General features: G+C 71.9%; 50 protein-coding genes, 1 tRNA gene and 1 pseudogene. 39 read left to right on the top strand and 13 right to left on the bottom strand.

What is annotated here, in order from left to right; all coding sequences use genetic code 11:
* Positions 1–1,529 (top strand): DUF3352 domain-containing protein (locus VGD85_RS01565; RefSeq protein WP_331061693.1); only part of this gene is annotated, 1,529 nt, incomplete at its 5' end.
* A gap of 33 nt (positions 1,530–1,562) precedes the next feature.
* Here the strand turns inward: VGD85_RS01565 and ybaK are convergent.
* Positions 1,563–2,051 (bottom strand): Cys-tRNA(Pro) deacylase, encoded by a 489-nt coding sequence (gene ybaK, locus VGD85_RS01560; protein ID WP_331061692.1) that lies wholly within the window; start codon positions 2,049–2,051, stop codon positions 1,563–1,565.
* Positions 2,051–2,716 carry an LON peptidase substrate-binding domain-containing protein gene (locus VGD85_RS01555; RefSeq protein ID WP_331061691.1) on the bottom strand — a complete coding sequence of 222 codons (666 nt, stop codon included), beginning with the start codon at positions 2,714–2,716 and terminating at the stop codon, positions 2,051–2,053. Before VGD85_RS01555 ends, ybaK begins: the two co-directional genes overlap by 1 nt.
* A gap of 89 nt (positions 2,717–2,805) precedes the next feature.
* Here VGD85_RS01555 and hisD point away from each other — a divergent pair, with 89 nt between their 5' ends.
* The 10 genes from hisD to VGD85_RS01505 all read left to right on the top strand — a co-directional run bounded on the left by hisD (position 2,806) and on the right by VGD85_RS01505 (position 10,410).
* Positions 2,806–4,116 carry a histidinol dehydrogenase gene (gene hisD, locus VGD85_RS01550; protein WP_331061690.1) on the top strand — a complete coding sequence of 437 codons (1,311 nt, stop codon included), beginning with the start codon at positions 2,806–2,808 and terminating at the stop codon, positions 4,114–4,116.
* Positions 4,113–5,207, top strand: a complete 1,095-nt coding sequence (locus VGD85_RS01545) for a histidinol-phosphate transaminase (protein WP_331061689.1) — start codon at positions 4,113–4,115, stop codon at positions 5,205–5,207. The genes hisD and VGD85_RS01545 overlap by 4 nt, the downstream gene beginning before the upstream one ends.
* The gene (gene hisB / locus VGD85_RS01540) at positions 5,204–5,821 is read left to right on the top strand and encodes an imidazoleglycerol-phosphate dehydratase HisB (protein WP_331061688.1); all 618 of its coding nucleotides are present in this window, start codon (positions 5,204–5,206) and stop codon (positions 5,819–5,821) included. The genes VGD85_RS01545 and hisB overlap by 4 nt, the downstream gene beginning before the upstream one ends.
* Positions 5,818–6,456: an imidazole glycerol phosphate synthase subunit HisH gene (hisH, locus tag VGD85_RS01535; RefSeq protein WP_331061695.1), complete on the top strand. Its 639-nt coding sequence runs from the start codon at positions 5,818–5,820 to the stop codon at positions 6,454–6,456. Before hisB ends, hisH begins: the two co-directional genes overlap by 4 nt.
* Positions 6,453–6,782, top strand: coding sequence for a hypothetical protein (locus VGD85_RS01530; protein ID WP_331061687.1), 330 nt, complete (start codon positions 6,453–6,455; stop codon positions 6,780–6,782). The genes hisH and VGD85_RS01530 overlap by 4 nt, the downstream gene beginning before the upstream one ends.
* Positions 6,783–6,790: 8 nt before the next feature.
* Positions 6,791–7,525: a bifunctional 1-(5-phosphoribosyl)-5-((5-phosphoribosylamino)methylideneamino)imidazole-4-carboxamide isomerase/phosphoribosylanthranilate isomerase PriA gene (gene priA, locus VGD85_RS01525; RefSeq protein ID WP_331061686.1), complete on the top strand. Its 735-nt coding sequence runs from the start codon at positions 6,791–6,793 to the stop codon at positions 7,523–7,525.
* A complete protein-coding gene (hisF, locus tag VGD85_RS01520) occupies positions 7,522–8,283 on the top strand; it encodes an imidazole glycerol phosphate synthase subunit HisF (RefSeq protein WP_331061685.1) in 762 nt (253 codons plus the stop codon). Before priA ends, hisF begins: the two co-directional genes overlap by 4 nt.
* Positions 8,284–8,744: 461 nt before the next feature.
* Complete coding sequence (locus tag VGD85_RS01515) at positions 8,745–9,308, top strand: GNAT family N-acetyltransferase (RefSeq protein WP_331061684.1); 564 nt, start codon at positions 8,745–8,747, stop codon at positions 9,306–9,308.
* Between the two features lie 76 nt (positions 9,309–9,384).
* On the top strand, positions 9,385–10,053 hold the full coding sequence (locus VGD85_RS01510; protein ID WP_331061683.1) for a phosphatase PAP2 family protein: 669 nt from the start codon (positions 9,385–9,387) through the stop codon (positions 10,051–10,053).
* A gap of 9 nt (positions 10,054–10,062) precedes the next feature.
* Positions 10,063–10,410: an HNH endonuclease gene (locus VGD85_RS01505; protein ID WP_331061682.1), complete on the top strand. Its 348-nt coding sequence runs from the start codon at positions 10,063–10,065 to the stop codon at positions 10,408–10,410.
* Here the strand turns inward: VGD85_RS01505 and VGD85_RS01500 are convergent.
* Both VGD85_RS01500 and VGD85_RS01495 read right to left on the bottom strand, forming a co-directional pair.
* Entirely contained in the window at positions 10,394–10,564 is a 171-nt protein-coding gene (locus tag VGD85_RS01500; RefSeq protein WP_331061681.1) for a hypothetical protein, read from the bottom strand. The genes VGD85_RS01505 and VGD85_RS01500 overlap by 17 nt on opposite strands.
* Positions 10,565–10,623: 59 nt before the next feature.
* Positions 10,624–11,256 carry a TIGR03085 family metal-binding protein gene (locus VGD85_RS01495; protein WP_331061680.1) on the bottom strand — a complete coding sequence of 211 codons (633 nt, stop codon included), beginning with the start codon at positions 11,254–11,256 and terminating at the stop codon, positions 10,624–10,626.
* Between the two features lie 103 nt (positions 11,257–11,359).
* On the opposite strand from VGD85_RS01495, the gene VGD85_RS01490 reads away from it, so the two are divergent.
* From VGD85_RS01490 to VGD85_RS01465, 6 genes are all read left to right on the top strand, one after another.
* Positions 11,360–13,180, top strand: a complete 1,821-nt coding sequence (locus VGD85_RS01490; protein ID WP_331061679.1) for an ABC transporter ATP-binding protein — start codon at positions 11,360–11,362, stop codon at positions 13,178–13,180.
* Complete coding sequence (locus tag VGD85_RS01485; RefSeq protein ID WP_331061678.1) at positions 13,177–14,985, top strand: ABC transporter ATP-binding protein; 1,809 nt, start codon at positions 13,177–13,179, stop codon at positions 14,983–14,985. The genes VGD85_RS01490 and VGD85_RS01485 overlap by 4 nt, the downstream gene beginning before the upstream one ends.
* Positions 14,982–15,332 carry a phosphoribosyl-AMP cyclohydrolase gene (gene hisI / locus VGD85_RS01480; RefSeq protein WP_331061677.1) on the top strand — a complete coding sequence of 117 codons (351 nt, stop codon included), beginning with the start codon at positions 14,982–14,984 and terminating at the stop codon, positions 15,330–15,332. Before VGD85_RS01485 ends, hisI begins: the two co-directional genes overlap by 4 nt.
* Positions 15,325–15,918 carry a Trp biosynthesis-associated membrane protein gene (locus VGD85_RS01475; RefSeq protein ID WP_331061676.1) on the top strand — a complete coding sequence of 198 codons (594 nt, stop codon included), beginning with the start codon at positions 15,325–15,327 and terminating at the stop codon, positions 15,916–15,918. The genes hisI and VGD85_RS01475 overlap by 8 nt, the downstream gene beginning before the upstream one ends.
* A 79-nt stretch (positions 15,919–15,997) precedes the next feature.
* A complete protein-coding gene (locus VGD85_RS01470; protein WP_331061675.1) occupies positions 15,998–16,198 on the top strand; it encodes an HGxxPAAW family protein in 201 nt (66 codons plus the stop codon).
* A gap of 13 nt (positions 16,199–16,211) precedes the next feature.
* Positions 16,212–16,658, top strand: a complete 447-nt coding sequence (locus tag VGD85_RS01465; RefSeq protein WP_331061674.1) for a DUF2752 domain-containing protein — start codon at positions 16,212–16,214, stop codon at positions 16,656–16,658.
* Positions 16,659–16,724: 66 nt separating this feature from the next.
* Here the strand turns inward: VGD85_RS01465 and VGD85_RS01460 are convergent, their stop codons facing one another.
* A complete protein-coding gene (locus tag VGD85_RS01460) occupies positions 16,725–17,033 on the bottom strand; it encodes a DUF4190 domain-containing protein (protein WP_331061673.1) in 309 nt (102 codons plus the stop codon).
* Between the two features lie 258 nt (positions 17,034–17,291).
* Between VGD85_RS01460 and trpC the strand changes: the two genes are divergently transcribed.
* The 8 genes from trpC to pyk all read left to right on the top strand — a co-directional run bounded on the left by trpC (position 17,292) and on the right by pyk (position 29,575).
* Entirely contained in the window at positions 17,292–18,074 is a 783-nt protein-coding gene (gene trpC / locus VGD85_RS01455) for an indole-3-glycerol phosphate synthase TrpC (RefSeq protein ID WP_331061672.1), read from the top strand.
* On the top strand, positions 18,071–19,324 hold the full coding sequence (gene trpB / locus VGD85_RS01450) for a tryptophan synthase subunit beta (RefSeq protein WP_331061671.1): 1,254 nt from the start codon (positions 18,071–18,073) through the stop codon (positions 19,322–19,324). The genes trpC and trpB overlap by 4 nt, the downstream gene beginning before the upstream one ends.
* Positions 19,321–20,157 carry a tryptophan synthase subunit alpha gene (gene trpA / locus VGD85_RS01445; RefSeq protein WP_331061670.1) on the top strand — a complete coding sequence of 279 codons (837 nt, stop codon included), beginning with the start codon at positions 19,321–19,323 and terminating at the stop codon, positions 20,155–20,157. The genes trpB and trpA overlap by 4 nt, the downstream gene beginning before the upstream one ends.
* On the top strand, positions 20,150–20,785 hold the full coding sequence (locus VGD85_RS01440; protein WP_331061669.1) for an SCO family protein: 636 nt from the start codon (positions 20,150–20,152) through the stop codon (positions 20,783–20,785). Before trpA ends, VGD85_RS01440 begins: the two co-directional genes overlap by 8 nt.
* Entirely contained in the window at positions 20,782–21,771 is a 990-nt protein-coding gene (lgt, locus tag VGD85_RS01435) for a prolipoprotein diacylglyceryl transferase (protein WP_331061668.1), read from the top strand. Before VGD85_RS01440 ends, lgt begins: the two co-directional genes overlap by 4 nt.
* Positions 21,772–21,901: 130 nt before the next feature.
* Positions 21,902–26,461 (top strand): glutamate synthase large subunit, encoded by a 4,560-nt coding sequence (gltB, locus tag VGD85_RS01430; RefSeq protein ID WP_331061667.1) that lies wholly within the window; start codon positions 21,902–21,904, stop codon positions 26,459–26,461.
* 32 nt (positions 26,462–26,493) lie between these two features.
* Positions 26,494–27,975 (top strand): glutamate synthase subunit beta, encoded by a 1,482-nt coding sequence (locus VGD85_RS01425; RefSeq protein WP_331061666.1) that lies wholly within the window; start codon positions 26,494–26,496, stop codon positions 27,973–27,975.
* A 127-nt stretch (positions 27,976–28,102) separates the two neighbouring features.
* Positions 28,103–29,575: a pyruvate kinase gene (gene pyk, locus VGD85_RS01420; protein ID WP_331061665.1), complete on the top strand. Its 1,473-nt coding sequence runs from the start codon at positions 28,103–28,105 to the stop codon at positions 29,573–29,575.
* A 3-nt stretch (positions 29,576–29,578) separates the two neighbouring features.
* Here pyk and VGD85_RS01415 read toward each other — a convergent pair whose 3' ends face one another.
* Together VGD85_RS01415 and VGD85_RS01410 are read right to left on the bottom strand one after the other, a co-directional pair.
* Positions 29,579–30,298 carry a transcriptional regulator gene (locus VGD85_RS01415; protein ID WP_331061664.1) on the bottom strand — a complete coding sequence of 240 codons (720 nt, stop codon included), beginning with the start codon at positions 30,296–30,298 and terminating at the stop codon, positions 29,579–29,581.
* Between the two features lie 89 nt (positions 30,299–30,387).
* Positions 30,388–30,474, bottom strand: a tRNA-Leu gene (locus VGD85_RS01410).
* A 62-nt stretch (positions 30,475–30,536) separates the two neighbouring features.
* Here VGD85_RS01410 and VGD85_RS01405 point away from each other — a divergent pair.
* The 7 genes from VGD85_RS01405 to VGD85_RS01375 all read left to right on the top strand — a co-directional run bounded on the left by VGD85_RS01405 (position 30,537) and on the right by VGD85_RS01375 (position 36,767).
* Positions 30,537–31,139: an ANTAR domain-containing response regulator gene (locus VGD85_RS01405; protein ID WP_331061663.1), complete on the top strand. Its 603-nt coding sequence runs from the start codon at positions 30,537–30,539 to the stop codon at positions 31,137–31,139.
* A gap of 209 nt (positions 31,140–31,348) precedes the next feature.
* Positions 31,349–32,488 (top strand): branched-chain amino acid ABC transporter substrate-binding protein, encoded by a 1,140-nt coding sequence (locus VGD85_RS01400; protein WP_331061662.1) that lies wholly within the window; start codon positions 31,349–31,351, stop codon positions 32,486–32,488.
* Between the two features lie 96 nt (positions 32,489–32,584).
* Positions 32,585–33,601 carry a branched-chain amino acid ABC transporter permease gene (locus tag VGD85_RS01395; RefSeq protein WP_331061661.1) on the top strand — a complete coding sequence of 339 codons (1,017 nt, stop codon included), beginning with the start codon at positions 32,585–32,587 and terminating at the stop codon, positions 33,599–33,601.
* Positions 33,601–34,812: a branched-chain amino acid ABC transporter permease gene (locus tag VGD85_RS01390; protein WP_331061660.1), complete on the top strand. Its 1,212-nt coding sequence runs from the start codon at positions 33,601–33,603 to the stop codon at positions 34,810–34,812. The genes VGD85_RS01395 and VGD85_RS01390 overlap by 1 nt, the downstream gene beginning before the upstream one ends.
* Positions 34,805–35,602 (top strand): ABC transporter ATP-binding protein, encoded by a 798-nt coding sequence (locus VGD85_RS01385; RefSeq protein ID WP_331061659.1) that lies wholly within the window; start codon positions 34,805–34,807, stop codon positions 35,600–35,602. The genes VGD85_RS01390 and VGD85_RS01385 overlap by 8 nt, the downstream gene beginning before the upstream one ends.
* The gene (locus VGD85_RS01380; RefSeq protein ID WP_331061658.1) at positions 35,592–36,305 is read left to right on the top strand and encodes an ABC transporter ATP-binding protein; all 714 of its coding nucleotides are present in this window, start codon (positions 35,592–35,594) and stop codon (positions 36,303–36,305) included. The genes VGD85_RS01385 and VGD85_RS01380 overlap by 11 nt, the downstream gene beginning before the upstream one ends.
* A 111-nt stretch (positions 36,306–36,416) precedes the next feature.
* A complete protein-coding gene (locus VGD85_RS01375) occupies positions 36,417–36,767 on the top strand; it encodes a helix-turn-helix domain-containing protein (RefSeq protein WP_331061694.1) in 351 nt (116 codons plus the stop codon).
* A gap of 4 nt (positions 36,768–36,771) precedes the next feature.
* Here VGD85_RS01375 and VGD85_RS01370 read toward each other — a convergent pair whose 3' ends face one another.
* The 4 genes from VGD85_RS01370 to VGD85_RS01355 form a co-directional block, all read right to left on the bottom strand.
* The gene (locus tag VGD85_RS01370) at positions 36,772–37,521 is read right to left on the bottom strand and encodes an amino acid ABC transporter ATP-binding protein (protein ID WP_331061657.1); all 750 of its coding nucleotides are present in this window, start codon (positions 37,519–37,521) and stop codon (positions 36,772–36,774) included.
* A complete protein-coding gene (locus VGD85_RS01365) occupies positions 37,518–38,312 on the bottom strand; it encodes an amino acid ABC transporter permease (RefSeq protein WP_331061656.1) in 795 nt (264 codons plus the stop codon). Before VGD85_RS01365 ends, VGD85_RS01370 begins: the two co-directional genes overlap by 4 nt.
* Complete coding sequence (locus tag VGD85_RS01360; protein WP_331061655.1) at positions 38,309–39,154, bottom strand: ABC transporter substrate-binding protein; 846 nt, start codon at positions 39,152–39,154, stop codon at positions 38,309–38,311. The genes VGD85_RS01365 and VGD85_RS01360 overlap by 4 nt, the downstream gene beginning before the upstream one ends.
* Positions 39,155–39,217: 63 nt before the next feature.
* Complete coding sequence (locus VGD85_RS01355) at positions 39,218–39,964, bottom strand: DUF554 domain-containing protein (RefSeq protein ID WP_331061654.1); 747 nt, start codon at positions 39,962–39,964, stop codon at positions 39,218–39,220.
* Positions 39,965–40,107: 143 nt separating this feature from the next.
* Here VGD85_RS01355 and VGD85_RS01350 point away from each other — a divergent pair, with 143 nt between their 5' ends.
* Complete coding sequence (locus VGD85_RS01350; RefSeq protein ID WP_331061653.1) at positions 40,108–40,650, top strand: GNAT family N-acetyltransferase; 543 nt, start codon at positions 40,108–40,110, stop codon at positions 40,648–40,650.
* 7 nt (positions 40,651–40,657) lie between these two features.
* On the opposite strand, the gene VGD85_RS01345 is transcribed toward VGD85_RS01350, so the two are convergent.
* Complete coding sequence (locus VGD85_RS01345) at positions 40,658–41,110, bottom strand: hotdog fold thioesterase (RefSeq protein ID WP_331061652.1); 453 nt, start codon at positions 41,108–41,110, stop codon at positions 40,658–40,660.
* A 42-nt stretch (positions 41,111–41,152) separates the two neighbouring features.
* On the opposite strand from VGD85_RS01345, the gene polA reads away from it, so the two are divergent.
* Both polA and VGD85_RS01335 read left to right on the top strand, forming a co-directional pair.
* Positions 41,153–43,822 (top strand): DNA polymerase I, encoded by a 2,670-nt coding sequence (gene polA / locus VGD85_RS01340; protein ID WP_331061651.1) that lies wholly within the window; start codon positions 41,153–41,155, stop codon positions 43,820–43,822.
* Between the two features lie 50 nt (positions 43,823–43,872).
* Entirely contained in the window at positions 43,873–44,889 is a 1,017-nt protein-coding gene (locus VGD85_RS01335; RefSeq protein ID WP_331061650.1) for an LLM class flavin-dependent oxidoreductase, read from the top strand.
* Here VGD85_RS01335 and VGD85_RS01330 read toward each other — a convergent pair.
* Positions 44,855–46,114, bottom strand: coding sequence for a lipopolysaccharide biosynthesis protein (locus VGD85_RS01330; RefSeq protein ID WP_331061649.1), 1,260 nt, complete (start codon positions 46,112–46,114; stop codon positions 44,855–44,857). The genes VGD85_RS01335 and VGD85_RS01330 overlap by 35 nt on opposite strands.
* 72 nt (positions 46,115–46,186) lie before the next feature.
* On the opposite strand from VGD85_RS01330, the gene VGD85_RS01325 reads away from it, so the two are divergent.
* The 4 genes and pseudogenes from VGD85_RS01325 to VGD85_RS01310 form a co-directional block, all read left to right on the top strand.
* Entirely contained in the window at positions 46,187–47,053 is an 867-nt protein-coding gene (locus tag VGD85_RS01325) for a decaprenyl-phosphate phosphoribosyltransferase (protein WP_331061648.1), read from the top strand.
* Complete coding sequence (locus VGD85_RS01320) at positions 47,046–48,392, top strand: FAD-binding oxidoreductase (RefSeq protein ID WP_331061647.1); 1,347 nt, start codon at positions 47,046–47,048, stop codon at positions 48,390–48,392. The genes VGD85_RS01325 and VGD85_RS01320 overlap by 8 nt, the downstream gene beginning before the upstream one ends.
* A gap of 5 nt (positions 48,393–48,397) precedes the next feature.
* Positions 48,398–49,153, top strand: a complete 756-nt coding sequence (locus VGD85_RS01315; RefSeq protein WP_331061646.1) for a decaprenylphospho-beta-D-erythro-pentofuranosid-2-ulose 2-reductase — start codon at positions 48,398–48,400, stop codon at positions 49,151–49,153.
* A gap of 41 nt (positions 49,154–49,194) precedes the next feature.
* Positions 49,195–50,151, top strand: a pseudogene (locus VGD85_RS01310) (hypothetical protein); the annotation flags it as partial.

The raw sequence follows: 50,151 nt of genomic DNA, 5'->3' as shown, positions 1-50,151 counted from the left end.
TGGCCGCGGCGATCGGCGCCGGCGCCTGGGCCGCCTGGTCGTTCTTCGCGACCGGGCCGCAGCCCGCCGAGGCGCTGCCGGCCGGCACGATCGCCTACGCGAGCATCGACCTCGACCCGAGTGGTGGGCAGAAGATCGAGGCGCTGCGCACGCTGCGGAAGTTCCCGGCGTTCAAGGACCGGATCGGCCTCGAGACCGACGACGACATCCGCCAGCGGATCTTCGAGGAGATCCAGGGCACCGGCACCTGCACGGACCTCGACTACGCCGAGGACGTCGAGCCCTGGCTGGGTGACCGGTTCGCGATCGCCGCCGTCGACACGGGCGGCGACACGCCCGCGCCGGTCTTCGTGTTCCAGGTGAGCGACGAGGACGCTGCGGACGAGGGGTTCGCGAAGGTCCAGGAGTGCAGCGGCGGTGACGGCGGCGCGTGGTCGATCGCCGACGGCTGGGCGCTCCTCGGCGAGACCCAGGAGATCGTCGACCAGGTGGCCGACGACGCCGCGGACGCCCCGCTGTCCGAGGACGACGACTACAACAGCTGGACCGACGCCGCCGGTGACGCGGGTATCGCCAGCGTCTACCTCGCGCCCGCGGCGGGCCAGTTCCTCGCCGACAATCTCGACGACCTGCCGGGTCCGCTCGACGAGCTCACCGGCGGCACCGGATCCGCCACGGCGTACAGCTCGAGCCTCGAGTGCTCGGCGCCGTGCGTCGGCTACGCCTCCGTCCCCGTCTCCGACGAGGTCACCTCGGTGCTGGAGGACTTCAAGGGGATGGCGGCGACGCTCCGCTTCGACGACGGGTCGCTGGAGCTCGAGGTGGCGGGCGACCCGGACCTGTCCCAGGACGCGCTCGGCGGCGCCGACCGGGGTGGCGACGTGATCGCGACGCTGCCGGAGGACACCGCGGCCGCGATCGGCATGGGCTTCGCCGAGGGCTGGTTCGGCGCGATGGTCGACCAGGCAGCCGACCGCCTGGGCGGGATGACCAGCGCGGAGCTGCTCGACGAGATGTCGGCCCAGACCGGACTCGACCTTCCCGACGACGCCGAGACGCTGATGGGCGACTCCGCGGCGCTCGCGCTGGGCAGCGACTTCGACCTCGAGACGTTCGTGAACTCCGAGGACGGCAGCGGCGTACCCGTCGGGCTGAAGGTCCACGGCGACGGTGACGCGATCGAGTCGGTGCTCGACAAGGTGCGTCCCCAGATGGGCGGCGCGGAGGCCGTGCTCGGCAGCGACCGGGACGGCGACCTCGTGGCGATCGGGCCCGACGCCGACTATCGCGAACGGCTGCTCGACGACGGTGGCCTCGGCGACTCCGACGTGTTCGAGCACGTCGTGCGGGAGGCTGACGACGCCGCCGCCGTGGTCTTCGTGAACTTCGATGCAGGCGACTGGCTCACCAGCGTCGCCGAGGAGGACCCGGAGGTCGCGGACAACCTCGAGCCGCTGGAGGGACTCGGGGCGAGCGTCTGGCTGGACGGGGACACCGGGCACCTGGTGCTGCGGATCACCACCGGCTGATCACCGGCTGATCACCGGCTGATCACCGGCTGATCACCGGCTGATCGGCGCCACGGTCGCGCCCGTCACCGCCACCAGGTCGGCGGACGCGATCTCGAGGTCGAGACCGCGCCGGCCGGCCGAGACGAACACGCTCGGGTGGTCGAGCGCCGTGGCGTCGAGCACGGTCGGGTGCGCACGCTTCTGGCCCACCGGCGAGATGCCACCGGCGACGTACCCGGTCGCCCGCTCGGCGGCGGCGACGTCCGCCAGGACCGCCTTGCTCGCCCCGAGGGCCCGGGCGAGCGCCTTGAGATCGAGCTGCCCGGAGACGGGGACGATGCCGACGGCGAGCCGCCCGTCGACGCCGGCCAGCAGCGTCTTGAACACCCGCGCCGGGTCCAGGCCGAGCGCCTCCGCGGCCTCGAGGCCGTACGACGTCGCGCGCGGGTCGTGCTCGTACTCGTGCAGGGTGAAGGCGATGCCGGCCTTGGTCAGCGCGACCGTGGCAGGGGTGCCGCCGGACGACTTCTTCTTGCTCACTAGTTCGGACTCCACCTCGTCCGGGCCACCTCGGTCGCGGGCAGCGACGGGATCACGTTCATCGCGCGCAGCTCGGCGCGCAGCAGGTCGGTGACCATCACCAGCCGGAGCTCGGCGTCGTCGGCCTCGAGCAGCGCCTGGCGCTCGGGCATCGGCAGCGGCGCCACCGCCGCGAGCGTCCAGGACAGGTACGTCGGGTCGCGGGGAAGCGCGCCGGAGTAGGGATCGGCCCGGATGTCGCTGAGCGCCGCGCGGTACGCCGTGAACGCGACCCGGGCCCGGTCGAGCACGGCCTCGCTGACCGGCGCCTCGGGGTCCGGGAGGTCGACGACGTGGCCCACCGGGAAGCTGCCGGTGGTGTCGAGCCGGTCCAGCTGGATGCGCTCCAGGCCGACCGCCACCACGTCGAAGCTGCCGTCGTGGTGTGCCTCGACCTCGGTGAGCTGGACCCGGCATCCCACCCGGTAGAGCGACTGCGCACCGTGGTCGCCGACCTCGTAGCCCTCGCGGATCGCGACGGACCCGAAGACCCGCGCCGCCGGGTCCTCGATCCTCAGCAGGTGGTGGACGAGGGCGCGGTACCGGTCCTCGAACACCGTGAGCGGCACGCTCACGCCCGGGAACAGCACCGCGTTCAGCGGGAACATCGGCAGCGTCTCGGGCACGCTGCCAACGTAGCGGAGGCACGGGTCCTCCCCGTCCAGCCACCGTCGCGGTTCCGGGCCGGGCCGCCCCCGCTCGTAGAATCGTCGGCATGATCCGCCGCATCGACCTGCGAGGCGCCGACCAGGGTGTCGACTACCGCGCAGCCGTGCCCCGTGCCGACTTCGACGTGGAAGCGGCGGTCCCGGCGGTGCATGCGATCTGCGAGGACGTCCGGACCCGCGGGCTGGACGCCATCCGCGAGCTCTCGGAGCGGTTCGACGGTGTCGCGGTCGACGACATCCGGGTCGCCCCGGAGGCGCTGACCACCGCGCTCGAGCGGCTCGACCCCGACATCCGGGCCGCCCTGGAGGAGTCGATCGCCCGGTTGCGCGCGACCTGCGCCAACGAGCTCGAGCAGGACGCGGTCACCGACCTCGGCCCCGGCGCACGGGTCACGCACCGCAAGGTACCGGTCGGCCGCGTGGGTCTCTACGTCCCCGGCGGCCTCGCGCCGCTGGTCTCCAGCGTGCTGATGAACGTCGTCCCGGCCCAGACCGCGGGCGTCGAGTCGATCGCGCTCGCGAGCCCCCCGCAGCGCGAGTTCGGCGGCGCCGTGCACCCCACGATCCTGGCCGCGTGTGCGCTGCTCGGGGTCGAGGAGGTCTACGCGGTGGGCGGCGCCCAGGCGATCGCGATGTTCGCCTACGGCACCGGGCCGTGCCGCAAGGTCGACCTGGTCACCGGGCCCGGCAACATCTACACGGTCACCGCCAAGCGCCTGCTCAAGGGACTGATCGGCATCGACTCCGAGGCCGGACCGACCGAGATCGCGATCCTGGCCGACGACACCGCGGACCCGGCGTACGTCGCCGCCGACCTGCTCAGCCAGGCCGAGCACGACCCGCTCGCCGCGTCCGTGCTGGTCACCCCCTCCGAGCGGCTCGCCGAGGCGGTCGCCGCCGAGCTCGAGACCCAGGTCACGGCCACCAAGCACGTCGAGCGGATCCGCACCAGCCTGACGGGCCAGCAGTCCGGCGTGGTGCTGGTCGACGACCTCGAGCAGGGCCTCGACGTCGTCAACGCCTACGCCGCCGAGCACCTGGAGATCCACACCGCGGACGCGGCCGCCTACGCCGCTCGGGTGCGCAACGCCGGCGCGATCTTCGTCGGCCCCTACGCCCCGGTCAGCCTCGGCGACTACTGCGCGGGCTCCAACCACGTGCTGCCGACCGCCGGGTGCGCCTGCCACTCCTCGGGGCTCTCGGTGCGGGCGTTCACCAAGTCGGTCCACGTCGTCGACTACTCCCGGTCGGCCCTCGAGGCGGTCGCCGGCCACGTCGTCACGCTCGCCGAGGCCGAGGACCTGCCCGGCCACGGCGCGGCCGTCGGGGTGCGGTTCCGGCCGGGGTCAGCAGGGTGACCTGGCCTCCTCTGCGCGAGGAGCTGCGCGGCCTCGAGCCGTACGGCGCCCCGCAGCTGGACGTGCCCGTCCAGCTCAACACCAACGAGAACCCCTACGGGCCCTCGGCGGCCTGCGCGGACGACATCGCCGCGTCGGTCCGCGCGGCCGCGCTCGGGCTCAACCGCTACCCCGACCGCGAGCACGTCGAGCTGCGCACCGCGCTCGCGGCGTACCTGTCGCGGGACACCCCCCACGGCATCGCGCCCGAGCAGGTCTGGGCGGCCAACGGGTCCAACGAGGTGATGCTCCAGCTGCTGCAGGCGTTCGGCGGTCCGGGCCGCAGCGCGCTGAGCTTCGCCCCGACGTACTCGATGTACCCGGAGTACGCCCGCGACACCGCCACCCGGTGGGTCCAGGGCAGCCGGGCCGAGGACTTCTCGCTCGACCTCGAGGCCGCCGCCGCCCTCGTGCGGGCGGAGCGGCCCAGCGTGGTGCTGCTGCCCAGCCCCAACAACCCCACCGGCACGGCACTGCCGCCCGACGCCGTCGGCGCGCTGTGCGAGGCCGTGGGGGAGCAGGGGCTGCTCGTCGTCGACGAGGCGTACGGCGAGTTCCGCCGCGCCGGCGTGCCGAGCGCGCTGGAACTGCTGCCCGACCACCGCAACCTGGTCGTCACCCGCACGATGAGCAAGGCCTTCGCGGCCGCGGGGCTGCGGCTGGGCTACCTGGCCGCGGACCCCGCGATCCTCGACGCGATCCGGGTCGTGCGGCTGCCGTACCACCTCTCCGCCGTCACCCAGGCCACCGCGCTCGCGGCGCTGCGGCACGCCCCCGAGCTGCTCGGCAAGGTCGACGAGCTGCGCGCCGAGCGCGACGCCTGCGTCGCCTGGCTGCGTGACCAGGGGATGAGGGTCGCGGACAGCGACGCGAACTTCGTGTTGTTCGGGACCTTCGAGGACCGCCATGCTGTCTGGCAGGGGCTGCTGGACCAGGGGGTGCTGATCCGCGAGGTCGGCCCCGACGGCTGGCTCCGGGTCTCGATCGGGACCGCCACCGAGATGCAGGCATTCAAGGACGCACTGACGCAGGTCAGGAAGGACCAGTCATGACCCAGGCAGCACGGACGGCACGCATCGAGCGCCAGACCAGTGAGTCCAAGGTGCTCGTCGAGGTCGATCTCGACGGCTCCGGGCGCCACGACATCTCGACGGGGGTCGGCTTCTACGACCACATGCTGACCGCGTTCGCCCGGCACGCGCTGGTCGACCTGACCGTCCAGACCGACGGCGACACCCACATCGACGCCCACCACACCGTCGAGGACACCGCGATCGCGCTCGGCCAGGCGCTGCGCCGGGCGCTCGGCGACAAGCAGGGCATCCGCCGGTTCGGCGACGCCACGGTGCCCCTCGACGAGGCGCTGGTGCAGGCCGTCGTCGACGTCTCCGGGCGGCCCTACTGCGTGCACACCGGCGAGCCCGAGGGCCAGCAGTACGTCCAGCTCGGCGGGACGACGCCGGCCTACCTCGGCTCGCTGACCCAGCACGTCTTCGAGTCGATCGCGTTCCACGGCCACTTCGCGCTGCACGTCCGGGTGCTCGCCGGCCGCGAGCCGCACCACATCGTGGAGACCCAGTTCAAGGCGTTCGCCCGGGCGTTCCGCGACGCGGTCGCGCTGGACCCGCGCGAGACCGGCATCCCGAGCACCAAGGGCGCGCTCTGAGCGGGCGGCCCCGCGTCGTCGTCCTCGACTACGGCTCGGGGAACCTCCGCTCGGCCGTGCGCGCCCTCGAGCGCGCCGGCGCCGAGGTCACGCTGACCGCCGACCGGGCGCGCGCCCAGGACGCCGACGGGCTCGTGGTCCCGGGGGTCGGCGCTTTCGCGGCCTGCATGGCCGGACTGCGGGCGGTCCACGGTCCGGAGGTGATCGGGCGCCGGCTCGCGGGCGGCCGGCCGGTCCTCGGCATCTGCGTGGGCATGCAGGTCCTGTTCGAGCGCGGCGTGGAGCACGGCGTCGAGACCGAGGGATGCGACGAGTGGCCGGGCGTCGTCGAGCGACTCCAGGCGCCGGTCGTGCCCCACATGGGCTGGAACACCGTCGAGGCGGCCGACGGGACCACGCTGTTCCGAGGCGTCGAGGACGAGCGCTTCTACTTCGTGCACTCCTATGGCGTGCGCGACTGGACGCTGGAGACCCACGGCCGTACGCGGCCACCGCTGGTGACCTGGGCCGACCACGGGGGAGACCGGTTCGTGGCCGCGGTCGAGAACGGCCCGCTGAGCGCTACGCAGTTCCACCCCGAGAAGTCCGGCGACGCCGGCGCCGCGCTGCTGCGCAACTGGGTGACGTCGCTGTGAGCAAGGAGCGTGCGCAGCGTCGTGCCGAGCGGGAGCGGGAGGCGGCCGCCCTGGCCGCCGCCCGGGCGGCGGAGCTCGAGCGTCGGGAGCGTCGGGACGCGCGCAGGCGCGCCATCACCTCGCGGCTCCCGAAGCCACCCAAGCGGCCGGCCGGGCTGCTGGCCCAACGGCGACGTCGACAGAACGGCGCACTCCTGGCCGGGTTGGTCGCACTCAACGTCCTCGTCTGGATCGTCTTCGGCGAGTGGGACCTCCGGCTCGCGGCGTTCGTGGTCAGCGTGCTGGCCGCCCCCGTCTTCCACACGATGCTGTTCCGACGCACCTGAAGGGCACCATGACCGACTACCTCCAGCTCCTCCCCGCCGTCGACATCACCGAAGGGCGGGCCGTCCAGCTCGCGCAGGGCGTCGCGGGCTCCGAGCGTGTGTACGGCGACCCGGTGGCCGCCGCGATGCGGTGGCAGGACGCCGGCGCGGAGTGGATCCACCTGGTCGACCTCGACGCCGCGTTCGGCCGCGGCTCCAACCGCGAGCTGCAGGCCGAGATCGTCGGGGCGCTCGACATCCAGGTCGAGATGAGCGGCGGCATCCGCGACGACGAGTCGCTCGAGGCGGCGCTGGCCACCGGTTGCCGGCGCGTCAACATCGGCACCGCGGCGCTCGAGCAGCCGGAGTGGTGCCGGCGGGTGATCGCCGAGCACGGGGACCGGGTCGCGATCGGCCTCGACGTACGCGGCCGCACGCTCGCCGCCCGCGGCTGGACCCAGGAGGGCGGCGACCTCTACGACACGCTCGCGCGCCTCGACGCCGAGGGGTGTGCCCGCTACGTCGTCACCGACGTCAACAAGGACGGCATGCTGCAGGGTCCGAACCTCCAGCTGCTGCGCGACGTGTGCGCCGCGACGGCCGCCCCGGTCGTGGCGTCCGGAGGCGTGACGACGCTCGACGACATCCGCGCGCTGATGGAGCTCGTCCCCGACGGCGTCGAGGGCGCGATCGCCGGCACCGCCCTCTACGAGGGTCGGTTCACCCTCGAGGACGCGCTCGCACTCACGAGGGGCTCCCGATGACCCTCGCGGTCCGGGTGATCCCGTGCCTGGACGTCGACGCCGGACGGGTGGTCAAGGGCATCAACTTCACCGAGCTCCGCGACGCCGGCGACCCCGTCGAGCTCGCGCGCACCTACGACGCGGAGGGTGCCGACGAGCTGACGTTCCTCGACATCTCCGCCTCGCACGAGGGGCGGGCGACCACGATGGAGATCGTCTCCCGCACCGCCGAGGAGGTGTTCATCCCGCTCACCGTCGGCGGGGGAGTGTCCTCGGTGGCCGACGTCGACCGGCTGCTGCGCGCCGGCGCCGACAAGGTGGCGGTCAACACGGCCGCGATCAGCCGCCCCGAGCTCGTGGCCGAGATCGCCGACCGGTTCGGCAGCCAGGTCCTGGTGCTCTCCGTCGACGCCCGGCGCGCGCCGGGCACGCCGTCGGGGTTCGAGGTGACCACGCACGGGGGACGCAGGTCCGCGGGCCTGGACGCCATCGAGTGGGCCGCGCGCGCGGCGGGTCTCGGCGCGGGGGAGATCCTCCTCAACGCGATGGACGCCGACGGCACCCAGGACGGCTTCGACCTCGAGCTGATCCGCGCCGTACGCCGCGAGGTCACCGTGCCGGTCATCGCCTCGGGCGGCGCGGGCGCCGTCGAGCACTTCCCGCCCGCGGTCGAGGCGGGCGCGGACGCGGTGCTCGCGGCCACGGTCTTCCACTTCGGCACCCTGCGCATCGCCGACGTCAAGGCCTCGCTGGCGGGAGCCGGCTACCCGGTGCGCTGATCGGGCGTGGGTGGGTCCAGCAGCGTCGCGACCATGGCCGCTGACCGAGCACCCCGGAGGGACGGCGGTCTCCGGACGACGCGTACCGCCTGCTCGAGGAGCCCGACTGGGAGTGGCGCTGCCGCGGCGGATCACACTGCCGTGGCGGATCACACTGCCGTGGCGGATCACACTGCCGTGGCGGATCACACTGCCGTGGCGGATCACACTGCCGTGGCGGATCACACTGCCGAGGCGGATCACACTGCCGAGGCGGATCACACTGCCGCGGCGAATCACAGGAGTCACACAGGCACCACTTGGCAGCCGGAACCCGCACGACACGCCGGGCCCCCACGGCGTGTCGTGCGGGTTTCACCGGCTGACCGGTGAAACCCGCAGACTCGCCGGCCTCATCCTCACCGGCGCGGGCTACCCGTCCGCTGAGGGGCTCACTCCAGACCGCCGATTACGCTGCCCGCGTGGGAGATCTCGGATCCGTGCCCTGGCCGTGCCCGCCGATCCGCACCGAGCGTCTCGTGCTGCGGCAGTCGGAGGCTCGCGACCGTGCGGCGGTCATCGAGCTGTACGCCTCGGCCGAGGTGCACGCCTACCTCGGTGGTCCCCACGCGCGCGACGAGCTCGAGCGCGCAGTGCCGGAGGTGCCCGGGCGGCGGCCCGGCTACTTCGTCGTCGAGCTCGACGGAGCGGCGATCGGGACCGTCACGCTCGGCCGGCGCGATGCCGAACGCCCGGGATCCCCGCCCTCGGCGGCCGGGCCGGTGGAGCTCAGCTACCTGTTCCTGCCCGCGGCGTGGGGGCACGGCTACGCGACCGAGGCGTGCTCCGCGGCGCTGGCGTGGCTCGCCGACGTGCTGCCGGGTGAGCGGGTCGTCGTCTGCACCCAGGTCGCCAATGGGCCGTCGATGCGGCTGGCAGCCAAGCTCGGGTTCTCCGAGGTCGAGCGGTTCGTGGAGTTCGGCGCCGAGCAGTGGTTCGGCGTCCGGGATCCGGCGCCGGTCCCAGGGAGCGCTCGAGTCGGCTAGGAGTGTGTTCGCGGGCCCGCCGGGGAACGGACCCGGGGTGGAGAGGGAGCAGAGGGACGATTCGTCGATCGCGGTCGTGACGAGGGTGGTGACGGCGTGGGCGGTGATCCTCGCGGGCGTGCTCGCGCTCGGGTGGCTGCTCACCGGCCCGCTGGAGCCGACCGTCGACCCGTGGGACGACGACGTGGTCCGCTGGTTCGCCGGGGAGCGCACCGCCGACCTGAACACCGCCGCCGACGTCGGCACGTTCCTCGGCGAGACGATCGTGGGCGTGGCGGTGGCGGTCGTCGTCGCCGCGGCACTGTCGCTGTGGCGGCGGTCGGTCCGCCCGGCCGTCTTCTTCGGCCTGGTGCTCGCGGGGGTGGGTGGGTTCTACGCGATCGCGACGATGCTGATCAGCCGGGACCGGCCCCCGGTGCGGATCCTCGACCCCGGGCTCGTCCCCGACGACAGCTTCCCGTCGGGCCACCTCGGCACGGCGATCGCGGTGTACGGCGGCACCCTCCTCGTGCTGCGGTGGCTGGTTCCCCGCGCACGGGCGTGGGCGTGGCTGCTGCTGCTCGTCCCGGTGGCCGTGGCGCTCGCCCGGCTCTACCAGGGCGCCCACCACCCGACCGACGAGCTGGCCAGCGTGCTCTACACGACGGCCTGGCTGGGGGTCGTGAGCAAGGTCGTGCTCGGGTCGGTCACCGCGACCGGGGCCGACCCGGCGCGGCATCCCGTCGGCGCCCGGTCGACGCACTAGCTTCAGGGCGTGGTCTCCCGCACCCGCGCGGCGACGTACGCCCGCCGCCAGCGCCGGATGGCGCGTGTCGAGCACGACCTGACCGACGCCCAGTGGTTCGCGCTCCTGGAGGCCTGGGGAGGATGCGCCTACTGCGGCAGCGAGGTGGCGGCGTTGCAGAAGGACTGCATGCTGCCGATCTCGCGCGGCGGCCGCTACCCGCTCTCGAACGTCGTCCCCGCCTGCCGATCGTGCAACGCCAGCAAGTGCAACACCGAGGTGACCACGTGGCTGCGCCGCAAGAAGCGGGACGACGGTGCGTTCCTGCTCCGGCAGGTCGGGATCGCGGCGGAGGTGGGCCTCAGAACCGACCGTTGAAGTTCGGCCCGCTCGGGTTGTTGTAGTTCTCGACCTTCCCCTGGCCGCGCCGCTTCAGACCGCGGACGTCGCCGTCGACGATCCCGCGGCGCCGCGGCCAGAAGGCCCAGGCGGCCGCCGCGAGCGCGGCGACCCCGATGACGATCCACACCATGACCTACGACCCCCGATCGTCGCCGTCCTCGAGACGGCTCGTCTCCCGAGACTAGCCGATCACACCCCGAGATCGGCGCCGCGCAGCCGCTCGACGGCCGCCGGTGGTCCGTCGAAGGTGAGGTCTCGGACCTGGTCGCGGCCGAAGAGGAACAGCACCAGCTCGAGCACCGGCCCGGACACCACCACCGGATCTGGGCCCTTCCGCATCGTCGTGGTCGCCCCCGTGTCGGTGCGGCGCACGACCGTGGGCACGGGCAGCCGGCGCCCCAGGAGAGCCGCACCCTTGCCGAGCTGGGCCCAGAGGACCTCGACGTCCGCTGCCGGCAGCGCCCGGGGTTCCCAACCCGGCTGGGCACGGCGCAGGTCCTCGTGGTGCACGACCATCTCGAAGGTGTTCATCAAGCGGTCCAGGACGGGCACGAGGCGCAGCGGCGCAGACGGCCGGCGCAGCTGCTCGACCTGCACGCCGAAGCTCCGCTCGCGGCCCCGGGCCATCGCCCGGTCCGTCAGGCCGGAGAGTGCGGGGACGACGTTGCCGAGCGAGGAGACCGGCGCTCGCTCGCGGACCAGCAGGTGGGTGACCAGGTCGTGGGCGTCCCAGCCCTCGCACAGCGTCGGCGCGTCCGGTCCCAGCGTCAGCGCGAGGTCGCAGAGGTCGTCTCGTTCGCGGCGGGCGAGGGGTGCGCTCATACTCACGAGACTATGTCGGCGTCGGGGAATAGCCTGTCCGGGCCGCGGGGTTGGCCCCGCGAGGAGACACGACACAGCGCGAGAGAGACGGTCAGGGACTCAGGTGACGGACACGCAGGCGGACCGGCGCGGCACCACACGCGAGGGGTTCGCCGTCCTGGCCGTCGCCATCCGCCGCGAGCCGTGGATCTTCGCGGTCTCCACGCTCGGCAGCGTGCTGTTCGGCGCGCTGACGGTCGCCGACGCCTGGGTCCTCGGCTGGTCGACCGACCACGTCGTGCTGCCGGCGTTCGAGGACGGTGAGATCGGCGGCGACCTGCTGCTCGCCGTGCTCGCACTCTTCCTCGGGGTCGCGATCCTGCGCGCGGTCGGCATCGTGGCCCGCCGGCTCGGGGCCGGCGTCATGCAGTACCGCATGCAGGCCCACACCCGGCGCGCCGTCACCCGCCAGTACCTCGCGCTCCCGATGGCGTGGCACCAGCGCCACCCGACCGGTCAGCTGCTGTCCAACGCCAACTCCGACGTCGAGGCCGCCTGGGGCCCGATCGCGCCGTTGCCGATGGCGGTCGGCACGGTCGCGATGATGGTGATCGCGGTCGTCCAGATGTTCGTGGCCGACGTGGTGATGGCGCTGGTCGGCCTGCTGGTCTTCCCCGCCGTCATCGCCGCCAACCTCGCCTACCAGCGGCTCGCGTCCCCGCTGATGACGCGCGCCCAGCAGCTGCGAGCCGAACTCAGCGAGGTCGCCCACGAGTCCTTCGACGGCGCCATGGTGGTCAAGACGCTCGGCCGCGAGGGCGAGGAGACGGCCCGGTTCGCCGACCGGGCCCACCAGCTGCGCGAGGTCAACATCCGCGCCGGCCGCATCCGCGCCGCGTTCGACCCGACGCTCGCGGCGCTGCCCAACGTCGGGGTCCTGGTCGTACTGGCCGTCGGCGTCGAGCGGGTGCTCAGCGGATCGACGGCCCCCGGCGACGTGGTCACGGTCGCCTATCTCCTGACGATCGTCTCGTTCCCGATCCGCTCGATCGGCTGGCTCCTCGGCGAGTTCCCCCGCAGCGTGGTCGGCTACCACCGCGTCCGCACCGTCCTGCGGGCCACCGGCGAGATGCCGTACGGCGACCAGCCCGCCCCCCGCGGCGACCGGGGCGCCCGGTTGGAGCTCGAGCACCTCGCCTACGGCTACGACGCCGACCAGCCGGTGCTCGAGGACGTGACCTTCACGGTCGAGCCCGGCCGCACCGTCGCGCTCGTGGGCGCCACCGCCTCCGGCAAGAGCACGCTGACCTCGCTGATCGCGCGACTCGTCGACCCCGACGAGGGGCGCATCCTCCTCGACGGCGCCGACCTGCGCGACCTGGCGCGCGGCCAGCTCGCCGAGACCGTCGCGGTCGTGGCCCAGACCGCGTTCTTGTTCGACGACACCGTCCGCGGCAACGTGACCCTCGGGGCCGACGTCACCGACGAGGAGGTCTGGGCGGCACTGCGGGCGGCCCAGGCCGACGGGTTCGTGGCCGCGCTCCCACACGGACTGGACACCCGGCTGGGCGAGCGGGGCACGTCGCTGTCCGGGGGACAGCGCCAGCGGATCTCGCTGGCGCGGGCCCTCGTGCGCCGGCCCCGCCTGCTGGTCCTCGACGACGCGACCTCGGCGGTCGACCCCGAGGTCGAGGCGCGGATCCTCGAGGCCCTGCGCGCCGGCGACAGCACCGGCACGGGCAGCACGCTCGTCGTCGTCGCCTACCGCAAGGCCACGATCGGCCTCGCCGACGAGGTGGTCCACCTCGCCGACGGGCGGATCGCCGACCGCGGCACCCATGCCGAGCTGCTGGAGCGGAGCCCGTCCTACGCCCACCTCGTCAACGCCTACGAGCAGGCCGCCGAGCACCCCGAGCGCCCAGAGCTGGTGGAGGAGGCACCGTGAGCACCGCACTCGACTCCGGCGAGCAGATCGGTGCGATCGCGACGTTGCGCCGTGGCGTCCACTACTCCCCGGAGCTCACCGAGGGCATCGGGTTCACCCTGCTGCTCGCGATCATCGCGTCGGTCGGCCAGGTCGTGGTGCCCGTGGCGGTCCAGCAGACCCTCGACCGCGGGCTCAACGGCCCCGACGGTCCCGACGTGTCGTTCACCGTGCTCACCGGCATCGCCGCCGCGCTCGCGATCGCGATGACCAGCTGGGCGTCGTACGCGATGACCGCACGACTGTTCACCGCCTCCGAGCGCGGCCTCGCGACGCTGCGCATCAAGGCGTTCCGTCACGTGCACGACCTGCCGTTGCTGACCCAGAACACCGAGCGCCGCGGCGCCCTCGTCTCCCGGGTCACCAGCGACGTCGACCAGGTGAGCCAGTTCCTGGTGTTCGGGGGCCTGCTGTTCGTGGTGAGCGTCGGCCAGGTGCTGGTCGCGACCATCGTGATGGTCGTCTACAGCTGGCAGCTCGCGCTCGTGGTGTGGCTGTGCTTCGCCCCGCTGTTCTTGTCGCTGCGCTACTTCCAGCGCAAGCTCTCCGCGGCCTACGGCACCGTCCGGCGCCAGGTCGGCATGATGCTCTCGGCGATCTCCGAGCCGGTCGTGGGTGCCGCGGTCGTGCGGTCCTACGCCGTCGAGGCCCGCACCCAGGCCCGCATCGACACCGCGATCGCCGAGTACCAAGCCGCGAGCACGCGCGCCCAGGGCTTCACCGCGTTCTCGTTCTCCCTCGGCGGTGTCTCGGCGGGGCTCGCCAACGCGGGCGTGCTGATCGTCGGCATCTGGCTCGGTCTGGAGGTGCTGCCCACGGGCGCCGACATCACCGCCGGCAAGGTGCTGGCGTTCGCCTTCCTCGTCACGCTGTTCGTCGGCCCCGTCCAGATGGGCACCCAGATCCTCACCGACGCCCAGAACGCGATCGCCGGCTGGCGCCGCGTGATCGGCATCCTCGAGACGCCCGCGGACCTCGTCGACCCGGGCCCGGCGGGCCGCGAGCTGCCCCGGGGGCCGATCGACGTGCACCTCGACCACGTGACGTTCGCCTACCCCGGCGGTCCGCCCGTGCTGCGCGACGTGGACCTCCACATCGCCGCCGGCACCCGCGTCGCGGTGGTCGGCGAGACGGGGTCGGGCAAGTCGACGATCGCCAAGCTGCTCACCCGGCTGATGGACCCCACGGAGGGTGCGGTGCTGCTCGACGGCATCGACGTCCACGAGATCGCCCAGGCCTCGATGCGCCGCAGCGTGGTGCTGGTCCCTCAGGAGGGCTTCCTCTTCGACGACACGATCGCCGCCAACGTGCGCTACGGCCGCCTCGACGCCACCGACGAGGAGATCCTCGCCAGCGCCGCGGAGCTGGGTCTCGGCGACTGGGTGGCCGGCCTCCCGCGCGGCCTCGCCACCCGGGTCGGCCAGCGGGGCGAGTCGCTCTCGGCGGGGGAGCGGCAGCTGGTCGCGCTGCTGCGCGCGCAGCTCGCCGATCCCGACCTGCTGGTCCTCGACGAGGCCACCAGCGCGGTCGATCCCGCCCTGGAGATGCGGATCGGCCGCGCGCTCGAACGGCTGATGAGCGGCCGGACGTCGGTGACGATCGCCCACCGCCTCTCGACCGCCGAGAGCGCCGACGAGGTCGTCGTCGTCGACCGTGGCCGGATCGTCCAGCGCGGCCCGCACGCGGTGCTCGCCGCCCAGGAGGGCTCGGTCTACGCAGGGCTGCACGCGAGCTGGACGGCGCAACAAGGGACAATCGAGCGGTGACCCCCTTGGACCCCGCCCTCGCCGACCGGCTCAAGCGCAACCCGGACGGATTGGTGCCCGCCGTGGTGCAACAGCACGACACCGGCGAGGTGCTGATGCTCGGCTGGATGGACGACGAGGCGCTCGCCCGCACGCTGAGCACCGGGCGGGCGACGTACTGGAGCCGCTCGCGGCAGGAGTACTGGGTCAAGGGGGAGACCTCCGGACACGTCCAGTGGGTCAAGGAGGTCCGCCTCGACTGCGACGGCGACACGATCCTGGTCAAGGTCGACCAGGTGGGAGCCGCCTGCCACACCGGCGACCGCACCTGCTTCGACGCCGACCTGCTCCTGCCCGCCGGTGCCTGAGCCGCGGCGCGCCTTCGGCCCGGTCGTGCTGACCGGGCTGGTCGCGGGCGGCCTGAGCGCGATCGCCGGCAACAGCTCCGCCGCGTCGGTCGGTGGCGCGCCCGACGACGGCGCCACCCGGTCGGCGCTGCAGCTGGTCGACTACCCGGCTCACCAGCCGCTCGTGACCTCCCTCGCCCTGGTCGTCCTCGCCTGCTGGGGGGTCGTGCTGGTGACCCGGGGCCGGGTCCGCCGTGCGGTCGCCGGACTCGGCGTGGTCGCGGCGGTCGGGACCACCGTCGCGGCGGTCACCGGGCTGGTGTCCGAGCCGCGTCACCTGAAGGACGAGGTCCTCGCCCTCGGCGCCGCGGGCGTCGACACCCGGCCGTCGCTGTGGGCCGTCGCGGCGGTGCTCGGCGCGTTGCTCTCGGTGGTCACGACCACGCTGGCCGTCGCCTGGGCACCGCGCTGGCCCGAGATGGGCAGTCGGTACGACGCTCCGGGTGCGGCCGCGGCGCCGGTGACGACGCCGGAGGACCAGTCCAGCCTCGATCTCTGGAAGGCGATCGACGAGGGTCGCGACCCGACCGCCCCCGAGCCTGAATAGACTGTGCCCCGAGTCACCGGCAGCGTCACCGCCAGCGTGACCGCCGAGCCCGCCAGGACCCGCCTCGAGGAGCCCCCGCATGTCTGACAACCACGGCAACACCCCCGCAGCCTGGACGGCGGTCTCGATCGCGATGCTGGGCTTCGTCGTGGGCGCCGTGGGCCTGCTCCTCGACCCGGTCAGCTACCCGGTCTTCTGGGTGGGCGTGGCGCTCGACGTGGCGGCGCTCGTGGTCTTCGCCGTGATGGCCAAGCTCGGCTTCAACCGATCCGGACACTGACCCGGGACCCGTCATGACCGCCACCGTGCCCTCCCCGACGACCGCCTCGGCGGCCGCAGGGCAGAGCCGGTGGCAGCGGATGGCGACCCCGGCGATCACGCTCGGGGCGCTGGGGGCCGCCACGCTCGCACTGCACCTGCGCGACCCGCACCAGAGCGGCTCGTGGGGCTACTGCCCGAGTGCCGCGCTCGGGTTCTGGTGCCCCGGCTGCGGTGGCCTGCGGGCGGTCAACGACCTGACCAACGGCGACGTCGGTGCCGCGGCCTCGAGCAACCTGCTGTTCATCGCGCTGCTCCCGGTGCTGGTGTTCCTGCTGGGGCGCTGGGTCCTCGACCGCTGGGCCGGACGGGAGCGCGAGCCCGACGCCCGCCTCGTCACGATCGGCACCGCCACCGTGTGCGTGCTCGCCGTGGCGTTCGCGGTGGCGCGCAACCTGCCGGGATCCTGGCTGGCACCCTGACATGCGGAAGGGTCGACCCCGAGGGGTCGACCCTTCGCTCCTCCCAGCCGCACGCCGCGGCGGGGATCAGGTGTTGTTCTCGTACTCGAAGTTCGCGTCGATCACGCCGGTCGCGACCAGGATGATCGTGACGACGACCATCAGGATGCCGATGATGCCGGTGATGATGCCGGTGAGCGCCATCCCGTCGCCCTTGAGCTCGCCGCCCGAGTCGCGGATCTCCTTGCGGGCCAGGAAGCCGAGGACCAGGCCGACGATGCTGGTCACCACGAAGAAGCCGCAGCAGATCGTCAACAGGCCGACGAGACCGGTGACCATCGAGGCGATGGCCTTGCCCGACGTCTTCGGCGGCATCCCGCCCGGGGGCGGCGGCACGGGCGCACCGTACTGCGGCGGGGGAGGTGGCTCTGAGTAGCTCACGTGCTGGCAGACCCTTCGTCGTGGCCGTCCGTCGGCCGGCCGATGGCCCGGACCCTACCCCGGTCGGCGTGCTCGTGGCGGCACCCTGCCGTCCGCAGACCGAGGGGTGGTCGGCGCTCGACCGGGACCGTGTCAGACTTCGAGTGCCCACGTCGGGCGCGCACCGGCGCGCGTCACCGACGTACCGCCCCACCTGTTGACTGGAGTGCCCGCATGTCCGTGCTCGACGACATCGTCGCCGGCGTGCGGGTCGACCTGGCCGAGCGCGAGTCGCGGACCAGCCTCGCGGACCTGCGCGCGGCGCTCGCCGACGTCGACCCGCCCCGCGACCCGATGCCGCACTTCCGGGCCCCGGGCTCGAGCGTGATCGCGGAGGTGAAGCGGCGCAGCCCGAGCAAGGGCGAGCTGGCCGACATCCCCGACCCGGCCGAGCTCGCCCGCCGCTACGAGGTCGGTGGCGCGGCCGCGATCAGCGTGCTCACCGAGCAGCGACGGTTCGGCGGCAGCATCGAGGACCTGCGCGCCGTGCGGGCCGCGGTCGACACCCCGATCCTGCGCAAGGACTTCGTCGTGACGACCTACCAGGTGGTCGAGGCCCGCGCCGCCGGCGCCGACCTGGTGCTGCTGATCGTCGCGGCCCTGGGCGACGACGACCTGCGTCGCCTCCACGAGGAGGCGGTCCAGCTCGGTCTGACTGTCCTCGTCGAGGTGCACGACGAGCAGGAGGCGGAGCGGGCCGCCGCGCTCGGTGCGGAACTGGTGGGCGTCAACGCCCGCAACCTCAAGACGCTCGCGATCCACGACGACACGTTCGGTCGGCTCGCGCCGCTGATCCCGGACGACCGGGTCCTGGTCGCCGAGTCGGGGATCTTCGGGCCCGACGACGTCGCGCGCTACGTGCGCGAGGGTGCGCGCGCCGTGCTCGTCGGCGAGGCGCTGGTGAAGGACGGCGACCCCGAGCAGGCGGTGCGCCGGATGACAGGAGTGCAGGCATGACGACCCATCCCGAGCGGTCGACGACCTACGACGCCGACGCCCTCGGCTGGTTCGGCGGACCGGAGCAGGGCTTCGGCGGGCGGTTCATGCCCGAGGCCCTCGTGGCCGCCCTCGACGAGCTCACCGTCGCCTGGCAGGAGGCCATGGCCGACCCCGCGTTCGTCGCGGAGTTCGACACGATCCTGCGCGAGTACGGCGGCCTTCCGAGCCCGCTCTACCACGCCGAGCGGCTCAGCCGCTCGGTCGGCGCCCGGATCCTGCTCAAGCGCGAGGACCTCAACCACACCGGCGCCCACAAGATCCGCAACGTGCTCGGCCAGGCGCTGCTGACCCGCCGGATGGGCAAGACCCGGGTGATCGCCGAGACCGGCGCCGGCCAGCACGGCGTGGCGAGCGCGACGGCCGCGGCGTACTTCGGGCTCGACTGCACCGTCTACATGGGCTCGGTCGACACCCGCCGGCAGGCGCTCAACGTCGCCCGGATGAAGCTGCTCGGCGCCACCGTGGTGCCGGTCGACTCCGGGAGCGCCACGCTCAAGGACGCCATCAACGAGGCGCTGCGCGACTGGGTCGCCAGCGTCGACCACACCGCCTACCTCTTCGGCACGGCCGCCGGCCCGCACCCGTTCCCGAGCATGGTGCGCGACTTCACCCGCGGCATCGGCGACGAGGCCCGCGCCCAGTGCCTCGAGCAGTACGGCGTCCTCCCGGACGCGATCGCGGCCTGCGTCGGCGGCGGCTCCAACGCCATCGGGCTGTTCACGGCCTTCCTCGACGACCCGGACGTCGCGATCTACGGCTTCGAGGCGGGCGGCGAGGGCTACGAGACCGGACGGCACGCCGCGACCATCCACGCCGGCGATCGCGGGGTGCTGCACGGAGCGCGCACGTACGTCCTGCAGGACGAGGACGGCCAGACGCTGGAGTCGCACTCGATCTCGGCGGGCCTCGACTACCCCGGGGTCGGCCCCCAGCACGCCCACCTGGCCGCCACCGGCCGGGCGACGTACCTGCCCGTCGACGACGACGAGGCCATGGCGGCGCTCGCGCTGCTCAGCCGGACCGAGGGCATCATCCCGGCGATCGAGTCCGCCCACGCGGTCGCCGGCGCGCTGCGGCTGGCCGAGGAGCGCCCCGGCCAGACCATCCTGATCAACCTCAGCGGTCGCGGCGACAAGGACATGGGCACCGCGATCGAGTACTTCGGGTTGGCCGACCCGGACGAGGTCACCGAGGAGCCGATCGGATGAGCACCCGCACCGCGTTCGAGGAGGCGAGGGCCGAGGGCCGCGCCGCGCTCGTCGGCTACCTGCCCGCCGGCTACCCCGACGTCCCCGGCGGCATCGAGGCGCTGCTCACGATGGTCGACGCCGGCTGCGACGTGATCGAGATCGGGCTGCCCTACAGCGACCCGGTCATGGACGGGCCGACGATCCAGGCCGCGGCGCAGCAGGCGCTCGAGCGGGGCGTGCGCACGACCGACGTGCTCCGCACCGTCGAGGCGGTCGCGGCCACCGGCACCCCCACGCTGGTGATGACCTACTGGAACCCGGTCGAGCACTATGGCGGACGCCGGAGCAATGGGCACAGCGGGGTGGAGCGGTTCGCCACCGACCTGGCCAACGCCGGGGGAGCGGGGCTGATCACCCCCGACCTCACCCCGGACTTCGCCCCGGAGTGGATCGCCGCGGCCGACGCGCGCGACCTCGACAAGGTGTTCCTCGTGGCGCCGTCGTCGACCGACGAGCGGATCGCGATGACGGCCGCGGCCTGCCGCGGCTTCGTCTACGCGACGGCCGTGATGGGCGTCACCGGTGCCCGGACGACTACGAGCGACCTGGCCGGCCCGCTCGTGGCCCGCACCAAGCGGGCCACCGACCTCCCGGTCGGCGTCGGCATCGGGGTCAGCAACGGCGACCAGGCGGCCGAGGTCGCCGCCAAGGACGGCATCGCCGCCGATGGTGTGATCGTGGGGTCGGCGTTCGTGCGCGCGCTGCTCGACCACCCCGACGACCGGGCGGCCGGCCTGCGCGCGCTCCGGGCACTGACCGAGGACCTGGCCGCGGGGGTACGCCGTGGCTGAGCCCCGCCGCCTGATGTCCGCGGCGGCGGCGCTGGTCGCGGCCCTGCTCCTGGCGGGCTGTGGCGGCGGCAGCGCCGCGGAGGACGGCGCCGGCGCCTACCGCGCGGCCCAGGTGCACGATCCCTACCAGGTCGACGCGACGCCGTTGACGGACACCGACGGCGCGCCGTACTCCCTGGTCGACGACACCGACAAGCCCCTCACGCTGGTGTTCTTCGGCTACACGAGCTGCCCGGACATCTGTCAGGTCGTGATGGCCAACATCGCCTCCGCGCTCACGCGTCTGGACGAGGCCGACCGCGCCGACGTCGACGTGGTGTTCGTGACCACCGACCCCAAGGTCGACACCGAGCAGCACCTGCGCGACTACCTCGACCGCTACGACCCGTCGTTCGTCGGGCTCACCGGCGACCTGGACACGATCGCGGCGGTCGGCAAGCCGCTGGCCGTGTACGTCGCCGATGGTGCGCGGCTGCCCAGCGGCGGCCGGGACCTCAACAGCCACAGCACCCAGGTCACCGCGATCACCGCGGACGACACCTCCCCGATGCTCTGGACGCAGGACACGTCGTCCGCGGACCTCGCCGCCGACATCCACACGCTGCTCGCCGAGGAGGCGGACCGGTGACCGCCCTGATCACCCAGCTGAGCGTCTGGTCGATCCCGAGCCCGTCCAACGGCGTCTGGTACCTCGGCCCGGTGCCGATCCGCGGCTACGCCCTGTCGATCATCCTCGGCATCGTCGCCGCGATCTGGATCGGCGAGCGGCGCTGGGTGGCGCGCGGTGGCCGCGCCGGAGAGGTCCAGGACCTCGCCCTGTGGGCGGTGCCGTTCGGCCTGGTCGGCGGCCGGGTCTATCACGTGCTCACCGACCACGACCTCTACTTCGGGGCCGGCCGGCAGCCGATCGAGGCCCTCTACGTCTGGAAGGGCGGCCTGGGCGTGTGGGGCGCGGTCGCGTTCGGCGCGCTCGGCGTCTACCTCGGCGCGCGCCGCAAGGGCATCCGGATGCTCCCGGTGCTCGACGCGCTGGCCCCGGGCGTGCTCGTCGCCCAAGCACTCGGCCGCTGGGGCAACTGGTTCAACCAGGAGCTGTTCGGCAAGCCCACCGACCTCCCTTGGGGCCTGGAGATCGACGCCGACCACCGCCCGGCGGGCTACCTCGACGACCCGACGTTCCATCCCACGTTCCTCTACGAGTTCACCTGGAACCTCGCGGCCTTCGCGTTCGTGCTCTGGGCCGACCGCAGGTTCCGCCTGGGCCACGGCCGGGTCCTCGCGCTCTATGTGATGGCCTACACGCTGGGCCGGGGCTGGATCGAGATGCTGCGCATCGACGCCGTCGAGCTCTCCGACGTCGGGGGCCTGCGCTTCAACGTCTGGACCTCGATCGTGCTGTTCGTGGTGGCCGCGGTCGCCTTCGTGGTGAGCCTCCGGCTGCGGCCGGGCCGCGAGGAGGAGGTCTACACGCCCGCGGCGCTCGCGGCCGCCGCCGACCGCGACCCAGACAACCCGGTGTACGAGGACACGCCGCACGGCGTAGTCTCGCCCGACGGGGGAGTCCGCGCCCGCGGCGAGGACGAACCACCGGGGTCACCGGGTGGTAATCTCTGACCTCCGCTAGGGCCAACGTCGTCCCCTGCACCTCGGCCGTTCGGCCTCCACTGCACAGCTGATCCGCCGGCGCCCGCCCCGACAACGTCGTGGGGCGCGGCAGCGGCAGAAGACGACGGGAGAATGCCCGGTGCCCTACTCGCACGCATTCCCGCCGCCCCAGGGGCTCTACGACCCTCGCCACGAGCACGACGCCTGTGGCGTGGCGTTCGTCGCGACCCTGACCGGCGTCGCCAGCCACCAGATCATCGAGCAGGGCATCCAGGCCCTGCTCAACCTCGACCACCGTGGCGCCGCCGGCGCGGAGGTCAACTCCGGCGACGGCGCCGGCATCTTGATCCAGGTCCCCGACGCGTTCCTGCGCGCGGTCACCGCGGAGGCCGGCTTCGAGCTCCCGCCGCCACACGCCTACGCCGTCGGCACCGCGTTCCTGCCCGGCGAGGCCGAGGAGGCCGCGAAGACCCGCCAGCGGATCGAGGAGATCGCCGCCGAGGAGGGCCTGAGCGTCCTCGGGTGGCGCGAGGTGCCCGTCGACCCCGCCTCGCTGGGCGCCACCGCGCGCGCGGTGATGCCGTCGTTCGCCCAGATCTTCGTCGCGGGCGCCGGGTCGCGGGTCACCGGGATGGCGCTGGAGCGGCTCGCCTTCTGCCTGCGCAAGCGCGCCGAGCACGAGACCGAGGCCTACTTCCCCTCGCTCTCCTCGCGCACGCTGGTCTACAAGGGCATGCTGACCCCGGCCCAGCTCGACGAGGTCTACCCCGACCTGCGCGACGAGCGGATGACGTCCGCGATGGCGGTCGTCCACTCGCGGTTCTCGACCAACACGTTCCCGAGCTGGCCGCTGTCCCACCCGTTCCGCTTCATCGCCCACAACGGCGAGATCAACACGGTCATGGGCAACCGCAACTGGATGCGCGCCCGCGAGGCGCTGCTGGCCTCCGACCTGATCCCCGGGGACCTGGAGCGGCTCTACCCGATCTGCACCCCGGGGGCCTCGGACTCCGCGTCGTTCGACGAGGTCCTCGAGCTGTTGCACATGGGCGGCCGCTCGCTCCCGCACGCCGTGCTGATGATGATCCCCGAGGCGTGGGAGAACCACGCCGAGATGGACGAGAAGCGCCGCGCGTTCTACAAGTTCCACTCCGCGCTGATGGAGCCGTGGGACGGCCCCGCGTGCGTCGTGTTCACCGACGGCTCCCAGATCGGCGCGGTGCTGGACCGCAACGGGCTGCGACCCTCGCGCTACTGGGTCACCGACGACGGCCTCGTCGTGCTGGCCTCCGAGGTCGGCGTGCTCGACATCGACCCCGCGAAGGTGGTCCGCAAGGGCCGGCTCCAGCCGGGCCGGATGTTCCTCGTCGACACCGACGAGCACCGCATCATCGAGGACGAGGAGGTCAAGGCCGAGCTCGCCGCGGAGCACCCGTACGACGAGTGGCTGCACGCCGGCCTGATCCACCTCGACGACATCCCCGAGCGCGAGCACGTCGTGCACACCCACGCCTCGGTCACCCGGCGCCAGCAGGTGTTCGGCTACACCGAGGAGGAGCTGCGGATCCTGCTCACCCCGATGGCGAACACCGGGGGCGAGCCGCTGGGCTCGATGGGCACCGACACCCCGATCGCGGCCCTGAGCGAGAAGCCCCGGCTGCTGTTCGACTACTTCAGCCAGCTGTTCGCCCAGGTCACCAACCCACCGCTGGACGCGATCCGCGAGGAGCTCGTCACGTCGCTGGCGGGCACCATCGGCCCCGAGTCCAACCTGCTCCAGCCCGCCCCGGCGTCCTGCCGGATGGTGCAGCTGCCGTTCCCGGTGATCTCCAACGACGACCTGGCCAAGATCCGGCACATCAACCGTGACGGTGACATGCCGGGGTTCATCACCCACGTCGCGCGGGGCCTCTACCCGGTCGAGGGCGGCGGCGCCGCGATGGCGCAGCGCATCGACGAGATCTGCGCGGAGGTGTCGGCGGCGATCGCGGACGGCGCCCGCATCATCGTGCTCTCCGACCGGCACTCCACCGCCGAGCTCGCGCCGATCCCGTCGCTGCTGCTCACCGGCGCCGTGCACCACCACCTGGTCCGGGAGAAGACCCGCACCCAGGTCGGCCTGCTGGTCGAGGCCGGTGACGTGCGCGAGGTCCACCACGTCGCGCTGCTGGTCGGCTACGGCGCGGCCGCGGTCAACCCCTACCTCGCCATGGAGTCCGTCGAGGACCTGGCTCGGGAGGGCTACTACGTCAAGACCGAGCCCGAGAAGGCGGTCGCCAACCTGGTCAAGGCGCTCGGCAAGGGCGTGCTCAAGGTGATGTCCAAGATGGGCGTCTCGACGGTCGCGTCCTACACCGGCGCGCAGATCTTCGAGGCGCTCGGGCTCTCCCAGGCGGTCGTGGACAGGTACTTCACCGGCACGGTCTCCAAGCTGGGCGGCATCGACCTCGACACGATCGCGGAGGAGGTGGCCCAGCGGCACGCGACGGCGTACCCCCGCGCCGGCATCGCGCCGGCCCACCGCGAGCTGCCGATCGGCGGCGAGTACCAGTGGCGCCGCGAGGGCGAGCCGCACCTGTTCGACCCCGAGACCGTCTTCCGCCTGCAGCACTCCACGCGGACCGGCCGCTACGACGTGTTCAAGCAGTACTCCGCGCGCGTCGACGAGCAGTCCCGGCGGCTGATGACCCTGCGCGGGCTGTTCCGCTTCAAGGACGCCGCCGCGACCGGGCGGCAGCCGGTCCCGATCGAGGAGGTCGAGCCGGTCTCCGCGATCGTCAAGCGGTTCTCGACCGGCGCGATGTCCTACGGGTCGATCTCGCAGGAGGCCCACGAGACGCTCGCGATCGCGATGAACCGGCTGGGCGCCAAGTCCAACACCGGCGAGGGCGGTGAGGACCCCGAGCGGCTCTACGACCCCGAGCGGCGCAGCGCGATCAAGCAGGTCGCGTCCGGCCGCTTCGGCGTGACCGCGGAGTACCTCACGAACTCCGACGACATCCAGATCAAGATGGCGCAGGGCGCCAAGCCCGGCGAGGGCGGCCAGCTGCCCGGCAACAAGGTCTACCCCTGGGTGGCCAAGACCCGGCACTCCACCCCGGGCGTGGGTCTCATCAGCCCGCCGCCGCACCACGACATCTACTCGATCGAGGATCTCGCGCAGCTGATCCACGACCTCAAGAACGCCAACCCCGAGGCCCGCGTCCACGTGAAGCTGGTCTCCGAGGTCGGCGTCGGGACGGTCGCGGCGGGCGTCTCCAAGGCCCACGCCGACGTGGTGCTGATCTCCGGGCACGACGGTGGCACCGGAGCGGCGCCGCTGACCTCGCTCAAGCACGCGGGCGGCCCCTGGGAGCTCGGTCTCGCCGAGACCCAGCAGACGCTGCTGCTCAACGGCCTGCGCGACCGGATCGTCGTGCAGACCGACGGCCAGCTCAAGACGGGGCGCGACGTCGTCGTCGCGGCGCTGCTCGGGGCGGAGGAGTACGGCTTCGCGTCGGCGCCGCTGGTCGTCTCGGGCTGCATCATGATGCGGGTCTGCCACCTCGACACCTGCCCGGTTGGCGTGGCCACGCAGAACCCGGTCCTCCGCGACCGGTTCAGCGGCAAGGCCGAGTACGTCGTGAACTTCTTCGAGTACGTCGCGCAGGAGGTCCGCGAGCTGCTCGCCGAGCTCGGGTTCCGCACCCTGGACGAGGCGATCGGCCAGGTGGACGCGCTCGACGTCGCCGACGCGGTCGACCACTGGAAGGCCTCGGGCCTCGACCTGTCGCCGATCCTGCACCAGCCCGATCGCTCGGCCTTCCCCGACCAGGACCTGTTCTGCACCAAGCGGCAGGACCACGGGCTGGAGAAGTCCCTCGACGTCACCGAGCTGCTGCCGCTGGCCCGACCGGCGCTGGAGTCGGGTGAGCCGGTGCGCGCCCAGGTCGCCATCCGCAACGTCAACCGCACGGTCGGCACGATCCTCGGCCACGAGGTGACCAAGCGCTACGCCGGCGCGGGGCTGCCCGACGGCACGATCGACATGACGTTCGTGGGCTCGGCCGGCCAGTCCTTCGGAGCGTTCGTGCCGAAGGGGATGACCCTGCGGCTGGAGGGCGACGCCAACGACTACGTCGGCAAGGGCCTCTCCGGCGGCCGGATCGTCGTGCGGCCCGACCGGGCGGCGACGTTCGCGGCCAACGAGCAGATCATCGCCGGCAACGTCATCGCCTACGGCGCCACCTCGGGTGAGATCTTCGTCCGCGGCGGCGTGGGGGAGCGCTGCTGCGTGCGCAACTCCGGCGCCTGGGTCGTCACCGAGGGTGTGGGCGACCACGGCTGCGAGTACATGACCGGCGGCCGGGTGGCCGTCCTGGGCCGGACCGGGCGCAACTTCGCCGCCGGCATGTCCGGTGGCGTGGCCTGGGTGCTGGACCTGAAGCCCGGCCGGGTCAACACCGAGCTCGTCGAGCTCGGCCCGGTCAGCGGCACGGCCGCGGCCGAGCTCGAGGAGATGGTGCGCAGCCACCTCGAGGAGACCGGGTCCACGGTCGCCGAGGAGCTGCTGGCCGACTGGGAGACCGCGCTGACGCGCTTCACCGAGATCATGCCGACCGACTACCGCAAGTCGCTCGAGGCCAAGGCCAAGGCCGAGGCCGACGGCCTGGACGAGAACGAGACCGCCCACGCGATGATGGAGGCACTCCATGGATGAGCGGAGCGAAGGAATGGAGGGGGTGACGCAGCATGGCTGACCCCCGAGGCTTCCTCAAGAACGGCCGGGAGGTCGCCCAGCGGCGTCCGGTCGAGGAGCGGGTGCAGGACTGGAACGAGGTCTACCCGGGCTCCGCAGGGCGGGCGCTGCTGCCGATCATCACCGAGCAGGCCGGGCGCTGCATGGACTGCGGCATCCCGTTCTGCCACCAGGGCTGCCCGCTCGGCAACATCATCCCCGAGTGGAACGACCTGGTCTGGCGTGACGACTGGGAGGGCGCGATCGAGCGCCTGCACGCGACCAACAACTTCCCCGACTTCACCGGCCGGCTCTGCCCGGCGCCCTGCGAGACCGCATGCGTGCTCGGCATCAACCAGGACCCGGTGACGATCAAGAACGTCGAGGTCGCGATCATCGACAAGGCGTGGGACTCCGGGTTCGTGCGTCCCCAGCCGCCGGAGTGGCTCTCGGGACGCACGGTCGCCGTGGTCGGCTCCGGCCCGGCCGGCCTGGCCGCCGCCCAGCAGCTCACGCGGGCCGGGCACACGGTCGCGGTCTACGAGCGTGCCGACAAGATCGGCGGGCTGCTGCGCTACGGCATCCCCGAGTTCAAGATGGAGAAGCAGCACCTCGACAAGCGCTTGGAGCAGATGCGGAGGGAAGGAACCGTCTTCCGGCCCGGTGTCGACGTCGGCGGCAAGCTCACCGGCGCGGAGCTGCGCGAGCGGTACGACGCGGTCGTGCTCGCCGTGGGCTCGACGATCGCCCGCGACCTCGAGGTCCCCGGCCGGGCGCTGGGCGGCATCCACCAGGCGATGGAGTTCCTCCCGCAGGCCAACCGGGTCGCGCTGGGCGAGACCGTCGAGGACCAGATCACCGCCACCGGCAAGCACGTGGTGATCATCGGCGGCGGCGACACCGGCGCCGACTGCCTGGGCACGTCGACCCGCCAGGGCGCGGCCTCGATCACCCAGCTGGAGATCATGCCGGAGCCGCCGCAGGAGCGTCCGGCCGGCCAGCCCTGGCCGACCTACCCGATGGTGTTCCGGGTCTCCTCCGCGCACGAGGAGGCCGGCGAGCGGGTCTATGCGGTCTCCACCCAGGAGTTCCTCGCGGACGACGACGGCAACGTGCGTGCGCTGCGCCTGGTCGACGTCACCCCCTCGAATGTGCCGGGCGAGGACGGGCGGTTCGTCGAGGTCGAGGGCTCGGTCCGGGAGATCCCGGCGGAGCTGGTGCTGCTCGCGATGGGCTTCACCGGTCCCGAGAAGGCCGGTCTCCTCGAGCAGCTGGGCGTGGACCTCGACGAGCGCGGCAACGTGGCCCGCGACGCGGCGTACATGTCCTCGGTCGACGGGGTCTTCGTCGCCGGCGACGCGGGTCGCGGCCAGTCGCTGATCGTCTGGGCGATCGCGGAGGGCCGGGCCGCGGCGGCCGCGGTCGACACCTATCTGACCGGCTCGACCACGCTCCCGGCGCCGATCCCGCCCACCGAGCGTCCTCTGGTCGTCTGACGGGTGGTCCGAGGGGTCGTCTGATCGTCCCGAGTCGCCGGGACCAACGGCCTCAGTTGGTCCCGGCGGCGCACGTTACCGGGGGGTTTGGTCTTTGAACGATCAAAGTCGCGGTAAGGTGAAGCACGTGCGTAGAGCGAAGATCGTGTGCACCCTGGGCCCTGCTACCTCGACCCCGCGTCGGATCCGAGAGCTGGTGTACGCCGGCATGGACGTGGCGCGGCTCAACATGAGCCACGGCTCGCACGAGGATCACGCCGAGTCCTACCGGCTCGTGCGGGAGGCCTCCGACGCGAGCGGCCACGGCGTCGGCATCTTCGCCGACCTGCAGGGCCCGAAGATCCGGCTGGAGACGTTCGCCGACGGCCCGGTGGAGCTGCGCCGCGGCCAGGAGTGGACGATCACCACCCGCGACGTCCCCGGCGACGCGACGATCTGCGGCACGACGTACAAGGGCCTGCCCGGCGACGTGAACGTCGGCGACCCGATCCTCATCGACGACGGCAAGGTGCGGCTGCGCGTCACGGCCGTCGACGGCCAGGACGTGCACACCGAGGTCCTGGTGGGCGGCAAGGTCAGCAACAACAAGGGCATCAACCTGCCCGGTGTGGCCGTCTCGGTGCCGGCGCTGTCGGAGAAGGACATCGAGGACCTGCGCTTCGCGCTGCACCTCACCGTCGACTTCATCGCGCTCAGCTTCGTGCGCGACGCCAAGGACGTCGAGGACGTCCGGCGGATCATGGACGAGGAGGGTGTCCACCTCCCGGTCATCGCGAAGATCGAGAAGCCGCAGGCCATCGACAACCTCGACGAGGTGATCGCGGCGTTCGACGGGTTCATGGTCGCCCGCGGCGACCTCGGTGTGGAGTGCCCGCTCGAGGACGTGCCGTTCCTGCAGAAGCGGATCGTCGAGAAGGCCCGCCTCAACGCCAAGCCGGTCATCGTCGCCACCCAGATGCTCGAGTCGATGATCTCCAACCCGGCGCCGACGCGCGCCGAGACCTCCGACGTCGCCAACGCGGTGCTCGACGGCGCCGACGCCGTGATGCTCTCCGGTGAGACCAGCGTGGGGGAGTACCCCGTCCACACGGTGGAGACGATGGCGCGGATCATCGCCGCGACCGAGGCGCACGCGCTGCAGGGCGGCGGACAGCTCGCCTCGCGCGCCGCCCTGGCCGAGATCGACTGGGACCCGCACACCACCGGCGGCGTGATCGCCAAGGCCGCCGAGGAGGTCGCCGAGCGGGTGGGCGCCAAGTACGTCGTCGCGTTCACGCAGAGCGGTGACTCCGCGAAGCGGATGTCGCGGCTGCGCGGGCCGATCCCGATCCTGGCCTTCACGCCGGTCCCGGCGGTCCGCTCGCAGCTCGCGCTGAGCTGGGGCATCGAGACGTTCCTGATCTCCGACGCCGAGCACACCGACGAGATGGTCCGCCAGGTCGACGAGCAGCTGCTCCGGATCGGCCGGGTGCGCGAGGGCGACCTCGTCGTGATCATCGCCGGTGCGCCTCCGGGCATCCCCGGCTCCACGAACGCCCTGCGGATCCACCGGATGGGCGACGCGATCAAGGGCGTGGCGCCGGCGTACCGCCGCAGCTGAGGATCAGCACTTCAACCCGATCAGCGTGTCGAGCCTGGCCACCGCGGCCCGGGTCGACACGCTGATCGTCTGCTGGTTGGACTGCCGCCACGGAACCTCTGCGAGATCGAGCGCCCAACAACAGAGCTCGCGGATATCGGCCGAGACGTTCTTGAACTGCCACCGCGGGTAGTCGTAGCGCTTCAGCTCCCCTGCCACTTCACGTCGCGCCCAGTTGCGCACCCGCGACCCGTCCGAATGGAAGAGCCCACGCAGGAACGCGGCTGGATGCGCCTCGACGGCACGCACCTGCCAGGGCTCGAGGACCATCGGTCGTTCGTGCTTGCGACCGGGCCCGTGCTGCGGGAAGAGGCACGGCCAGTGTTTCCACGAGATCGTGGTGATCACGCATCCGGGCGATAGTCGCGTGTGCGGCCGTCCGCCCGGCTTGACGGTGCCCATGAGTACCTGCAGGTGGGCGTTGTCTGCCGGGTACCTGACGTCGTTGAAGATGTGCAGATTGAACACGCCTCGACGCCCGCGGCTGATGTGACCATCGCCGAGATACCAGCCGAGCAGCTCGGCGTACGCTCGGTCGTCGAGAGCCGCGCCTTCGCACCGAGGGCAAGGTGGCGCAAGGTGGGTCTGGCCCCGAGGTCGACCGTGTCGCTGGTACTCGCGGCGCCAGCGCCGGATCGTCTTGATCGCAACACCGTGTCGTGCGGCGTTCTCGGCATCCGGCATCCCGGCGTCGGAGCAGCGCAGCGCACTGTCGACGGTCTCCTGGGGTCGGACGTGTGGCATGCGGCCAGCGAACTACTGGCCACCGACATTGGTGCCGGGTGTGGGACTTGAACCCACACGTCCTTTCGGACAATGGTGTTTGAGACCATCGCGTCTGCCTGTTCCGCCAACCCGGCTGGACCGCGGCAAACGGTACCGGAAGGCCGGCGCCGGTCCGTCGCCGGATAGCCTGACCTCCGTGACACAGACCGACCAGCCGACGCCGCGGCGCGTCGTGATCGCCGAGGACGAGGTGCTCATCCGCATGGACCTCGCCGAGATGCTCGGCGAGGAGGGGTACGACGTCGTCGGCCAGGCGGGGGACGGGCAGCAGGCGATCGACCTCGCCGAGGAGCTGCGGCCCGACCTGGTGATCCTCGACGTGAAGATGCCCGTCCTCGACGGGATCGCCGCGGCGGAACGGATCGCCGGCGCGCGCATCGCGCCGGTGGTGATCCTGACGGCGTTCTCCCAGCGCGATCTGGTCGAGCGGGCTCGCGACGCCGGCGCGATGGCCTACCTGGTCAAGCCGTTCTCGAAGTCCGACCTGGTGCCGGCGATCGAGATGGCGGTGAGCCGCTTCGCCGAACTCGCGATGCTCGAGTCCGAGGTCGCCGACCTCACCGAGCGGCTCGAGACCCGCAAGGCGGTCGACCGCGCCAAGGGCGTGCTGCAGGAGCAGCTGCACCTCTCCGAGCCCGAGGCGTTCCGGTGGATCCAGAAGACCGCGATGGACCTGCGGCTCTCGATGCGCCAGGTCGCCGACGGCGTGATCACGCACGGCCCCGGCATCGCGGGTTGACACGCCTGCCCGGGTGCGGGCGCCCGGGACGCGCCACGATGAGGCAGATCTCTTTACTCTGCTAGGTCACGAATTGGCAACGACAGGGTCCAAAGTCCCGCTGGGGCCTCGCCAAGGGCCCGATCAACGCTAGTTTGCCCCGTAATCGAGAGTCGATCTCCGGGTTCGCGCATGCGGTCCGGAGGACAGCTAGTCCTGACGGAGGCTTCATGATTCGCTCCAGCCGTGCCCGCCGCGCTGCCATCACGCTCGCGGCGACCGCACTCGTCCTGTCCGCCTGTGGCAGCGACGGCGACGACAAGTCCAACGACGCCGCGGGTGGCGACGGCGGTGGAGCCAGCGAGCTCTGCGGCAAGAACCTCGCGTTCCTCGGTGCGCTCACCGGCGACGCCGGCGCGCTGGGCCAGAACATGGTCGGCGGCATCGAGCTGGCGCTGAAGGAGTACAACGCCGACAACGCGGACTGCAAGATCAACCTCAAGACGTTCGACTCGCAGGGCAACCCCGACAAGGCCCCCGCGCTGGCGACGCAGATCGTCAACGACGACACGATCTTCGGCCTGATCGGCCCGGGCTTCTCCGGTGAGTCGCTCGCGACCGGCAAGACCTTCTTCGAGAAGGGCCTGCCCTCCATCTCCCCGTCCGCGACCAACGTGACCATCACCCAGCAGGGCTGGACCACGTGGCACCGCGTCATCGGCAACGACAACGCCCAGGGTCAGGCCGACGCCGCCTACCTCACCGGCGAGGTCGGCGCCAAGAAGGTGTTCGTCGTCGACGACGGTCAGGACTACAGCAAGGGCCTGGCCGACACCGTCAAGGAGGCGCTCGGCGACGCGCTGGTCGCCGACGACCAGATCTCGGTCGGTGACACCAACATGTCCGCGATCGTCCAGGCCGTGAAGGCCTCCGGTGCCGACGCGTTCTTCTACGGCGGCTACTACACCGAGGCGGGCCTGCTGGCCAAGCAGCTGCGCCAGGGTGGCTTCAAGGGCACGTTCATGTCCGGTGACGGCTCGGAGGACCCGAACTTCGTCAAGGTCGCGGGCACCCAGGCCGCCGAGGGCGCCGTGCTGTCGGCCCCGGCCGGTCCGCCGCCGGCGGACTTCGGTGCCTCGGGCCTCTACGCCACGCAGGCCTACGACGCCGCCAACATCTTCCTCGCCGCCGTCCAGGACGGTGCCTCGTCGGCGCAGGAGATCAACGAGTTCATCGGCAGCTACTCCAACGACGGCGTCAGCGGCCCGATCGCCTTCGACGAGAACGGCGACATCAAGGAGTCGAAGATCTACGCCTACTTCGTCAAGGACGGCAAGCTCGACGTCGAGAACCCCCAGGCGATCTCCTGATCCGCGTCATCTGAACTACTGACCAAACGCTGCGGCCGGAGGACACTGGTCCTCCGGCCGCAGCCGGTCCAAGATCGTCGGAGGGAACAAGTTCCTGTGGACCTCGGTGCACTGTTCGGCAGTTTCGACAACTTCCTCAGCTACACCGCGGGTGGGCTGGTGTTCGGCGCGATCTACGCGCTCATCGCGCTGGGCTACACGATGGTGTACGGCGTCCTGCAGCTCATCAACTTCGCGCACTCCGAGGTCTTCATGTACGGCACGTTCGCCGTCGCCTGGACCTTCATCTTCTTCCACGGCACGGGCGACGCGACGTGGAGCCTCGGCAAGGCGATCCCCATCCTGCTCGTCGCGCTCGTGGTGGCGATGCTGATGTCCGCCGCGGTCGCGCTGTTGCTGGAACGGGTCGCCTACCGGCGCCTGATCCGCAACAACTCCCCGAAGCTGATCGCGCTCATCTCGGCGATCGGCGCCTCCTTCGCGCTCGCCGAGGCCATGGGTCTGCGCGACCGGTTCGCGGCCTGGTTCGGTCTCGACGACGACCTGGCCGACTACGTCAGCCCCGACAAGGCCCGTGACGTCTACTCCAACCCGGTCACGATCCAGCCGCACGAGCTCTTCACGATCGGCGGGTACGGCGTCACCGACGTCGACCTCGTCGTGCTGGGTGCGGCCCTGCTGATGATGCTGGCACTCGACCAGTTCGTCCGGCGCACCCGCCTGGGTCGCGGCATCCGCGCGACCGCCCAGGACCCGGAGTCGGCGGCGCTGATGGGGGTCAACTCCGGCCGCGTCGTCCAGATCACGTTCCTGATCGGCGGGCTGATGGCTGGAGCGGCGGCGACCCTCTACATGATGAAGATCGGGTCGACCCGGCAGAACGCCGGGTTCATCCTCGGCGTCAAGGCGTTCACCGCGGCGGTCATGGGCGGCATCGGCAACCTGCGCGGTGCCCTGGTCGGTGGCCTGGTGCTCGGCGTGATGGAGAACTGGGGCTCCGCGGTGTTCGGCCAGGAGTGGAAGGACGTGGTCGCGTTCGTGCTGCTGGTCCTGATCCTGTTGGTGCGGCCCTCCGGCATCCTCGGTGAGGCTCTCGGAAAGGCGCGTGCGTGATGTCCACGACCACTGCCCCGTCCAAGGCCCCGTCCGTCCGCCCGCTGCGCCGTCTCGGTCTGTGGTGGGACGGCGTCGTCGACCGCTACAACCGCCAGCCGCTGGCGATCAAGATCGTCGAGATCTTCCTGGTCGTGGCGCTCGTCTACGCGCTGCCGCTGCTGCGGCCGCCGGTGATCACGACCCAGGAGATCGACTTCGGCGGCGTGATGTTCGGCTGCGCGGCGTACGCCCTGATCGCGCTGGGCCTCAACATCGTGATCGGCTACGCCGGCCTGCTCGACCTCGGCTACATCGGGTTCTACGCGACCGGTGCCTACACCGTCGGTGTGCTCACCTCCTACCACTGGCACTGGCCGTTCTTCCTGGCTCTGCCGCTGGCCATCGCCGTGACGATGGTGACCGGCGTGATCCTCGGTGCGCCGACGCTGCGGGTGCGCGGCGACTACCTCGCGATCGTGACGCTCGGGTTCGGCGAGATCATCCGCATCTGCGTCAAGAACATCGAGTGGCTGGGAGCGTCGTCCGGCATCAAGGACATCGCGCACCCCAACAGCATCGGCGGCGGCCCGCAGCCGCCGTTCGACCGCGGTGGCCTGTTCGACATCCCGCGCCTGGAGTGGAACGGGCTGGTCCCGAGCGTCGACCACGACCACCCGACCGCGTTCTTGTCGTTCGGGGCGATCGACGCGGTGCCGTACTACTGGCTGCTGCTCACGGCCCTCATCCTGGTGCTGGTCGCCGACCGGCTGATCAAGGCGAGCCGGGTGGGCCGGGCCTGGGAGGCGACGCGCGAGGACGAGGACGCGGCCGAGCTGATGGGCGTGCCGACGTTCAAGTTCAAGCTCCTCGCCTTCGCGATGGGCGCGGCGATCGGCGGCATGTCCGGGGCGTTCTACGCCAGTGGCCAGAGCGGCTACATCAGCCCCGACAGCTTCCTGCTCCTGTTCTCGATGCTGTTCGTGGCTGCCGTCATCGTCGGTGGCGCCGGCAACCGCTGGGGCGCGATCGCCGGCGGCGTGCTGGTCTACTACCTGCCCGAGCGGTTCCGCGAGTTCGCCGACTACCGCCTGCTGGTGTTCGGCATGGCGCTGACGCTGCTCGCCGTGTGGCGGCCGCAGGGCCTGTTGCCGCCGCGGCGGGCACGGCGGGTCCAGCGTGCCGAGGAGGAGATTCGTGAGCTCGAGGGAGAGGGGGCGACCGATGTCTGAGCCGCAGCAGACCGCACGCAAGCTGCTCGAGGTCGACCATGTGACGATCCGGTTCGGTGGCGTGACGGCCCTCGACGACGTCGACTTCGAGATCCGCGAAGGCGAGATCCTCGGCCTGATCGGCCCCAACGGAGCCGGCAAGACGACCTGCTTCAACGTGATGACCGGGGTCTACCAGGCGACCAGCGGCCAGATCCGCTTCGACGGCAAGCCGCTGGCGAAGATGAAGCGCCACAAGATCACCAAGCTGGGCATGGCCCGCACCTTCCAGAACATCCGGCTCTTCCGCGCGATGACCGCGCTGGAGAACGTGATGGTGGGTGCCGACGCCAACAGCAGCGTGGGGGTGCTCAACGCGCTCTTCCGCACGCCCCGCCATCGGCGTACCGAGTCCGAGGCGCGCCAGCACGCGCTGGAGCTGCTCGACTTCGTGGGCGTCTCCGGGCGGGCCGACGAGCTGGCCGAGAACCTGTCCTACGGCGACCAGCGCCGGCTCGAGATCGCGCGCGCGATGGCCACCAGGCCCAAACTGCTGTGTCTCGACGAGCCGGCCGCCGGCTTCAACCCGGCCGAGAAGCAGCGCCTGATGGATCTGATCCGCAAGGTCCGTGACCAGGGCATCACCGTGCTGCTCATCGAGCACGACATGCGCCTGGTCATGGGCGTCACCGACCGGATCGTGGTGCTGGAGTTCGGCCGCAAGATCGCCGAGGGCACCCCGGAGGAGATCCGCGACAACCCGGCGGTGATCGCCGCCTACCTGGGAGTGGACGAAGAAGATGCTTCTTGAGGTCGAGGGCCTGTGTGTCAACTACGGCCACATCGAGGCCATCCGTGACATCAGCTTCGGGGTCGAGGAGGGCAGCGTCGTCACGCTCATCGGAGCGAACGGCGCCGGCAAGACCACGACGATGAAGACCCTGTCGGGCCTGCGGAAGGTCCGCGCGGGCAAGGTGACCTTCGACGGCAGGGACATCACCCACGCGCCGCCGTTCGAGCGGGTCAAGATGGGCCTGAGCCAGTCGCCGGAGGGCCGCGGCATCTTCCCGGGCATGAGCGTGCGCGAGAACCTCGACATGGGCGCCTACACGCGCCGTGACAAGGCCAAGATCGCCGCCGACTTCGACCGGGTGATGCAGCTGTTCCCGCGGCTCGAGGAGCGCATCGACCAGATCGCGGGCACGATGTCCGGCGGTGAGCAGCAGATGCTGGCGATGGGCCGCGCGCTGATGGCGCGTCCGCGCGTCATCCTGCTCGACGAGCCGTCGATGGGGCTGGCGCCCAAGCTGATCGCGCAGATCTTCTCGATCATCACCGAGATCAACGAGCAGGGCACGACCGTGCTCCTCGTGGAGCAGAACGCCGCGCAGGCCCTCAAGCGGGCCCATACCGCGCACGTGCTCGAGACCGGCCAGATCGTGCGTTCGGGCAGCGGTGCCGAGCTCGCCGGCGACGACTCGGTCAAGGCGGCCTACCTCGGCGGCGACGTCTAGGCGGGTCACCAGCCGCACCGGCTCAGCGGTGCCGGGACCCGCCGTCGACGCCGCGCCGCCACCACGACGGTTGCGCCTGCCTCCGCCGCGCGGCGCGCGAGGTCCGCGCCGATACCGCGCGCGCCGCCGACGTGTCCGAGCCGCACCGTCCTGCACCGCATCGGGGCTCGGTGGACGGTGTTCGTCGTCAACGCGCTGGCCGAGGGGCCGATGCGGTTCACCGGGCTCAAGGCCCACATCCGGGGGATCACGCCCAAGGCGCTCACCGAGACGCTCCGCGCGATGGAGGCCGACGGTCTGCTCACCAGACACGACCTGGGTGGCAACCCGCCGCACGTCGAGTACGCCCTCACCGACCTCGGCCGGTCCCTCCTGGTCCCGCTCCGCGCCATCCGGGAGTGGGCCGAGGCCCACGTCCCGGACATCCACGCCGCCCGGGAGCGGTCGGGAGCCGAGGGCTGACGCGTCAGAGGACCTTCGACAAGAAGGCCTGGGTGCGGTGGTGCTGCGGGTCGCCGAGGACCTGGCGCGGGTCGCCCTCCTCGACGATCACCCCGCCGTCCATGAACACCAGCTTGTCGCCGACCTCGCGGGCGAAGCCCATCTCGTGGGTGACGACCATCATCGTCATGCCCTCCGAGGCGAGGTCGCGCATCACCGCGAGGACGTCGCCGACCAGCTCGGGGTCGAGCGCCGACGTGGGCTCGTCGAAGAGCATCATGTCGGGGTTCATCGACAGCGCCCGGGCGATCGCCACGCGCTGCTGCTGGCCGCCGGAGAGCTGGGCCGGATAGGAGTTCTCCCGGTCCGCGAGCCCAACCTTAGCCAGGTTGCGTCGCGCGATCTCGACGGCCTCGTCCTTGGAGCGCTTCTTGACCCGCTGTTGGGCGACGCAGAGGTTCTTCAGCACGCTCATGTGCGGGAACAGGTTGAACTGCTGGAACACCATGCCGATGCGCGCGCGCACGGCGTCGAGGTCGGTCTCGGGGTCGGTGATGTCGATGCCCTCGACCAGGATCTTGCCCGAGGTGGGCTCCTCGAGCCGGTTCACGCAGCGCAGCAGCGTCGACTTGCCGGACCCGGACGGGCCGATCACGCAGACGACCTGGCTCTGGTCGACGTGGAAGTCGATCCCCTTGAGCACCTCGTTCTCGCCGAAGTACTTGTGCAGGTCGGAGACCTGGATCGCCGGCGTGGTCATCTGGGAGGTGCTCATCGCGCCACCTTCTGCTGTCGCCGCTCGAGGAACGCCACGAGCTGGCTCGCCGGGATCGAGATCACGAGGTAGACCAACGCGACCGCCAGCAACGGGCTGGCGTCTGCCGAGCTGATGAGGTTCTGCTGACCGAACGACGTGAGCTCGACCTCGTTGTACTGCATACCGACGAATGCGAGCAGGGACGTGTCCTTGACGAGCAGGATGAACTCGTTGGTCAACGGCGGGATCACGATGCGGATGGCCTGGGGGAGGACGACGGTCACCATCGTCCAGAAGCCCCCCATCCCCAGTGACTGCGCGGCCTCCCGTTGGCCCTTGGGCACGGCCTGGATGCCGGCGCGAAGCGTCTCGGCCATGTACGCGCCGGACACCATGATCAGTGCCAGCAGACCGCCGCCGATCAGGCCCCCGGGGGGCCTCCACCCGAAGGCGAGCGGGACGCCGAACGACATGAAGATGATCACGACCAAGGCCGGCAGGCCACGGAAGAACTCGATGTAGCCCGTGGCCAGCCAGCGATAGAGCCGCAGCGGGGACAGCCGCATCAGGGCGAGCACGAGCGCGAGCAGGATGCCGCCGGCGAACGAGATCAGCGTGTACTTCACGGTGTTCTTGGCCGCAGTGAGGACGATGTCCGGCCACAGGGACTTCCAGGTGTCCCAGTCCAGGAAGTTCTTGGAGATCGACTCTCGGTCCGCCGTGAGTACGACGATGGCGATCACCGCCAGGAGGGCGACGTAGGCCGCGCCGTCCCGCAGCCGCCGCTTGGTGGCGCGCTTGAGCGTCACTGGTCGGTGGCGAAGTAGGTGTCGTAGATCTTCTGGTAGTCCCCGCTGTCGCGCAGCGTCTGGAGGGCCTCGTCGACCGCGTCGATCAGGGCGGTGTTGTCCTTCTTCATCGCCAGGCCGTAGCTCTCACCGGTGTCATAGGTCTCGACGACCTTGAACTGGCCCGAAGCCTTGGGGTCGTTCTGGTGGTCGAGGTTGACCGGCAGGTCCTGCAGCAGGGCGTCGACACCTCCGGCCTTGATGGCGGAGTACATCTCGCCGTCGCTGGGGAACACCACGATCTCGGCGCCCGAGGCGTGCTCGTTGGCGTAGGCCTCGCCGGTGGTGCCCTTCTGCACGCCGAGCTTGACGCCGTCGAGGTCGTCGATCGAGGCGATGCTGGAGTCGGAGGGGACGAGCAGGGACTGCTCGGAGTCGTAGTAGCCGTCGCTGAACCCGATCTTCTCCTCGCGCTCGGGCGTGATCGTCATCGCACTGGCGGCCAGGTCGCACTGGCTGGTGTTCAGGGCCAGGCCGCTCTGGAGCGCGTCGAACGAGGAGTCCTTGATCGCGACCTTCAGGTCGAGCTGCTCGGCGATGGCGCTGACGATGTCGATGTCGAAGCCCTTGAAGCCCGTGTCGGAGGTCTTGTCGAAGTCCTCGAACGGCGGGTAAGGCACGTCGGAGCACACGGTGAGCGTGCCGTCGGAGATCAGGTTGAGGTCCGGCGCCTCGCTCGCACCGGGGCTGTCGGAGCCCTTGGCGTCGGAGCCGCTGTCGGAACCGCAGGCCGAGGCGGTGAGGGCGAGGACGGACAGGACGGCAGCGGCCAAGGTGGCGCGGGGGGTCAGGCGAATCAGCATGGGTTGCACCCTAGACCTACGCGAAGTCGCGTGGGTCACAGAACGGTCTCAGCCCGCGAAGGTTTAACGCAGGCTCGCCACGAGCTCGACCAGCAGCGGGGCGACCAGCAGTGCGGGCAGCAGGTCGGCGACCGGGATCTCCCGGATCCGGAGCAGCCGGAGCGCCACGCCGACCAGCAGCAGGCCGCCCGTGGCCGTGATCGCGGCCAGGTGCGCGTCCGGCAGGACGTCACCGAGCCCGAGGCCGACCAGCGTGAGGCCGCCCTGGACGACGACCACGGTGAGCGCGCTCGCCGCCACGCCCCAGCCGAACGACGCCGCGAACGCGATCGCGGCGAAGCCGTCGAGCGCGGACTTGAGGAACAGCTGGTCGGCGCCGTTGCCGAGACCGTCGTTGAGCGACCCCAGGATCGTCAGCGGACCGGTGCAGAACACCAGGGACGAGACCACGAAGCCCTCGATGAACCGGTGCCGCTCGACCGACCCGCCCGCGCCACTCAGCCGGCTCTGCAGCCACCCGCCGAGCGACTCCACCCGCTGCTCCAGGCGCAGCAGCGACCCGGCGATGCCGCCGATGAGCAGCGCGCCCAGCACGATCAGCATCGGGGCGCTGTCGCCGACCCGGTCGGCGAGGTCGTCGTCGAGGACCGCCATCGCCGAGGTGCCCGCGATCAGCAGCGTGACCAACCCCAGCGCGTCGGTCACCAGGTCGCGGGTGCGGAGCGGCAGGCGGTTGCCCAGCAGCACCCCGATGGTGGCGCCGACCAGCACGGTGGCGACGTTGACGATGGTGCCGATACCCGGGATCACAGGACTCCTCTGACAAGTTGGCGCGGCTGAGCGTAGTCTCGTGCAGTACTGCCGCGTTCGGGGGACAGGAGACGCGGCGCAGCTGCGAAGGACCGTTAGGCCATGACTCGATGAGCCGTACGCCGGTGTCGCTACGGGTTGCCGTGCCCGCCGACGCCCCCGCGCTCGCGGTGCTGTGGGCCGACGTGCTGCGCCGGGCCACGCCCGAGGAGCAGGTCGCCGACCTCGAGGCGATCCTCGCCGGGCTGGAGGGCAGCCGCGACCAGCGGATCGTGGTGGCGGAGTACGACGGTGAGCTCGCCGGTGCCGTGCACCTGCACGCCACCACGATGTCGGAGCTCAACCTCGAGCCGATCGTCCGCGCCCTGTCGCCCCACGTGCTGCCGCGGTTCCAGCGCCACGGTGTCGGCACCGCGCTCATGGACGCCGCGGTGACGTGGGCCGAGGAGCTCGGCATCGGGCACGTCGCGACCGCCGCGGTGGCGGGCTCGCGCGACGCCAACCGCTTCATGGCCCGCATCGCCCTCGGGCCGTACGCCGTGCTCCGGGTGGCCACCACCCACGCCGTACGCACCCGCCTGAGCGCCCACCGGCGCCCCGGCCAGTCGTCCGGCGGCCGCCAGCTCACCCAGGTCCTGGCCGCCCGCCGCTCGATGCGCCGGGCCCGCGCGGGCGTGGAGAACTAGCCCGGGGCTAGGCGTAGCGCTCCCGCGGCATCAGTGCGCAGGTGATCCGCGACGTGCACACCCGCTTGCCCCGCTCGTCGGTGATCACGACCTCGTAGGTCGCCATCGTGCGGCCCAGGTGGATCGCCGTGGCGGTGCCCGTGACCGTCCCGGACGTCGCCGACCGGTGGTGGGTGGCGTTGATCTCGATGCCGACCGAGAGCCGGTCGGGGTGGGCGTGCACGGCGGAGCCGACCGACCCGAGGGTCTCGGCGAGCACGACCGAGGCGCCCCCGTGGAGCAGCCCGTAGGGCTGCGTGTTGCCCTCGACGGGCATGGTCCCCACGACCCGCTCGGCGGAGATCTCGGTGAGCTGGATGCCCATCTTCTCGTTCAGCCCGCCCATGCCCTCGGGCATCGAGGAGATGTAGTCGTCGATGGACAGCTCGGACGTCGCCTCGTTGTTCGCGGGGTCGCTCATGCGAACATCCTGCCTGTCGGCGGGTCCCACTAGAGTCGCAGGGTGCCACGCCTCCTGCTGCTCGACGGACACTCGCTCGCCTACCGCGCGTTCTTCGCGCTGCCGGTGGAGAACTTCTCGACCACCACTGGACAGCACACCAACGCGGTCTACGGCTTCACCTCGATGCTCATCAACGTGCTGCGCGACGAGCAGCCCACCCACGTCGGCGTGGCGTTCGACGTGTCCCGGCAGACGTTCCGCATGGAGGAGTACGCCGACTACAAGGCCAAGCGCAACAAGACGCCGACCGAGTTCAGCAGCCAGCTGCCGCTGATCGAGGAGGTGCTCGACGCGCTGCGCATCCCGTTCTTGAAGAAGGAGGGTTTCGAGGCCGACGACATCATCGCCACGCTGGTCACCCAGGCGCTGAAGGACCCGGAGATGGAGGTGCTGATCCTCACCGGTGACCGCGACTCCCTCCAGCTGGTGACCGACCGCTCCACCGTGCTCTACCCGATGCGCGGCGTCTCCGACCTGGCCCGGATGACGCCCGAGGCGGTCGAGGCCAAGTACGGCGTGCCCCCGGCCCGCTACCCCGAGCTGGCGGCGATCGTGGGGGAGACCTCCGACAACCTGCCCGGCGTGCCCGGCGTCGGCCAGGGCTACGCCGCGAAGTGGATCAACCAGTTCGACGGGCTCGACAACGTCATCGCCCGCGCCGACGAGATCACCGGCAAGAAGGGCGAGGCGCTGCGCGCCCACCTCGGCGACGTGATCCGCAACCGCCACCTCAACGCGCTGGTCTGCGACCTCGACCTCGACCGCACGCCCGCGGAGCTGATCGTCCAGCCGTGGGACCGCCACGAGGTGCACACGCTGTTCGACGGCCTGGAGTTCCGCGTGCTGCGCGACCGGCTGTTCGAGACGCTCACCTCCGAGGAGGAGATCGACGACTCCGGGTTCGACGTCGCCATGACCGTGCTCGCCGGCGGTGAGCTGGCCGCGTGGCTCGAGCAGAACGCCTCCTCCGGCGCGCGCGTCGGGCTGCACGTCGTCGGCCGCTGGGGGGCCGGCACCGGTGACGTGACGTCGCTGGCGCTCGCGACCACCGACGGCTCGGCGGCCTGGATCGCCGCCGACGAGCTCGACCCGGCCGACCAGGGCGCGCTGGCCGCCTGGCTCGCCGACCCGGCCCGGCCCAAGGTGCTCCACGACGCCAAGGGGCCGATGCTGGCCCTGGCCGCCTGGGGGATGCCGCTGACCGGTCTGGACCGGGACACCGCGCTGTCGGCCTACCTCGCCCGCCCTGACCAGCGCTCCTACGACCTCGCCGACCTGACCGTGCGCTACCTCAAGCGCGAGCTCAAGCAGGGCGGGGCCGACGAGGGCCAGCTGAGCCTCGAGGGCCTCGACGCCGGCAACGCCGGCGAGGTCGAGATGCTGCACGCCCGCGCGGTGCTCGACCTGGCCGCGGCGCTCGACGACGAGCTCGAGGAGCGGGGCGGCACCCGCCTGCTCAACGACATCGAGCTGCCGCTGGTCGACCTGCTCGCGAAGATGGAGCAGACCGGCATCGGGGTCGACGTCGACCACCTCGAGGGCCTGGAGAGCCACTTCGCCGCCGAGGTCCGCAGCGCCGCGGAGGAGGCGTTCGCGGTCATCGGCAAGGAGATCAACCTCGGCTCGCCCAAGCAGCTCCAGGTGGTGCTGTTCGACGAGCTGGACATGCCCAAGACCAAGCGCACCAAGACCGGCTACACCACCGACGCCGACGCGCTCCAGGCGCTGTACGTCAAGACCGAGCACCCGTTCCTGCTGCACCTGCTGCGGCACCGCGACGTCTCCCGCCTGCGGCAGACCATCGAGGGCCTGCTCAAGACCGTGGCCGGCGACGGGCGCATCCACACGACGTTCAACCAGACGATCGCGGCCACCGGGCGGCTCTCCAGCACCGACCCCAACCTGCAGAACATCCCGGTCCGCACCGAGGAGGGCCGCCGCATCCGCGAGGGGTTCGTGGTCGGTCCCGGCTACGAGTCGCTGATGACGGCCGACTACAGCCAGATCGAGATGCGGATCATGGCCCACCTCTCCGAGGACGACCTGCTCATCGAGGCGTTCCGCTCGGGCCGCGACTTCCACTCGATCACCGCGGCCCGGGTCTTCGACGTGCCCGCCGACGACGTCACCAGCGAGATGCGCGCCAAGATCAAGGCGATGAACTACGGCCTCGCCTACGGCCTGTCGGCGTTCGGCCTGAGTCAGCAGCTCGCGATCGAGCCGGCGGAGGCGCGCGGGCTCATGGACGAGTACTTCCAGACCTTCGGCGGCATCCGCGACTACCTCGCCGGTGTCGTCGAGGAGGCCCGCAAGACGGGATTCACCGAGACCATCAAGGGCCGCCGCCGCTACCTCCCCGACCTGACCAGCGACAACCGGCAGCGTCGCGAGATGGCCGAGCGGATGGCCCTCAATGCCCCGATCCAGGGGTCGGCGGCCGACCTGATCAAGATCGCGATGCTCAACGTCGACCGCGCGATCGCCGCCGCCGGGCTCGGCTCCCGGATGCTGCTCCAGGTGCACGACGAGCTCGTGTTCGAGGTCGCGCAGGGGGAGCAGGAGGCCCTCGAGGTGCTGGTCCGCGAGCAGATGGGCGCCGCGGCCGACCTCGCCGTACCCCTCGACGTCAGCGTGGGCTTCGGCCGCAGCTGGCACGAGGCCGCCCACTAGACCACGGCCCGCCCGGGAAGAGATTGACCCTTCAACCTGTTGGGACGGCCATGAAGAAGATCGGGTTCCTCTCGTTCGGCCACTGGTCGGACTCGCCGCACTCCCAGACCCGGTCGGCGTCCGACACGCTCCTGCAGTCCATCGACCTGGCGGTCGCGGCCGAGGAGATCGGCGTCGACGGCGCCTACTTCCGCGTCCACCACTTCGCCCAGCAGCTGGCCTCGCCGTTCCCGCTGCTCGCCGCAGTCGGGGCGCGCACCAGTCGCATCGAGATCGGCACCGGCGTCATCGACATGCGCTACGAGAACCCGCTCTACATGGTCGAGGACGCGGGCGCCGCCGACCTGATCGCCGGCGGGCGGCTCCAGCTCGGCATCAGCCGCGGCTCACCGGAGCAGGTCGTCGACGGGTTCCGCTACTTCGGCTACCAGCCGGCCGAGGGCTCCGACCACGCCGCGATGGCCCGCGAGCACACCGCGGTGTTCCTCGAGCTGCTGAAGGGTGAGGGCTTCGCCGAGCCCAACCCGCGGCCGATGTTCCCCAATCCGCCCGGGCTGCTGCGCCTCGAGCCGCACTCGCCGGGCCTGCGCGACCGCATCTGGTGGGGCGCCGGCACCCGCGCCACGGCGGAGTGGACCGCCGAGCAGGGCCTGAACCTGATGAGCTCGACGCTGCTCACCGAGGACACCGGCGTGCCGTTCCACCAGCTCCAGGCCGAGCAGATCCAGCGGTTCCGCGACGCCTGGGCTGCGGCCGGGCACGAGCGCGAGCCCCGCGTCTCGGTCAGCCGCAGCATCTTCCCGATCGTCAGCGACCTCGACCGCGCCTACTTCGGGCAGTCCGGCGGCGAGGACCAGGTTGGCTACATCGACGGCGGCGTCGCCCGCTTCGGCAAGACGTACGCCGGCGAGCCCGACCGGCTGGTCGAGGAGCTCGCCCAGGACGAGGCGATCGCCGCCGCCGACACGCTGCTGCTGACGATCCCCAACCAGCTCGGCGTCGACTACAACGCCCACGTCCTCGAGAGCGTGGTCACGCACCTGGCTCCGGCGTTGAACTGGCGTTGAGCTCGGGCACGGCCCGGATCACGTGCAGGCTCACGGCCAGCAGCGCCACGAGCAGCAGCGCGTCGACGGTGATCACCGCCGTCAGCAGGCCGCGCAGGGTGTCGGTGGTCAGGCCGAGGCCGATCATCGCGACGAACGCCGCCCACACGAGGTAGACCGACCGCTGCCCCTGGCGGGCGAGCACGGAGTAGACCAGCAGCTGGAGCATGGAGAGGACCGTGCCGAGGATCGCGTAGATCCACAGGTGGTCGGCGATCTCGTCGTACCGGTCGCCACCGACGAAGATCAGCGCGAGCTGGGGGAGCAGCGCCGCCCCCGCGGTGGTGGCGGCGCCGAGGACGGCGACCAGGCCGAGGCTCCCGGTCAGCGCCCGGCGCCGCTCGCTCATCGTCGACATCGACGGGAACGCGATCACGACGACGAACTGCGGCAGGAACAGCACCGCCTTGGTGAGGATGAGTCCGCCGGCGTACAGGCCGGCGTCGTGGCCGTCGAGCACGTTGCGGGCCACCACGATGTCGGCGTTGGACAGCGCGAAGAACGCCAGCAGCACCTGGGAGTTGAGGACCGACTCGCGGATGACGCGGCGGAAGCCGTGCTCCTCGCTGGACAGCCCCGGGTCGCGCGGCCGGCGCAGCAGCCACCACCCGGCGACGACGGGGGCGCACGCGCCGATGCCGGTCCCGATCAGTGCCGACAGCTCGCTGGGCTCCCAGGCGATCAGCGCGGTGCCGATCACCAGCCGCGGCACGCCGCTGAGGACGTAGAGCACCGAGAGCGCCTGCCAGCGCCGCTCGCCCTGGAGGATGCCCGCCTGGGCGCCCATGATCGTGAACGGGATCGACACGACCGACACCAGGGCCGCCGTGAGGAGGCTGTCGAGCCTGAGCACGACGTTGAGCAGCGGTGCGGCGAGCAGCAGCAGCACGCCCAGCGCGAGCGACGCCCGGTAGGTGACGCCCAGGATCGTCTTCTCGATCTGCGCCACGTGCGCGGGCTCCGCCGCGATCCGCCGAGCCGCCGTGGCTTGCAGGCCCAGCTGCAGCACGGTGATGACCAGCAGCGTCGCCATCAGGCTGGCGAGCGCGCCGTACGAGCGCGGCCCGAGCATCCGGGCGGCGATCATCGTGAAGCCGTACGTCGCGACGTTCATCACCGCCATCGCCACCGCGATGGAGCCGCCGCCGCCGAGCAGCTCCCTCAGGCGACGGGTAGGTGAGGCCACAGGAGGGAAGCGTATGCGGGTCCCGCCGTACTCCACCATCGAGGGTGCCCTCGTCGTCCTAGACTCACCGCCGTGATCCCCGTCGGTGCCGTGCTCCGGTCCATGCGACCGAAGCAGTGGACCAAGAACCTGCTGGTGATCGCGGCGCCGCTCGCGGCGGGCGACCTGGGGGAGCCGGGGGTCCTCGGTCCGACCGTGCTGGCATTCGTCTCGTTCTGCGCCGTCTCGTCGGCGACCTACCTGGTCAACGACTGCGCCGACGTGGCCGCCGACCGGTTGCACCCGCGCAAGCGGCTGCGCCCGATCGCGGCCGGCCGGCTCTCGGTCCGGGCCGCCCTCGTCATCGCGGCCGTGCTGGTGCTGGTGAGCCTCGGCATCGCGGCCGCCACCGGCTGGGAGCTGGTCGTCCTGGTCGTCGCGTACGTCGCGGCGATGCTCGGCTACTCGCTGTGGCTCAAGCACGAGCCGGTCATCGACCTGGCCGTGGTGTCCGCCGGGTTCTTGATGCGCGCGGTCGCCGGCGGTCTCGCGGCCGCGCTGCCGATCTCGGACTGGTTCCTGCTGGTCGCCGGCTTCGGCTCGCTGTTCATGGTGGCCGGCAAGCGCTACTCCGAGCTGCACACGCTCGGCAGCGAGGCCGGGACCCGCCGGTCGCTGGTGCGCTACACCGCGTCGTACCTGCGCTTCGTGTGGAGCATCGCCGCCGCGGTGACGATCACGGCGTACACGCTGTGGGCCTTCGAGAACGCCGCTCCGTCCGGCGTCCCGTGGCACACGATCTCGATCCTGCCGTTCGTCGTCGGGCTGCTGCGGTACGCCGTCGACATCGACGCCGGGGAGGCCGCCGAGCCCGAGGACATCGTGTGGGGCGACCGGCTGCTGCAGGGCATCGGCGCGGTCTGGGTGCTCGTGCTCACGCTGGGGGTGCTCGGTGTCTGACCGGGAGCTCACCGGGTGGGGCCTGACCGCGCCGAGCGTCGGTCACCTGGTCGAGACGGACCCCGGGGCCGTGCCCGACCTGGTCCGGTCGGCGGGGCCGCGCGGGCTGATCGCCCGCGGTCTGGGCCGGTCCTACGGCGATCCCGCCCAGAACGCCGGCGGCACGGTGCTCGCCCCGTTGCCGAGCGCGATCGAGCCGCCCGACCCCGACGACCCCGACGGGCTGGTCCGGGTGTCGGCCGGCACCAGCCTCCACGACCTGATCGGCGCACTGCTGCCGCGCGGGCGGTTCGTGCCCGTCACGCCCGGCACCCGCTACGTGACCGTCGGCGGTGCGATCGCCTGCGACGTCCACGGCAAGAGCCACCACCGGGCGGGCAGCTTCGGCGACCATGTCGCCGCGCTCGACCTGGTGCTCGCCGAAGGCAGCACCCGCACGGTCGGCCCCGATCGCGAGCCCGACGTGTTCTGGGCGACTGTCGGCGGCCTCGGGCTCACCGGCGTGATCACCTCGGCGGTGCTGCGGACGATCCCGGTCGAGACCGGGTACGCCGTCGTCAGCACGCAGCGGCTGCCGGACCTCGACGCGGTGATGGCGGAGATGGCCGGCTCCGACCGCGACCACACCTACTCGGTCGCGTGGATCGACACGCTCGCGCGGGGCCGCTCGATGGGTCGCTCGGTGCTGTCCCGGGGCGAGCACGCGACCCGCGACCAGCTGAGCGGCCGGGCCGCGACCCGGCCGCTGCCGGTGCCCCACGAGCCCCGGCTCGCGGTCCCGTTCCGGCCGCCGGTCGGGCTGGTGCGCTCGCTCGGCGTACGCGCGTTCAACGAGGCGTGGTACCGCAAGGCGCCCCGACACCGGACCGGGGAGATCCAGTCGCTCGCGGCGTTCTTCCACCCCCTCGACGGCGTCGCGGACTGGAACCGTGTCTACGGCCCGCGCGGCCTCGTGCAGTACCAGCTCGTCGTCCCCGACGGCGCCGAAGCGGCCCTCGTGGGGATCCTGGAGCGCATCGCCGCGGAGCGGCTGCCGTGCTTCCTCGCGGTGCTCAAGCGCTTCGGGCCGGGCAACCCCGCGCCGCTGTCGTTCCCGACGGCCGGGTGGACGCTGGCGTACGACGTGCCCGCGCACCCCGGCCTGGCGCCGCTGCTCGACGAGCTGGACCGCGCGGTGGTGGACGCCGGCGGCCGGGTCTACCTCGCGAAGGACGCGCGGCTGCGCCCCGAGCTGCTGCCGGCGATGTACCCACGCCTGGGAGAGTTCCGCGAGGTGCGCGACCGGCTCGACCCCGACCACCGGTTCCGCTCCGACCTCGCCCGACGACTCGAGATCTGAGGACCATGATCAACGCACTCGGCCAGCCCCAGTCGCTGCTCCTGCTCGGCGGGACCAGCGACATCGCCCTCGCGATCGCGCGCCGGTGGACCCGCTCGGGGCCGGTGCACGTCACGCTGGCCGCCCGCCCGAGTGCCCGCCGTGACGCCGCCGTGGCGGAGCTCGCCGCCCTGGGCGCCGACGTGCGGGCGGTCGACTTCGAGGCCGAGGCCACCGACACCCATGCGGCAGTGGTCGCCGCGGCGGCGGCCGAGCGGGACATCGACGTGGCCGTGGTGGCGTTCGGCGTGCTCGGCGACGAGGAGCGGGCCTGGCAGGACCACGACGCCGCCGTCCGCCTCGCGACCGTCAACTACGTGGCGCCGGTGAGCGTCGGCGTCTGCCTGGCCGAGGTGCTGCGCCGGCAGGGCCACGGCGTGGTGGTCGCGCTCTCCTCGGTCGCCGGCGAGCGGGTTCGCCGCTCGAACTTCGTCTACGGCTCCAGCAAGGCGGGCATGGACGGCTTCTTCCTCGGTCTCGGCGAGGCGCTGCGCGGCTCCGGGGCGCGGGTGCTGGTGGTCCGCCCCGGCTTCGTGCGCACGAAGATGACCGAGGGCCGCAGCCCGGCGCCGCTCTCGGTCGACGCCGACGACGTGGCCGCCGCCGTGATCGACGCGGTCGCCGCGGGTGACGACCTGATCTGGGTGCCCGGCGCGCTGCGCGGGGTGATGTCGGGCCTGCGGCACGTGCCGCGCGCCCTGTTCCGGCGGCTGCCGCTCTGAGCGTGCGCCGGCTCGCGAGGCACGCGCCGACCGCCTGGGCCGTGGTCCTGGCGGTCCTGCTGCTGGGCCCGGTCCTGGGCCGCGGCTACCTGCTGACCTACGACATGGTCTGGGTCCCCGACCTCGCGCTGCGGCCGGACTTCCTGGGGGCCGGTACGGCGCTGCCGCGGGCGGTGCCGTCCGACGCGGTGGTCGCGGTGCTCGACGAGGTCGTCCCCGGGATGCTGCTGCAGAAGGTGGTGCTGCTCGGGGCGCTGGTGCTCGGCGGCCTGGGCGCGGCCTCGCTCGCCGGCCGGAGCCTGGTCGCCCGCCTCGCCGCGACCAGCGTCTACGTCTGGAGCCCGTTCGTGGTGGAGCGCCTCGGCATCGGGCACTGGCCGCTGCTGTTGTGCTGGGCGGTGCTGCCGTGGCTGGTCCGCGAGGGTGCGCGGGTCCGCGACGACGCCCGGATCGGGCCGCTGGTGCCGCTGCTGCTCGCCGTGGGGAGCCTGAGCGCGAACGCGGGCCTGATGGCGGGGGCGACGCTGCTGGCCGTCGGCCTGACCCGGCGCAACGCCCTCCGGCTGGTGCCGCTCGTGCTCGCCGCCAACGCGCCGTGGGTGGTGGCCGGGCTGCTGCACCTCGACACGGCGACCTCCAGCAGCACGGGCGCGGTGTTCGGTCTCGACGCCGAGGGACCGCTCCCGGCGCCGCTCGCCGCGCTCACCCTCGGCGGGATCTGGAACGCCGAGGTCGTGCCCGCGTCCCGGGAGACCCTCGTGCTGCCGCTCGTGCTGACGCTGGCGTTCGCGGCGCTGGCCGCCGCGGGCTACCGCGCCCTGGCCGACCGGCTCGGTCCACGGACCACGACGGCGCTGGTGTGGCTGTGGGTGGTCGGCTACAGCTCGGCGGTGATCTCGTGGGCGGCGCCCGACGCCGTCGGGTCGTTGGCGGCACTGGTCCCCGGCGGCGGCCTGCTGCGCGACGGCACCCGCTCGCTCGCGCTGTGCGCGCCGCTC

Source organism: Nocardioides sp. (assembly GCF_036401255.1).
In the GTDB taxonomy this organism is placed as follows: domain Bacteria; phylum Actinomycetota; class Actinomycetes; order Propionibacteriales; family Nocardioidaceae; genus Nocardioides.
This window is presented reverse-complemented; position numbering and strand designations above follow the sequence as displayed.

Excerpts from the sequence above, each read along its gene's own strand:
- hisD (WP_331061690.1), top strand. The coding sequence starts at position 2,806 with ATGATCCGCCGCATCGACCTGCGAGGCGCCGACCAGGGTGTCGACTAC.
- hisB (WP_331061688.1), top strand. The coding sequence starts at position 5,204 with ATGACCCAGGCAGCACGGACGGCACGCATCGAGCGCCAGACCAGTGAG.
- priA (WP_331061686.1), top strand. The coding sequence starts at position 6,791 with ATGACCGACTACCTCCAGCTCCTCCCCGCCGTCGACATCACCGAAGGG.
- hisF (WP_331061685.1), top strand. The coding sequence starts at position 7,522 with ATGACCCTCGCGGTCCGGGTGATCCCGTGCCTGGACGTCGACGCCGGA.
- VGD85_RS01500 (WP_331061681.1), bottom strand. The coding sequence starts at position 10,564 with ATGGTGTGGATCGTCATCGGGGTCGCCGCGCTCGCGGCGGCCGCCTGG.
- VGD85_RS01495 (WP_331061680.1), bottom strand. The coding sequence starts at position 11,256 with ATGAGCGCACCCCTCGCCCGCCGCGAACGAGACGACCTCTGCGACCTC.
- VGD85_RS01470 (WP_331061675.1), top strand. The coding sequence starts at position 15,998 with ATGTCTGACAACCACGGCAACACCCCCGCAGCCTGGACGGCGGTCTCG.
- VGD85_RS01465 (WP_331061674.1), top strand. The coding sequence starts at position 16,212 with ATGACCGCCACCGTGCCCTCCCCGACGACCGCCTCGGCGGCCGCAGGG.
- trpC (WP_331061672.1), top strand. The coding sequence starts at position 17,292 with ATGTCCGTGCTCGACGACATCGTCGCCGGCGTGCGGGTCGACCTGGCC.
- trpB (WP_331061671.1), top strand. The coding sequence starts at position 18,071 with ATGACGACCCATCCCGAGCGGTCGACGACCTACGACGCCGACGCCCTC.
- trpA (WP_331061670.1), top strand. The coding sequence starts at position 19,321 with ATGAGCACCCGCACCGCGTTCGAGGAGGCGAGGGCCGAGGGCCGCGCC.
- VGD85_RS01425 (WP_331061666.1), top strand. The coding sequence starts at position 26,494 with ATGGCTGACCCCCGAGGCTTCCTCAAGAACGGCCGGGAGGTCGCCCAG.
- VGD85_RS01415 (WP_331061664.1), bottom strand. The coding sequence starts at position 30,298 with ATGCCGGATGCCGAGAACGCCGCACGACACGGTGTTGCGATCAAGACG.
- VGD85_RS01400 (WP_331061662.1), top strand. The coding sequence starts at position 31,349 with ATGATTCGCTCCAGCCGTGCCCGCCGCGCTGCCATCACGCTCGCGGCG.
- VGD85_RS01390 (WP_331061660.1), top strand. The coding sequence starts at position 33,601 with ATGTCCACGACCACTGCCCCGTCCAAGGCCCCGTCCGTCCGCCCGCTG.
- VGD85_RS01385 (WP_331061659.1), top strand. The coding sequence starts at position 34,805 with ATGTCTGAGCCGCAGCAGACCGCACGCAAGCTGCTCGAGGTCGACCAT.
- VGD85_RS01380 (WP_331061658.1), top strand. The coding sequence starts at position 35,592 with ATGCTTCTTGAGGTCGAGGGCCTGTGTGTCAACTACGGCCACATCGAG.
- VGD85_RS01370 (WP_331061657.1), bottom strand. The coding sequence starts at position 37,521 with ATGAGCACCTCCCAGATGACCACGCCGGCGATCCAGGTCTCCGACCTG.
- VGD85_RS01360 (WP_331061655.1), bottom strand. The coding sequence starts at position 39,154 with ATGCTGATTCGCCTGACCCCCCGCGCCACCTTGGCCGCTGCCGTCCTG.
- VGD85_RS01345 (WP_331061652.1), bottom strand. The coding sequence starts at position 41,110 with ATGAGCGACCCCGCGAACAACGAGGCGACGTCCGAGCTGTCCATCGAC.
- VGD85_RS01335 (WP_331061650.1), top strand. The coding sequence starts at position 43,873 with ATGAAGAAGATCGGGTTCCTCTCGTTCGGCCACTGGTCGGACTCGCCG.
- VGD85_RS01315 (WP_331061646.1), top strand. The coding sequence starts at position 48,398 with ATGATCAACGCACTCGGCCAGCCCCAGTCGCTGCTCCTGCTCGGCGGG.